The organism is Hymenobacter metallicola, assembly GCF_004745645.1.
Lineage (GTDB): Bacteria > Bacteroidota > Bacteroidia > Cytophagales > Hymenobacteraceae > Hymenobacter > Hymenobacter metallicola.
The window spans coordinates 631123-686504 of record NZ_SRMB01000003.1; the positions used below are offsets into that span (position 1 = coordinate 631123).

Consider the following 55382-nt stretch of genomic DNA (forward strand, 5'->3'; position numbering starts at 1 on the left):
TTCAACAGAAATACAGTCGTATTCAGGGGGTAGGAATAGAGTTATTCCTCCTCTGATTGGACAGTAATCTGTTGGATATGACTGATGAAGAGCAAAATATAGTTACAAGGGAATATCTTGATTTTATACAAAACCGAGACTTTCCTTGCGTGGCCGCCAAGACCGCCCTTACCTGGAACCAGATTCAGACGCTGGTCGTCGACCACATGGCCTGCCCCAAAGATGACGCGGCTATCCTGCAGTTTCTTTACGACGTTGTCGATACCTACCGGCAAGCCGACAAGCTGTACCATAGCGCTGCTATAATCTTTAAGGGCCCCGAGAGCCCGACCGAGGCCCAGTTTGATGAGTTGCTGTGGCAGCGCCTGCAAGCTGTGTCTAATCTGGATGCCCAGCACTACGGATACGACAAGCGCGTGGTAGCCGACCCCACCTCCCCCGATTTCAGCTATAGTCTGAAGGAAGAGGCTTTCTTCGTGATTGGCCTGCATCCGGGGAGCAGCCGCCCGGCCCGGCAGTTTAAGTACCCAACCCTGGTTTTTAACGCCCACGACCAGTTCGAACGGATTCGGGCTGAAGGCCGCTACGACAAGCTCCGCACGACCATTCGTACCCGCGACATGGCCTACTCCGGCTCCATCAATCCCATGCTGGAAGACTATGGAGAATCGTCGGAAGTGTACCAATACAGTGGCAAGGTGTACGACCAAGCCTGGAAATGCCCATTTTTAAGCCAACATGCCCGATAACCTCACCATCATTCCGCCCCGTAGCGGCACGTCGTTTCTGCTCAAAAAAGGTCAGCGTCTCAAAGTCGTTGATATCGAAGGCGAGCAGGTGTCTGATTTTGTGTGCTACAACCTGGCCGACAAGGCCGAAGCCATATCCTCGGGCCGCACCATCGACTACGCCGAAACGATTCTGCTGACCAAGGGGCACCCGCTGTACTCCAACCGCAGCAACGTCATGTGCGAGATTGTGGAAGATACCGTTGGTCGGCACGACTTTCTGCTCACGCCCTGCAGCGCCGACACGTTCCGTATCATCTACGGGCACACCCAGCCCCACCGCGGCTGCTTCGGCAACCTGTGCGCCGCCCTGGAGCAGTACGGCATCAGCCCCGATGCCATTCCCATTAGCTTCAACCTCTTTATGCACGTCACCGTGGATGGGGACACGGGCCGGGTAGCCGTGCTGCCGCCCAAAAGCAAGGCCGGTGACTACGTGGTGCTGGAAGCCAAGATGGACCTCTTGGTAGGGCTTACGGCCTGCTCGGCAGAAATGTCGAACAATTATGCTTTCAAACCCATTGGGTACCAGATAGAAGGATAAGCGGAAATACCTCGGGCCATACACAACAGCCCCATGCCGGACGACCAGCTTTAAGCCCTCCCGGGAGCTTAGGGCTGGTCGTCCAGCATGGGGCCTAGGATGGCCCATACATTATTGGCCAGGATCTTCTGACCCGCCGCATTGGGATGCACGCCGTCGGGCAGGTTCAAGTGGCGCTGGCCCAGCACGCCTTGTAAAAGGAAGGGCACGAAAGGCAGGCTGTTTTTCTCAGCCAAAGTGCGAAATAAGGCCTTGAACTCGGCGGCGTAGCGGCCGTACTGGTGGCCGCCCAGCACGCTCAGGTCAAAAGGAAACTCCAGCCCCACCAGCACGATGCGCGCCTTGGGATACTTCAGCTTCACTTGGTCGATGATGGCCTGCAGGTTCTGGGTGGTTTCGCGGACCGGAATGCCGCGCAACCCGTCGTTGGCTCCTAATTCCAGCACGAATACGTCCACGGGTTGCCGGGCTAGCACGCTGGCAATACGCTGCCGGCCGCCGGCAGTAGTTTCACCGCTTACGCCATAATTGAGGGCTTTGTAGGGTAGCTTAAGCGAATCGAGACGCTCCTGAATTAGGGAAGGAAAGGCCTCACTGGCCCGCAGCTGGTAGCCAGCCGTGAGGCTGTTACCAAAGAAAAGAATGTTCTGCATACGAAGAGGAGCTACCGCCTGAGGGTGGGTAGCGGGAGTAGAGTCGGCCGGGCCACAGGCGGCCAGCAGCAGACTAAGGCTGAGTGCAACAGAATAGCGCATACGCGTAACTACAAGAAGCCAAACCAGATTCAGCCCCTTCTATACCGTGGTTTCCTGTCTGTGAGTTGCCGTTGTCAGCCTTTTGGCGGTCATCAGGTGTATAAACTTCTTACTATATATTTGGCTTCTTAGTAAGTTTGAATATTGTTGGGCCCACCTGTGCCGGCCCACTTCCCCAAAGTATGAGCAAAAATCTACGGTTTAGCTTGCTGCCAGCATCAATGCTGGTAACCGGTTCATTATCAGCGTATGCTCAAGCTGGCAGCGTTGGGATTGGGGTAGCCGGTCCCAACGCGTCAGCCGTATTAGAAGTAGCGCCGGGTACTACCACGCCCAAAGGCTTTCTGCCCCCGCGCCTCAGCATGGCCGACCGGGACAAAATTGCCAGCCCAGCCGAGGGGTTGCTCATCTACCAGCGCACGGCCACGGCTTGGATACTGGCAGCGCCCTGCCGCACAACAACATGCAGCCCTACCTGACACTGGGGTATTATATTGCTTTACAAGGCACTTTCCCGGCGCGGCAGTAGTCTGCCTCGCACCTTCTCCGCTATGAAACAGGCTTTACCAATTTGTGGTCTTTTGCTGGCCGCCGTACCGGCCTTGGGCCAGGGGCTTTCCAACCAGGGCGCCGTTATTACCATCCAGTCGGGGGCTGAACTGTCGGTTGTCGGTGACGTGAGCGTCAGTGGTACAGGCATCATCGACAACGCCGGTACGCTGAGCCTGACCGGCAACTGGGACAACAGCACCAGCGCCGGCGTACTGACACCTGCTACCGGCACGGTGAAGCTAAACGGTAGCGCCGCCCAGCAAATCGGGGGTACGGCCGCTACCACCTTCCACTCGCTCGATATCAGTGCTGCTACCGGCCCGGTGAAGCTGGCTGCCGATGCCTCGGTGGGCAACAGCAACGGCGTGCTCACGCTGGGTGCCAGGCAGCTGCAGCTCAATTCCAAGGTTCTGACGGTTAATAACGGCGCGACTACGGGTATTAGCCGCACAACGGGTTCCTTGGTCAGCGAATCGACGTCTTCGGCGGGCTATGGCCGGCTGGTCTGGGTCATTGGCTCGAACACGGGTACCTACACGGTGCCCATGAACAGCGGTAGTGCCGACGTGGCCATGGTGGCCAATATCACGGCCGGAGGCAGCAGCGCGGGCAGCCTCTCGTTTGCCACCTACCCTACCAGCGCCGATAACCTACCCTTGCCGTCGGGCGTTAGCGCCCTGCGTGGCAATGCCAACTACGCCATCGACCGGTACTGGATTGTGCAGCCCAACAACTACACGCTGGCGCCTACCTCTACCCTAACGCTGGGCTACCTGACGGCAGAATGGAATACTGCCCCCAACAGCATTGTGGAAAGTCGCCTGCGCCTGCAGCGCTGGAACGGCTTGAACTGGGAGTCGCCCCAAGGAAGCGTGAGTGTGGCAAACAACACGCTGACGACGGATCTGCAGAACACGTATGGCATTTTTACCGCCGCCGACCAAAACAACCCGCTGCCCGTGGAGCTGCGCGCGTTTGCGGCCCAGGCCCAGGATAACGATGCCGTGCTGAACTGGTCGACGGCTTCGGAAGCGAATAACGAAGGCTTCTTCGTGGAAGTCAGCCTGGATAGCAAGGTCTTCCAGCGCGTCGGCTTTGTAGCCGGTAAAGGCACTACTACCGCCGCCCAGCAGTACCGCTACACGGATGCCAATGCGGCCAACCGGGGCGCTTTGCTCTACTACCGCCTGCGCCAGCGCGACGCCGACGGCACCGACCGCTTCTCGCCGGTGCGGGTGGTCAACTTTCCCCGGCGTAGCGTGGCCAGCAGCTTAGCAGCAGCGCCCAACCCGGCCCGTAGCCAGTATACCCTCTACATCGGAGCCGCTACTTCCCAGACGGTGCAGCTGACGGTGCACGATGCCTTAGGCCGCATGGTAAGCCAGGGGCCGGTAGTGCTGCAGGCCGGGGAAAACAAGCTGCCGGCTTTCTTCCAGGACAACCAACCGGTAGGGGTGTACCTGCTGACAGCCGTAATTGACGGCAAGGTGCTGCGTACCCGTTTGGTGCGCGAGTAGAAAAAGAGTTCAGGAAATTAATGGCCGAATAAACCTTTTTGCCGGTTTCGTGCTTTAGCTTTGCAGCCAGATAAGAATTGTTCTTATCTGGCTGCTTCTTTTTTACATCAACCTCCTTTGCATAATGCCCGTTACGAAAGCAACTGATTCCGACTTCCAGCAACTGCTCGAAACCCACGAAAAAGTCGTGGTAAAGTACTACGCCGACTGGTGTGGCAACTGCCGCCTGTTCTCGCCCAAGTACAAGCGCCTGGCCCAGGCCGAGCAAAACCAGAACATCAAGTTCCTGGATGTGAATGCCGAAACCAGCCCGGCCGCCCGCAAGCTGGCCAACGTGACCACGCTGCCCTTCTTCGCCATTTTCAAAGACGGCGAACTGGTAGACACCGTGTCGGCCAGCAAGGAAGAAGCCGTAGCTGATTTGATTAACCGCTTGAACTAAGGTCGGCGCAGCTATGAAAATACCCGCAATTAAGCGCCTGGTAGAAACCCAGACCCTGGAAAGCCTGGTAGCGGCCGAAGAGGCTCTGCTCGACGAGCAGCAGCCGGCTTTTGAGGTAGAAGGGGAAGACGAAGGCGAACAGCTGACCCACGTGTTTGCCGCCATCTTCATCCTCAACCATATGCAGGACAATGGCTCTGAGTTCAAGGATGCCCTGCGCGAATACACCAAGAAAGTGCGCGTATCCATCAGCTAGTCAGCGGATGCGCAAACGAAAAAGAGGAGCCCGCAGGGCTCCTCTTTTTCGTTGTTGGCTAGGGGCCAGCTACATGCGGGCAAAGTACGTGGAGGCCGCTTTGAGCCCATCCTCGGTGCACAGGCCCCGGATATAATAGAGGTACACGCTGCGGAACACCTCGGCCACGTCGTAGCGGCTGGGCGGGAAAATCTGCTCGTTCAGCACCATGTAGAGCTGCTCGATGATGATTTTGCTGACCAGGGCAATATTGATGTCGCCGCGCATGCTCTTGTGCAGAATAGCGTCGTTGAGCAGGTTATGAATCTGGGGCATGGAGTATTCGGCCAGGTGCTGCTGGCCCAATTCCCAGGCGCGGGGAAAATCCTGAATCAGGTCGGAGAAGTACTGGGGCGACTTCACTTTGCGCAAGTCCCGGATACCCATTTCCAGCAAGCTCAGCAGGCGGGCCACGGCATTGTCTACGCGCTGGTAGAGCTCGGCATGCTCCCGTTTCTGGCGGTCAATATCGTGCTGAGTTACCTGCAGGACCAGGTCATCCTTGTCGTGAAACATTTCTCGGAAGGTGGCCGGCGAAATATCCAGGGCCTGCATGATCTGCTCCAGCGACAAACTCGAGATACCGCGGGTTTGAAACAGCTGGACAGCTTCTTCCAGTAAGGTATTGCGTAAAGTTGGGTTCATAGCAGGCCGGCAGGTTGAAACTCACTAAAGTTAGCGAATAAACAGGCCAAGGCCGAAGAAAAACAGCAACTGCAGCAGGTACACGAAGGGAACCAAGGGGTTATGTTTTTCAAAGCTGCTGCGGTTGAAGAACACTTGCAGGATAAGCGCAACGGCAAACCAGCCCTTGAAATTTTGAAGGGGAATCAAATCGTAGGCCCAGGTCCAGAAGTCGTAGCGCACAGCCACGGGCTCCAGGCAAACGTCCATACCAACCAGCAGCAAGGCCCCTACCACGGCCCGCAGGAAGCCGGGCAACGGCAGGTAGCGGGCCAGCACACCCCCCATATAGGTTAGCATTACCCAATTCAGGCCGATAATGAGCGGCACGCCCAGCCACTTCAGGCCCAGGGTTTCTCCGTAGCTGTATTGGCCAAAGATCCTCCCGGTTTGAATGCCCACCACTTCCACGAAGAAACCCACGGCCATGGTCGTGAGGCAGAAGCTGAGGAAGGCAAAGTTCCGCTCGCGCTGAAAGGCGAAGAGCAGCACGGCCGTCAGCAGCAGGTTCAGGGGAACAAATTGCAGGTAAAACGAGGGGTCTTTGGAAAAGGCCAGCCCCAGGAACCCCGTAACGTGGAAGAGCAGCAGGATGCCCTGGGCCACGCGCAACCGGCGGTGGCTGGTATCGGGGGCCACGGGCGGCACGGGCAGGTGTTGGGTTGATTCGGAAGCAGACACAGACGAGAAGTAGCAATTAATAATCAGTAATTAAAAATGAGCCCACGCTATAGTACACAGCGAGCATTTCAATTAATAATTATCAATTCTTGAGTACTAATTAATGAGGCCGGCCACAATCTTGGCCGACAACAGGCACAGCGGAATACCCCCGCCGGGGTGGACGCTACCCCCGCAAAAGTACAGCCCTTCCAGCTTCCCCGAAAAGTTGGGGTGGCGCAGGAAGGCCGCCAGGGGATTGTTGGAGCTGCTCCCGTACAGGGCGCCGCCAAATGAGGAAGTACGCTGCTCGATGCCCCGCGGGTCCCAGACCTGCTCGGCCCGGATTAGGGGCTCGACGGCTACTCCCAGGGTCTGGCTTACCTTTGCCAGTACGGCGCGGCGGGTCTTTTGGATCAGCGCGTCCCAGTCCTGGCCCTGGTTGTGGGGCACGTTCACCATCACAAACCAGTTTTCGTGGCCTGCCGGCGCATCGGTTGGCGTTTTTTTGGAGGTGATGTTTACGTAGACCGTCGGGTCATCCGCCACCGTCTTTTCCCCGAAAATGGCCTGGAATTCCTGGCGGTAGTCCTGGGAAAAGAAGATGTTGTGCAGGCCCAGCTCGGCAAAGCTGTGAGCTATGCCCCAGTAGAAAATAAGGGCCGAGGAAGAGCGGGGCTGGCCGAGCGTTCGTTCGGGGGCGGGCTGCGTGGGCAGCAGGCGGCGGTAGGTCGGCACCACGTCCATGTTGCTGACTACCACGCCGAAATCGTACACGTCCTGGGCCGTGCGCACCCCGGTTACCTGCCCCCCCGCCGTTAGAATTTCCTCGACTGCCTCGCCGTAGCGAAACTCCACGCCCAGCTCCTCGGCCAACTCTACCAGGCTGCGGGCAATGCTGTAGATGCCGCCTTCGGGGTAAAAAGCGCCAATGCCGTGCTCCAGGTGCGGAATCAGGCTCAGCGTGGCCGGGGCCTGGTAGGGGTCCGAGCCGTTGTAGGTCGCAAACCGGTCGAAGAGCTGCACCAGGCGCGGGTCGGAAAAGGCACTGGCGTGGCGCTGGTGCATGGTGCCGGTGAGGCCCAGACCGGGCAGGGCCGCCAGGGCCTTGAGCACGTCGGCGCTGAAGTAGGTGCCGGCCTTGTGCAGCGACTTGTGCAGGAAGGTATTCTCAGTGGCCGCATAAGCGTGGCCGCTGCGCTGCAAAAACTTCCGGACGCTGGCGGCGGGCACGCCCAGCTGGGCTTCTATTTCCTGGGCAAACTTCTGCTCGTCGGCCCAGGCCGTCAGCCGGGTGCCATCGGCAAAGAAATACTGCGTAATCGGGTCGAGACGCTCGTAGCGGAAGTGGTCCTGGGGGTCGCGCCCGGCCAGGCGAAACAGTTCGTCTACCAGGGCGGGCAAAGTAAACAGCGAGGGGCCGGCGTCGAAACGGTAGCCCCCGGGCAGGTCGAACTGGTGCATCTTGCCCCCAAACGTATCCTGGGCCTCGAAAACCGTGACGGCGTGGCCTTTCAGCGCCAGCCGCACGGCCGCCGCAATACCGGCAATACCGGCGCCGATAATGGCCGCCGGCTGCTTGACCGAGCTACTGGTTTTGTGTTTACGCGCCAAATCGGGTTTATCAGTTGTTCCGTGGAATGCTCATGTTCTGCGGTGTCCTGTTTAAATCGAGTACAAAGCCTTGTGGCTCCAAACAGGGCTGTCAGTACCTTTCACAAACTGGCCGGCAAATTGTTCGAGCCACTCCGCCCAAAACCCGGGCACCAGCCCTGCCAGCTCCCGCTATTCCAGAAGTTACCTTACTCCACGGCCAGCACCAGCCCTTTAAGGTACTCGCCCTCGGGGTGAAACAAGCTCACGGGGTGGTCGGCGGGCTGGGTAAGGCGGTGCAGGATGCGGGCGGGGCGGCCGGCTTCGATGGCGGCGGCCAGCACGGCACCTTCAAATAGCTCGGCCGATACGACCTGGGAGCAGGAGAAGGTAAAGAGCAGACCACCGGGCGCAATCTGCTTGATGCCCGCCACATTCAGGCGCTTATAACCCATCAGGGCGTTATGACGAGCCGAGAGGTGCTTGGCAAACGCCGGCGGATCGAGCACGATGAGGTCGTACTGGTTGTGGCGGTCTTTCAGAAAGCTAAACACGTCCTGGGCGTAGGCTTCGTGCTTGCTTTCCAGGCCGGTAAGGGCTGCGTTGCGCTCGGTCAGCTCAATGGCTTTTTTGGAGCTATCCACCGAATGTACCAGCTCGGCCCCGGCCTGCAGGGCGTAGGAGCTGAAGCCGCCGGTGTAGCAGAACGTATTTAGCACACGGCGGCCGGGCGCGTAGCGGGCCAGCAGGCTGCGGTTGTCGCGCTGGTCGATGAAGAAGCCGGTCTTCTGGCCCGTTTCCCAGTCGACGGCAAAGGGGTGGCCGTTTTCGTGCACAATATGCTCCTGCCCGTTGCTTTCCCCGAAGAGGTAGCCGTTCTGGGCGCCGGGGGCGGCCTTGGCCGGCACCGTCTCGGCGCTCTTGTCGTAGATGGCCCGCAAGCCGGGAATTACGGCCTGCAGCGCGGCCGCAATCAGGGGGCGGGCCTTGTACATGCCCGCGCTGTGGGCCTGCACCACGGCCACGTCGCCGTACACGTCGATGATGAGGCCGGGCAGGCCGTCGCCCTCGGCATGGGTGAGGCGGTACACGTTGGTATTGCCCTGACCCGTGAGTTGCAGGCCTTTGCGCAGCTCGTACGCATTGCGAAGCCGGCCTTCCCAAAAGGCGGCATCCGGCAGTTGGGCGTCGGGGCCGAAGTCGAGCATGCGCACGGCAATAGAGCCGGGGGCGTAATGGCCCACGCCCAGCACTTCGCCATTCGGGGCCTGCACCGTCACGACTTCACCCTCCAGCACCTCGCCCTGCATGCGGCCGATGGCGCCCGAAAACACCCAAGGGTGGCGGCGGCGCAAGGATTGGTCTTTACCTGGTTTGAGCGTGACAATGGCGGGCATAACGAAGAAGCTAAGTGGCAGTACGAACCACAAAAGTACGCCAAAGCCCGGCAGCCACCGTTATCCTCGGCGTATTAGGCGAATACGCGGCGGTAAATGGGCTGCCGGTAGGCAAACTGGGCCCACATCAGCGGGTAGAGCAGGGCGTCGAGGATGGGCGAGGCCGTACGAAATGCCAGGGCATCTACAATCACGCTGCCGCCCCGGGGGCCGGGTTCAATCAGGTGGCGGTGCCGCCAGTAGCGCAGCGGGGCAGGTAGCACCTGGCCTTCGTCGACAAAGAAGTGAGTCCCGTCGGGTTCTACGCCGTGGTCGGTAATAAGGCTGGTCCAACGCTGGCGCAGCGGGCCGCTGACAAGCTCAATTTCCACCTGGTCGCCGCGCTGGCAGCCGTCGAAGCGGTGCAGCCGGAGCTTCGGAAACGGCGGGGCCAGGGCCAGAAACAGCTCCCGGGTGAAGCCGGCAAATACCTGAGCGGGCGGCTGGGCCACGGGCGTACGAAGGGTGACGTGCATAGGCTGGCTAACTACCGGTATTACCCCTTTGTTTTGCAGATCCGGCCTTCTGAAACAGCTAAGTGGCTTATGAGTGCAAAAGAAAAATGGCGGGACGGCATACGCTCAACTGCACGGCTGGAGTTATAGCTCAACACCTATACTTCCGTAATCCTATGAATCAACTGCGTCTTGTCGTTGCCGCTGGTCTTTCCCTGCTCAGCCTAAACTCCTGCCAACCTACCCCCGCCGTTTCGGCGGCGCCACGGCAGGTGAAAAGTGTTGGCTACGGCAGCGTAACGGTCTACCCCGACTACGCCGAGCTAACCGTAGACGCGGCCTTTACCCGCCCCAAGCTCAAGGATGCCGTAGCCGAGGTGCAAACGGTAGTCGACCAGGTGCTGGCCCTGTCGAGGCGCTATGCCAAGGGGGCTAATGATGTGCGGGTGAGCAGCACTTCCTCCAACAAGGAATTTGGGTATGTGCGCGAGAAAGAGGTGTTTATCGGGTTTAACTCTACTCAGTCCGTCACGGTGCGCATTACGGATTTGAAGCAGCTGACGCCCTACCTGGAAGAGCTACTGGCCACCCGCATCAGCCGTATCAAGAACCTGAGCTACGGCCACACCCAGGCCGACAGCCTGCGCCGCGAGGCCGACGTGCTAGCCCTGCGGGACGCGGCCAAAACGGCCGACAAGATGTGCGCGGCCCTGCACGTGAAGCGGGGCGCCGTGCTCGAAGCCAGCGACTCCTCCAGCCCCGAAAGCAGCTCCGGCGGCTATGGGCAGTCGGCTGATATTGAGCTCTACGGCAAGGGTTTCGGGGGCCGGGGCTTCAAAACCACCCCCGAGCTGCTACGCTTCAACAGTACCTGCAGCCTAGTGTCGGCGTTGGAATAAGCCAGGGCTACATGCTGGCCTCGCGCATCAGCGCCAGGGCGTCGATAATGGTGAAGCTGTTGGCGTCATAGGTCAGGAATTTACCCTCCCCAATACCGTGCAGGGACGTGGCGGGCAAATCGCCGAAGCGCCGCACTTTGTCGTTGCGGTTCCACCAGAAAAAGCAGGTTTCCTCGTAGGAGCCGTAAAAAATAACGTTGCCGCGGGTGGTCGTCAGGGCGTGGCTGCCCCGGAAGTCAGCGGGAGTGGGCTGTTGCTGCAGGTGGTAATCGGTCAGGCGTAGTTCCAGCAGCGGAAACCCGGTATAGGTATATGCTAGAACACTGTCCTTGCCAAGTCTGGTCAGGGCGTAGCAATCTAGTATGAAAACAGGCTGGCCGCTTGAGTTCATCCCAAACAGCTGCTGCCCGGCGCAGTCAAACACCGCCAGCCCGTCACTGCTGGGCTTGCCGCTGCCGATACCCTCGTCGAAGTAAGAAACGACAATCTGCCCAGCCTGCACCACTACGTCCTCCACTGCATCACCCGCGTTGAAAGTCAACAGCTTGCGCCCGGCAGTATCAAAGATGTGTCCGTTGTCGTGCTGTTCCCGGCGCGACTCCACAATCAGAAACTGGTCGGCGTCAATTTCCCGGATAATTGGAAACTGAAACTGCTGGTTCAGCGCCAGTTGCCAGCCATTGGTCCAGACCTCCCCATTGCTAAGTAGGGCAATGTAATTGGCATACTCATCCGCGTCAAGGCTGAGAATATGGTGCTTGCCGCAGTTGAGCGAATAAACAGTTTGCCAGGCTGACAGCTCCGGTTCGAGGGAAGATGAGGAAAGAGCTGCTGGCATTACCCTAGCAGCTCCTCAATGTCCTCCTTAGTCAGGCTCTTGATAATGGCCTCGTCGGTGGTTATCAGGTCCGTTACCAGCTGAATCTTCTTGTTCTGCAGAGCCAGGATTTTCTCCTCCACCGTGTTTTTGGTGATGAACTTGTAGGTAAACACGGTGCGCTGCTGCCCGATGCGGTGGGCCCGGTCCACGGCCTGGGCTTCCACGGCGGGGTTCCACCAGGGGTCCAGGATGAAGACGTAGTCGGCGGCGGTGAGGTTGAGGCCCACGCCGCCAGCTTTAAGCGAAATCAGGAAGACGCGCAGCTCCTCCGTTTCCTGGAAGCGGGTTACTTCCTTGTGCCGGTCCCGGGTGTTACCGTCGAGGTAGGCATACTCCACCTGCTTCTCGTCGAGCGAGGCCCGCACAATGTCGAGGTGCTTCACAAACTGACTGAAGACCAATACTTTGTGGCCTTCCGACACCACGCTCCGAATCATGCGAATCACCTCCCGCAGTTTGCCCGACTCGTGCTCGTAGTCTTCGTGGGCCATGCGGGGGTGGTTGGCAATCTGGCGCAGCTTGGTCAGGCCCTGCAAGAGCATAAACTGAGTGCCGGCCGTGCCGTGCTCCTCAATGTTCTTGAGGATCTTGTTGCGGTAATAGCTCTTGGTTTCTTCGTAGCAGTGAGCCTGCTCCTCGGTCATGGGGCAGTAGCTCAGGTGCTCAATCTTGCTAGGCAATTCCTTGGCTACCTGGGCTTTGTGGCGGCGCAGGATGAAGGGCTTAATCAGGGCATGCAGCTTGCGGGTGCGCACCTCATCCTTGCCTTTCTCAATGGGTTTGAGGAATTCCTTGCGGAAGAAGGTCTGGCTGCCCAGCAGGCCGGGGTTGATAAACGACATCTGCGACCAAAGGTCCATGGTGCTGTTTTCGACCGGCGTACCGGTCAAGATCAGGCGGTGGCGGGAGCGGAGGCCCCGCACGGCCTGCGACGTAGTAGAGCTAGGGTTTTTTATGGCCTGCGACTCATCCAGAATCACGTAGTCGAAGCCGTAGCTCCGCAGCAGTTCCGCGTCGAGCCGTACAATGCCGTAGCTGGTCAGAATCACGTCGTAATCGGCAAACTGCTCCACGTTTTTGTCGCGGTAGGTGCCGGTGTACGTCAGAATCCGTAGGCTGGGCGTAAACTTGGTAGCTTCGCTCAGCCAGTTATACACCAGGGAAGTTGGCATAACCAGCAACGAAGCGGCTCCTTGTGATTCGCCGCTTTCCTTGCGCTGCATCAGCAGCGCCAACGTCTGCACCGTTTTGCCCAAGCCCATATCGTCGGCCAGACAGCCGCCAAAGTGGTAGTCTTTCACGAAGTGCAGCCAGTTGTAGCCCGCCTTCTGGTAGGGCCGCAGCTCCCCCAGAAAGCCGGCCGGCATGGGCTGGTCTTCCACCACTTCGAAGCCGCGCAGGCGCTCCAGCTTCCGCGACATGGTTACGGTGGCCAGGTTGCCGTTCTGCAGGTCCGACACCAGCGCCAGGTGGTGCTTGCGCAGCGTCAGCGTGTGCTGGTGTTCTTCTGCAAAGGCGAACAGTTCCAGATACTGCGTAAACCACTCCTCGGGGATAATGGCAATCTGCCCGTTGGGCAACCGAAACTCCGGCCGCCGCCCCAGGATGTAGGGCCGGAGCTTGATAAACGGAATTTCAAACTCGCCGAAGCTGACGGTGCCGTGCACGTCAAACCAGTCGTTACCTTCCGTGATGCCGACCTGCACCGTAACGGCCCCGATAAAGTAGTCTTTACTAGAGGTAGTGCCCTGCTGCACCGTGAAGCCCATGCGGGCCAGCTCCTCGGCGTGGCTGTGCAGCCAGCGGAAGGCCGTGGCTTTCTCCAGCACCGCGCGGCCATTGCGCACCTCCAAAGCCCGGTCGGCCAGTTCGCGGATAATTTCCTGTTCCCGGTCGAGGTTGCGGATGAGGCGGTGAAAAATGTAGGAGTCTTCGTTCTTTTCCAGCTTTACGCACACCCGCTTGTCGTAGCTGTTGTGCACGGTATGGTCGCCGTAGCGGAACGAGAGGTCGAAGTGAATGTGGTCGGAAGGGGCCGTGAGGACGGCCGCGGATGAGGACTCGGCGCTGCCATTGCGGCGCATGCTCGTCGAGCGGCTGCGCTCGTCTTCGGTCACAATGGTCGCGCCCGGCACGTCGGAGAAGGTAAGCTGCGGCCGGGCCACGTAGCGCTCCGAGCGGATGTCGAACCCGCGGGCGTGCACGTCGAACGACTCCACCAGCGGGGCCACGAAGCGCTGGAAGTAACTATCCTCCACTTGGCGCGGAATAACAATAAACTTCTTGTTCAGGAAAGGCTGCAGCTTCTTGCCGTCCACATCGTTGCGGAAGTTATGCAGTGTATCGTTTAGCAGCATCCAGGCCGGCTGGAAGCATACCATCACGGCATTTTTAAACTGAAAGTCGAGCTTTTGGCCCTGATACTGAATCGTGGGGAAGTAGTGGGTGCTGTCCTCGTTACGGCGAAAGTGAAATAAAACCGATGCCGGCTCCGGGGCCACGCTGATTTCCTTCCAGGTCGGCTCCCCATCCTTGCCCATAATAAAGACGCACTTGCCCTGCAAACGCTCCAGAATCTGGCCCATGCGGTCCTGCACGTAGCGGCAAATGGCATCCTGCAGAGATTTATCCCCTTTTTCGGGGTCGTAAATCTTAAAGAAGAAGTCAGCGGGCGTGGTTTTTTTGGCCCAGAACTCTTTAATGACAGCATCCTGCTGGATCTGATCCGTCAAAGCAATCAGTTCAAAGTCTATTTCATCCAACCCATCGGCAAACTCTGGGGCATTTTTAGCCGACACCGTTTGGTGTTGCAGCGTGAGCTGCCCACGAGCATTGCGCTGAACCACGTAAGATTCAAATAGATAGCCTAGATACTCGTGCTCAAGTAACGAATAGACAATCTGGAAAGGCTGTGAAGTAGAAACCTTCATAGTCGGATGAGAAGCCTGAATAAGGCATTGAAATTAAGGACAAATACTAAATACCATGGGGTTTCTAGAAAAGTAAAACTAAATATTGAAATAGTGAAATTAATATGACAGAGATGCTGCAATAAGGGGATGAACTGGGCTTGTGAGTAGATGAACTACTATGGTAACCACAAAAGGGTTACAAGTTCTCGCGCAAATCGAGGCGCGCCGCGTTGAGAGCGGGCCGGATGGATACCGTGATGGTAATGACAATGATAGCAATGCCGGTAAGTACAATGTCCGACAACTGCATCTTCACTGGGTATGAGTCGACTACGCTGGTTGCCATGCCCATAGATACAATATGGAAGGTCTGTTGAATCCAGCAGATACTGACCCCCAGCACCAGACCGGTGATGGCTCCTACCTGGGCCACGATGGCGCCTTCCAGCAGAAAGATGTTGCGCACCATCCGGCTGGTAGCCCCCATGGCCAGCAGAATGGCTACGTCCTTCTTTTTATCCAGCACCAGCATAGACAAAGAAAAGAAGATGTTGAGCGAGGCGATGAGCAGAATAAAGGCGAAGGTGATGAAGACAAACATCTTTTCCACCTTGATGGCCTTGAGCAGGCTCACGTGCTGTTCGTCAGAGTCGTAGACGTGGAAATCGGTGCCCAGCACACGCTGCAGGTCCTGCTTTACCTCGTCGATGGTGCGGCTGGCGCCTACTTTCACTTCCAAGGCCGTGCGACGGTTGCCGTAGTTGAGCAGGCTCTGGGCAAAGTCGATGGGCACGAAAATGTAACTGTCGTCGATGTGCTGCTCAATCAGAAAGACCCCACCAGCAATGATGGTTTGCTGGGTAAAGGCCGTTTCCGGGTTCATCGACAAGGTTTTCTTGCCGGTATTGCGCGGGTAGAGCAGGTGCAAGGGCGCAAAGCGGTTGTCGAGGGCAATGCTGAGCTCGTGCTGCACGCCGGCCCCGAGCAGGGCGTAGTTCTCGTTGTTGCGCACCAGGCGGTGGTCTCCTTCTACAATGGCCGAGTCGATGTCGCTCTGGGCAAAGTAGTTTTCACTCACGCCCTTCATTTTCACTACCATCTGCCGGTCGTGATACTGCAGCAGGGCATTGTCTTCGATGACTTCGGTAAGTAGGCCTACCCCGGCCGTGCTCCGAATACGCTGCAGCAGTTGCTCGTTGGTTTCGAAGGACTTGCCTTGCACGGCCGTAATGAGCAGGTCGGGGTCAGATTTGCCGTAGAGCGTGCGCACCAAGTCTTCCAGCCCATTGAAGACCGACAGCACGATAATCAGGGCCATGGTACCCACGGCCACCCCCACCATCGAAATGTTGGAGATGATACTGATAATGTTGCGCTTGTTCTTGGACGAAAAATAACGCCGGGCGATGAGCAGAGAGACGTTCATGCAGGGCGCTTTTTAGGTGGACAAAGGGAGAAGGTCGACAGCACGAAGCACTTGTACGAAAGAAGCCACAGAAAGCCGCATTAACGGGACGTACTTCGTGAATTAGCAGACAAGATAAAGGGCCTAACGCAATTCTGCGCCACAACCGGCCAGTGTAGGCAGAGCGGCGTGAACCTTACTTCCAAGCTTTCACAATCAGGCCCGTGCCCGAATCGTGCTTGGAGGTCGAGTCAATCCAGTTCAGCAGCAGGCAGAAGGGAAAGGTAATGAGGTAGTAGAAGGGTAGCAGGACGAAAAACCACTTCGAGATGCCCAGCAGCAGGATGGGGTATTTCATGCTCAGGCGCCACGAAATCTGGCCCGGTTCGCCGTAGCTGTACTGGGCCTCAATCCGCTCGAAGCCGGCGGTGCGCAGCTTCTGCTGAATCTCGTGAATGTTGTAGCCGTCGCGCACGTGCTCCTCGATAAAGGACGTTTCGCCGTCGGCGTGCACGTCGGATCCGCCTTGGTCGGAGGGAGTGGAAATGAGCAGCATGCCGCCGTCCTTGAGCGAGGCGTGGATGTTGCGGAACACTTCCACGTCTTCCAGAATGTGTTCCATCACGTCGACCGACAAGGCCAGATCAAAGGAGTTGGGTTCCTGGTAGAGCACCAGGTCCTGGACGGCAAACTGCACGTTGGTGCGCCCGATCTGGCGGAAAAACTGGTTGGAGTCGGCAATCTGCTCGTCTTTCACGTCGACGGCCAGGATGTTCCACTTCTTACTCAGGCCCGACAGCCAGTAGGTATATTGTCCGTAGCCCGAGCCGGCGTCCAGAATCATCAGGTTTTCGTCCTGCCGGCCAGCGGCCCATTGGCGCAGCTCGCGGTGCACGTGCCAGGTGCGGAGCAGCAGCAAGTCGAGCAGGGTGTAAAACAGGCGGCGCAGCCACGGAGTGCGGTTAAATACCTGGCCCAGTGACTTTTTAATCGGGTCGTAATACAAGGGGGAAATGCTGAGAGGGTGAGATGGTGAAAGGGCGAGGTTGCTATTCTGGGGGCTCATTTCGCGCGAGCTGCGCAGATTGAACGGCTACTCACCAGTTCACAACCTCTCCCTCCCCCCTATTCGTCTTCGTCGGCGAAAAGCTTGGGCCGGGCGGGACCTTTTTCGTCGGGTTTGGGGTCGGTGCTATCCTCGGGCGTTTCGGCCGGAATGTCGAGCTTGCTCAGCACGGCGTCCATGTGGGCGGCGTATTCGGCGCTGTCGTCGAGGAAGAACACCAGTTCGGGAATAATGCGCACCTGCTGGCGAATTCGCTTAGCCAGGGCCTGGCGGATTTCTTTGCTGTTGTCGCGCACCAGTTCAAGCAGGTGGGGGCCGCTATTGGCCAGCAAGCTGCTTAGGTACACCCGGGCCACGCCCAGATCAGGCGACACCCGGATGGTGCTGATACCCGGCGGCAAGCCAGGAAACAGGTGGGGCAAGTCGCGTTGAAAGACGGCTGCCAGGTCCTGCTGCAGGAGGCTGGCAAACTTTTGCTGTCGTTTACTTTCCATAAGAATCCGCAAAGATAGGAAGTTAAGGGCTTGGAGTCGTAGGAACTTAGGGCCATGCCATTGGGGCACCGGTTTGTCCTCCGGGCATACGGCTCCATTCTCCCGGCGAAGGTCGTCAGCGGGCGGCGTGGGCAAACCCGAGCACGGGCTACGTGGCTTGGCCGGATGCGCTTACCTTTGCTTCTCTCCGTTCCTGCGCACCCTAGAGCCCCGTTCTTCCCTTGCTTCGTTTTTTCAAAAGTCCGCTTCCTACGCGCCTCGTGGCGCTGCTGCTGCTGGTATTGGCCTTGCGTCTGCCGCTGCTCTGGCTGGGCATTCCGCTCTCGGCGGCCGAGCTGCGGGCCCTGCTGATCGGGGAGCGGCTGCACGAGGGTGCCCTGCTCTACCGCGATATTTACGACAGTACGGCCCCGTTGGCAGCCTTGCTGTTTGGGGCCTTGGAAACCGGGCTGAGCCGGCCTTTGTGGCTATACCGGGTGCTGGCCCTAGTGCTGCTGCTGTTTCAGGCCCTGCGCCTCAACCTGGTGCTGAACCGCGCCGACGTGCACCCCGACCGGGGCTTTGTGGGCGCCCTTACCTACTTGCTGCTGGCTAGCCTGACCACTGACCTCGACACGTTGTCGCCGCTGCTGATCGGGCATACCTTCATCATCATTGCCCTGAGTGCCCTGCTACCCACATCCCGGGAAGGCTACGACAACCGCCGTTTGTTTCGGGCCGGGTTTCTGATAGGCGTGGCCGCCCTATGCTACCTGCCGCTGGCGCTGTTTCTGCTAGTGGGGCTGTTTGCCGTTATCATCTTCGCGGCCAATTCCTTTCGGAGCTTTTTGCTGCTGGTCTGTGGCTTTGCGTTTCCGTATGCTGCGGTAGGCACCTTCTTTCTCTACACCGAGTCGCTGCCCAGCTTTTCGCAGTTTCACCTCAAGCCGGTGCTGACGGGCCTGGTTGCGGGCACCGATGGGTTGCCCTTGTTTGTGCAGCTCCGCCTGCTGATTCTGCCCGGCCTCGTATTGGCCCTGGCATTGTTCCGCACCTTCACCACCTCTCTGGGCCTGGTGTTCCAGGTGAAGTTTCAGCAGCTCATGTTGGTGTGGCTGCTGGTAGCCATAGCCATGGTGGCCGCAGGCCGGGGCATGGCACCCGGCACCCTGGTCCTGGTCTTGCCGCCCATCACGTATTTCTGTCTGTACCTGTGGCAAAAAGCCTCCCGGACCTGGGTGCCGGAGCTCTTGTTTCTGCTCGTTATCGGCGCCGTAGTCGTGGTGCGCTACCGTACCACGCTGGGGCTGGAAACAGTAGTGCAAATTCCGGCTGAGCAGCGTTACGCCGTGCAGCCCAATCCGGCTTATACTTCCTTACAGGGCCACCGGCTGCTGGTGCTGGGCCCCGACCGCCGCTCCTACCTGCAAAACCGCCTGGCCACGCCCTATCTCGACTGGCGCCTCTCCCAGGTCGATTTCGGTCACCTAAACGAGTACAGTGCCGTCTTCCGCCTGGCTCACAACTTTGCCACGCTGCCGCCCGAGTACATTATTGACGAAGCCGGCCTGCTGCCCGAACTACAGTACAAGGTGCCCGCCGTGTTCAGCCGGTACCAGCTAACCAAGGTTCCGAAAGTATACCAGCGGAAGTAAATGATGATTTCTGGCAAGCCTATTCGGGGGCGCGGTCGACGTGTACCTGCAAGGCGGGAGCCACCCGTCCTCTGAACGGTGCTGCACCTTACATAAAGAGAAAAGCCCCTTACTATCGGCGTGTAGTAAGGGGCTTTCTGGGTAAAGGGCGTTGGTTACCGGCTGAGAACAGGTGGCTTCGGTTACCGCTTTGCCAGGAGAGATGAACACGGCGGACTTTTCCAGGTTGCCAAGAAAAGTCACCCTACTAACAATCTATTTTGCTGACCCGGGTTTTGTGGCGGCCGCCTTCGAAGGTGGTGTTGAGGAACTTGCTGACAATGTCGCGGGCGGCTTCCTCGGTCACGAATCGCTCGGGCACGCAGATAATGTTGGCATTGTTGTGCTGGCGGGCCAGCTCGGCCAGCTCCGGCGCCCAGGCGATGGCGGCCCGGATGCCCGCGTGCTTGTTGGCCGTAATAGCTACCCCGTTGGCCGAGCCACACACTAAAATACCTCGCTCAAACTCGCCGCTGGTGATACTGGCGGCCAGCGGGTGCACAAAATCTGGATAGTCCACAGAATCAGCTGAGTGGGTGCCGAAGTCCTTTACTTCGTAGCCGTTGTCGCGCAGCCAGTGGGCCAGCATTTCCTTGTAGGCAAAGCCGGCGTGGTCGGAGCCGATGGCAAGTTTGTTTTCCAATGTGCTGATGTGCTAATGCTTTAGAAATGGGCAGAATGTGAACATGTGGGCAATGTGCTGGCTGGTAGCTTACCTCCTTAGCTATAGTACCCCCAGTGGCACCTGAGCTCCTTAACTGACGCCGTTATTCTCGGCCAGCTGGGCATTCAGAGCGGCGGTGCGGCCCCGGGCCACTACGCGGGCAATGTTGATGCTCAGCTCATAGAGAATCAGGATCGGGATGGTCACGATGATCTGGGCCGAAATATCCGGGGGCGTGATGACGGCGGCCAGGATGAGGATAACCACAATGGCGTGCTTGCGGTACAGGCGCATGATTTCGGGCGTAATCAGGCCGGCCTTGGCCAGGAAGAACACTATCATGGGCAACTCGAAGACGAAGGCCGTCGAAATCGACATCGTGGTGAGCGTACTCAGGTAGCTCTGCAGGTCAATCTGGTTTTCAATGGTCGGGTCGACGGTGTACGAAGCCAGGAAGTTGATGCTCAGCGGGGCCGCAATGTAGTAGCCAAACAGCAGACCCAGGGCAAACAGCACCGACACGAAGAAGACTGCCCCCTGAGAGTTTTTCTGCTCGTGCGGGTACAGGCCGGGTTTAATAAAGCGCCAGATTTCCCAGAACGTATAGGGAAAGGCTACCACTAGCCCCACCATAAACGAGGTGCTGATGTGCATCGTCAGCTGCCCGCTCATCTCCCGGTTCTGGATGATGAAACCCACCTTGTCCATGCACAGGTCGGGCGCCCCGATCCACTGGCCAAACTTGCAGAACATGCGGTAAGTCCAGAAATCAGCGCGCGACGGACCCAGGATCAGGTCGTGGAACAGAAAGTCTTTGGCAAAGAAAGCGGCAGTAGCAAAAACGACTATCGAAATGGCCGAGCGGATAATGTGCCACCGCAGGGCTTCCAGATGGTCGATGAAGGACATTTCTTGCCCTTCGCCCAAATGGGGTTGGTCAGTATTCAAGGGTATTGGTGAAATAGTGAGATGGTGAAATGGTGAGCTAGGTGGCCGTGACGAAGCAGGCGGCGAGAGACAAACGAAAAACCCAAACAACAGGATGCTGCGCGCGTGGTTTCCGCCGAACTATTCACCGTTTCACCATCTCACTAGTTCCCGATTAGGCAAACAGCGGATACTGCTGCATCCATTCGTTGATCTGGCGCCGCACGCGCAGCAGGTGAGCTTCGTCGGCGTGGTGCATCAGCACGTCGTCGATGAACTCCACGATGCGGCCCATATCGGCCTCGCGTAGGCCCCGGGTCGTGACGGCCGCCGAGCCGATACGCATCCCCGAAGTCACGAAGGGCGACTTGTCGTCGAAGGGCACCATGTTCTTGTTGATGGTGATATCGGCCTTGATGAGGGTATTCTCGGCCAGCTTGCCGGTCAGGCCCTTGCTGCGCAGGTCGATGAGCATGAGGTGGTTGTCGGTGCCGCCGCTAATGATCTGGTAGCCACGGTCCACAAAGCCCTTGGCCAGGGCCTGGGCGTTGCGAATCACCTGCTGGGTATACTCGCCGTAGGCGTCCGAGAGGCACTCGCCAAATGCCACGGCCTTGGCACCGATAACGTGCTCCAGAGGGCCGCCCTGGGTGCCGGGGAACACGCCCGAGTCGAGCAGGGCCGACATCATGCGCAGCTCACCCTTGGGCGTTTTCAGACCGAAAGGGTTTTCGAAGTCCTTGCCCAGCATAATGAGGCCGCCGCGGGGGCCGCGCAGCGTCTTGTGGGTCGTCGTCGTTACGATGTGGCAGTGCTCGAAGGGCGAGTTGAGCAAGCCCTTGGCAATCAGACCGGAGGGGTGGGAAATATCGGCCAGCAGCAGAGCGCCTACTTCGTCGGCGGCTTCGCGCAGGGCTTTGTAGTCCCAGTCGCGGGAGTAGGCCGAGGCTCCGCAGATGATGAGCTTGGGTTGTTCGCGGCGGGCGGTTTCCTTTACTTTCTCCCAGTCGATAAGGCCGGTTTCGGGCTCTACGCCATAAAACGACGGCTTATACAGCTTGCCCGAGAAGTTTACCGGCGAGCCGTGCGTCAGGTGGCCGCCGTGGCTCAGGTCGAAGCCCAGAATTTTGTCACCGGGTTGCAGGACGGCCAGCATCACGGCCGCATTGGCCTGGGCCCCGGAGTGGGGCTGCACGTTCACCCACTCCACGCCAAACAGCTCCTTGGCCCGGTCGATGGCCAGCTGCTCGACTTGGTCCACGATTTCGCAGCCGCCGTAGTAGCGCTTGCCGGGCAGGCCCTCGGCGTACTTGTTGGTCAGGATGGAGCCCTGCGCCCGCATCACTTGCTCCGAAACGTAATTTTCCGAGGCAATCAGTTCAATTCCGTGGGTCTGACGTTCCTTTTCCTGGCGGATGAGGTCGAACAGGACCGTGTCCTGGGCAATGGGGGCAGTGCGAGTTTCCATAGGTTCAAAGGTACGGGTGAATCGATTACAAGGGAACAGGCGGCCGGCAAGTATCCGCCGAAGTAGCCGCAGCCGGGGCAAAACGACCAGTTGGTGGTGCGAACTTACGAGAGCCAGCCCAGTAAAACCGACTTCGGCTTTTTGCGTGGTTCTCTCGTATTCTCCTCCGTTAGTTGTTACTTGAAGCATGAACCAGCCCCTGGCCGAAGCCCTGACCCATCTGCGCATGGGCAACCAGACCTTCCTGATAAATTTTTATCAGGACAACCGGGACCATTTTGCCCGCTGGGCCCGGCGCCAGCACCAGCAGGAGCCGGCCGTGGCCCACGAGCTGCTGCGGGCCGTGCTGGTCGATTTTTACGACCAGGTAATCGATGGGCGCCTGACCAAGCTGCCCCCCGATTTGCGTAATTACTTGTACGGCATGGCCCAGGAACAGCTTCAGGCCCAAAAAACTACGGCCGAGCTGCCCCGCGTGGAAGCCAGCCGCCGCCAGCAGCTGCTGCGTGCCTTCGGGCAGCTGGGGGCCGACTGCCAGCAGGTGCTGATGTATTTCTACTTCCGGGGCTACAATTTTGAGAAGGTGGCGGGTAAGATGGGCTTTGCCAACGCTACCGTGGCCCGGCTGCAGAAAGCCAACTGCCTGCGTAAGCTCGTCGAGCTGCGGGCCCGGGCCATGGAAGGCGAAGCCCCCTCATCCTCCCCGGCCGCCTGATTCTGCGTAGCTTAGCGCCCAGCTCTGCTTTTATTTCTCTTCCTCTTCCTGTCGTTTCTGTTTCTACTTGCATGATGTCGCCCGCTGAGCTGCGCCCGTTTCTGGATGAGCTGGAACGCTTTGCCGATGGGCAGATGACGGCCATTGAGCAAGAAGCTTTCGAAAACCGCCTGCTGCACGAGCCGGCCTTGCGGGAAGCCTACCAGCTCTACGAGCAAATTTCGGCTGATTTGCGCTGGGTGGCCGGCCACGAAACCCTGCGCCACCGCCTCGTGGCCCTCGACCGGCGCCTCGACCAGCGCCAAACGGCTTTGGTGCGCATCAAGCGGCGGCAGCGCCGGGCCCAAACCCGCTGGGGTACCATTTTCACCGTTGCCGTGGTGCTGCTGCTAGGGCTTTGGCTCTTGCTACGCCCCGGGGGCAGGCACAGTGGTACTTCGTGGCAGGACTACTACGTGGCCGACCCGGGTCTGCCCCAGTCGGCGACGCTGGATGAGCACCGGCCCCTGCTGGCCGAAGCCATGGAGCAGTATCGGGAAGGCCACTACCCCGCTGCCCTGCACGCCCTGCGCCGCGTGCCCACCGACAACCTCGGAGCCGATACCATGCTCTACTACAACGGCATTTTCCTGCTGAGCCAAGGCGACGGGCGGGCTGCCCGGCCTTACCTGCGCCGGGTTATTCAGCAGCCCGGCACGGCGTTGTCGCGCAAGGCCCGCTACCACCTGGCCGTAGCGCACTGGGCTGCTAAGCAGTGGCCCGAAGCCCGCACGGCTTTCCGGGAAGTAGCCTCCGACTCGCTAAACCCGTACCGGCAGGCAGCCCAGCAGGTGTTGCAGGCCGACGTGCTCCAGGGAGAAGAATAGTTCTTTGCTGGCCCGCTAGCGGTGCGTAATGAAATAGGGGGACTCAATATTGGGCTGCAGCGTTAGTTCCAGAGAGTCGAGTTCCAGTACGGCCAGGTGGGAAAGCTCGGGGTTGAGGCGGTAGACGCAGCCCGCATCCAGGCAAATAGAGCCGGCTTGTTTTTTTACCTGCTGCTTGATTTCGGCCGTGGGCGTGGGCACGTGCCCATGCAACAGGCGCCGGCCCTCCAGGCGGGAAGCGTCAAAAGTAAATTCCTTGATATTCAGCATCGTGTGCCAATCGGTGCGCATCTTGTCGGGAGGCAGCCGGAAGTTGAACCCCGCGTGCACTAGCGTAAAGCCCGGAATATCGAGCTGGTACTGCAGCGCATCAAGCCATTGCAGATAAGGTTCGGGAATATCGGTGGTGGCCGGCACGCCAAAGCTTTGTAGAGTCAGGTTGCGGTCGGCGTGGGAGGCCCAGGCTAGGTGCTTGCGGCCCCGGGCAGCGTCGAGCAGCTCCTGGTCGTGGTTGCCGCGCAGGCAGTGCACCTGGTAGCCACGCTGGGGCAGCTGCATCAGGTAGTCGAGCAAGCCGCGGCTGTCGGGGCCCTTATTGACGTAGTCGCCCAGCAGGTAGAGTTCATCCTGGGGGCGAAGGCGAATTACCTTTTCCAGGAGGTGTTGGAAGGTGCTCAGGCAACCGTGCAAATCGGTCGTAACATAGCGGGCCATGTGTGGGAGAGGTTAGGGGCGGACGGCAGCACTGGTACTACACAAAAAAAGCACTTGTGCTATACAAGTGCTTTTCATGAATATAGCCGCGTTTAGCTATACGGAGGCTTGTCGAGGTCCGGTTTTTCCAGGTTGCGGTTGGGGTGGCGCTGGGGCGCGTCCTGGGCTTCCTGTTCGAGGCGGTTTTCGGTTTCCTCGTCCCGGTCATTTACGGGCATGTTGCCGACGGCTTTGGGCTGCTCGGTTTGGCTGGGGCTGCCGTGGTTTTCCTTGGACTGCTGGTTGGTGTTATTGCTCTTGTAAGGCATGACGTTCTTCGGTTTAGTGGGTGAAAAACAATGCAACTGGAAAAATAAACCAAGGCTACGCCCGGGGTAGGCTTCTGAGGCCCGCCCCGGACGAGCTTACTGGTCAATAGCCGTATCCGTGGCGTTGGGGTCGGTTAGCTCGGCGTTGGTACGAGTAGAGGCGCCAACTTTGGAGGGGTCCGGCTGGATTTGCTCCATCTGGCCCATGCCCACGCGGGAGTTGGGGTTCTGCATTTCGTCGCGGCCGGGGCGTTGGTCGTCGGCTTCCAGCTCGTCGATGGGCGGGGCCACGCGCCGCTCGTCGATGTCGTCTTCCGAGGGCAAATCCTGGTTGGGCCGCTGGGCGGCACCTTCGTCGGCCGTGAGCATGTTGTCGGGCACCTGACCGGGGCGGTCGGCGTTTTCATTCACCGAAACCGCCGTAATACCGGCCCCGCTGTCGGTGCCGAAACCTTCTTTACCGTCGCGGTTGCCGAAGCCACCGCGGGCCGCTTCGTTTTTCGGTGGGTCTGCGTCCGGAATAATGTGGCCGGCTTCAAACTCTTCGTTGGTCGTGTCTTCGTTTATTACCCGCACAGGGCGGTTATTCGGATCAATAGCCATGGGGGTCGGTTGTTGGTAGTGAATACAGGGTGGTAAGGAGGTGTACTAGGTTTTTTTAGATAGGGTTTTGCTATGTGCTTCCCACAATCGGCGTAAACTGCGGCTGCTATGACAAATTCTGCTTCTACTGCTCCCATTCGTGACCTGGCCGGCCTGCAAGTGGCGGTGGCGGCGGGCCAGGGCTTGCACTACCTTTACTTCTGGGGCCACACTGCCAAGGCGGATGTGGTTGGTAAGGAATGCTTTAGTCAGTGGTACCCCGCTGCTTTCACCCTCGACGGGCACACCTACACCACCGCCGAGCACTACATGATGGCTGAAAAGGCCCGGCTCTTTCAGGACGAACCCACCCGCGCCGCCATCTTAGCCGCCAAGACCCCCAACGACGCCAAGCGCCTGGGCCGCAAAATCAAAAACTTCGACGAGGCCGCCTGGCTGGCCGCCCGCTTCGACATTGTGGTGCGCGGCAACCACGCCAAGTTTTCCCAGCACCCGCCGCTACGCGAGTTTCTGCTCGCTACCGGTAAGCACGTACTGGTAGAAGCCAGCCCCGTCGATGCCATCTGGGGTATTGGTCTGGCCCAGGACCACCCAGACGCGGCTAGCCCGCTTACCTGGCGGGGGCTCAACCTGCTGGGTTTTGCCCTGATGGCCGTGCGCGACGAGTTAACCGCTTAACAACCCGCCATGTGGACCGAACACGACAACAGCCTGACCCGCACCTTTAACTTCGCCGACTTCAACGCGGCCTTTGCCTTCATGACCGAAGTTGCCGCCGAAGCCGCGCGGCTCGACCATCATCCCTGGTGGGCCAATGAATACGGCCGCGTCGAGTTTCGGCTGCGCACCCACGGCGCGGGCAACACCGTGACCGGGCGCGACCATCGGCTGGCGGCCGCTATTGAGGCCGTAGCCAAGCGCCACGGCGTGGCGTAGCCGGGCCAGGTGCTACCTTTGCGCTTATGTCTGACTCATCTGAAACGCCTACCGTTCTGTACCTCGTGCCCACGCCCATTGGCAACCTGGAGGATATTACCCTGCGGGCCATCCGGATTCTGGGTGAGGTAGACGTGGTGCTGGCCGAAGACACCCGCACCAGCGGCCGGCTGATGCAGCACCTGGGCCTGAAAAAGCCCATGCTCAGCTACCACCTCCACAACGAGCACCAGACCGTGCAGCGGGTCCTGGACCGGCTCGAAAAGGGCGAGAAAATGGCCCTGGTATCGGATGCGGGCACGCCCGGAATTTCTGACCCCGGCTTTCTGTTAGTGCGCGAGTGCCTAGCCAAGGGCCTGAAAGTGGAATGCCTGCCTGGGGCTACGGCTTTCGTGCCGGCTTTGCTTAAATCGGGCTTCGGGGCCGAGCGGTTTACGTTTGAGGGCTTTTTGCCCGTCAAAAAAGGCCGGCAGACCCGCATCCGGGAGCTGCAGCCCGAAACCCGCACCATGATCTTTTACGAGTCGCCCCACCGCATCGTCAAGACCCTGGAGCAGCTAGCCGAAGCCTTCGGGCCCGAACGGCCTGCCTCCGTAAGCCGGGAACTCACCAAACTATTTGAAGAAACCGTGAACGGGACGTTGGCCGAGCTGGCGACGGAGTTTGCGGGGCGTCAGACTATTAAAGGAGAAATCGTTGTTGTCGTACAAGGAAATCGGGAATAGCACGTGGGGGCCGGCGGGGCTGGCCTTGCTCACGGCTGCATTGTTGTGGGCGGGCTGGCCGGTGCACCCCGCCCCGCTGGCGCTGCTGCTGCTCGTTGCCTGGGTGCCCTACCTGCGAATGGAGCAGGTTCTGGTGCAGCAAGGTGGCAGCGGTTGGAAGGTGTTTCGCTATACCTACCTCACGCTGGTGCTCTGGAATGCCTTTACCACGTGGTGGGTCAGCTATTCTACCCTGGGCGGTGGTATTACAGCCGTGGTGCTGAATGCCCTGCTGATGTGCTTGCCCACAATGGCCTTTTATCACACCAAGCGGCTGGCCGGGCCGGTGCTGGGCTATATTGCCCTGCCCATCTACTGGATAGCCTTCGAGCAGCTGCACCTGCACTGGGACCTGACCTGGCCCTGGCTGACGCTCGGCAATGGGTTTGCCGAGGCCACCTCCTTCGTGCAGTGGTACGAGTACACCGGCTTCCTGGGGGGCTCGGTATGGGTGTGGGTCGTGAATCTGCTGTTGTTCTGGGGGCTGTTTCGCCCCCAACGCCAGGCCGAGACTCTTGCCCAGCCCACAAGCGGCAAAATGCATAAAGGCTTTGTGGCCGGCGCCGCTTTGGCCACTTTGTTGCCGCTGTTGCTTTCCTGGTTTATTGGCAGCCGGGTGCAGGAGCAAGGTCAGGCCCTGGAAGTAGTGGTGGTGCAGCCCAACGTGGACCCCTATACCGAGAAGTTTCAGGGCAAGGCCAACTTCGTGCCCTACGACGAGCAGCTTAGCCGCCTGCTGCGCCTGACCGAGCAGAAACTCACGCCAAACACCAAGCTGGTTATCTGGCCCGAAACGGCGCTGGAGGAGTACTACTTCGAGCAGCAGATTGAAACCAACCCCAAGATCTTCCGGGTGCGGCAGTGGCTGGCCCAGCACCCGGGCGTGGCCCTGCTCACGGGCATTACCAGCGTGGTGATGTACCCCAATCAGGAGGCGGCCAGCGTCACGGCCCGCCACCGCGACGACATGGGCTACTACGACGTGTTCAACAGCGGGGCCTACTTCCCCAGCGCCACCGCCCCGATTGAGTTCTACCACAAGTCGCGCCTGGTGCCGGGGGTCGAGAAGATTCCGCCCCTGCTTACGTCCCTGATTTCTCATATCGACCTGGGAGGCACCGTGGGCAGCTACGGCAGCCAGCCGGAGCGTACCGTGTTTTCAGCTCCGGCCGGCGCCCCGGCCCTGCGGGCTGCCCCACTGATCTGCTACGAGTCCATCTACGGCGACTTCACGGCCGAATACGTGCAGCGCGGCGCGACGCTGCTGGGCTTGTTTACGAACGATGCCTGGTGGCACGACTCGCCCGGCTACCGGCAGCTGCTGCGCTACGGCGCCCTGCGCTGCATCGAGACCCGCCGCGACCTGGCCCGCTCGGCCAACACCGGCTTCACGGGCTTTATCAACCAGAAGGGAGACGTGTACCAGCGCGAAACGGCCTGGGTCCCCACGGCCAGCCGCGGCACCGTGCACCTGAATACGGAGCTAACCTTTTATGCCCGCTACGGGGAGCTAATCGGCCCCGCCACCCAGGTACTGGCCGGGCTGCTGCTAGCTGGCTTGCTGGTTCTGAGCCTCAACCGCCGCTTTGCTACGAAGCCGGCGGCTCAGGAACCTGTGGCCCGCACGGCCTAATTCTGCCCCTACCCCCGCTCTCATGGACGTTTCCTCTTCGTGGCTGCTGCCGCTGATTTTCTACACCATCATGCTCTGGCTCTACCGCTTCTCGCAGGGCCAGAATGTACTGGGTAAGCCGCGGCCGGGCGTCAGCGACGAGTGGCGCCTCACCCACGGCCGCACGATGCGGCGCACCATTATTATCATTGTTGCCGTGTACACGGCCCTGCTTCTGCTGCAGCTGCGCTAAACATTGTAATCTGAAACCCGCGGCCCGGCCCGGAGTATCTACCCGCATGACCGATTTCACTCAACTCAGCCTTGGCCTTGCCGAGGTGTGCCGCCGCGCCGGCCAGTTTATTCGCCAGGAAGCCGCCTCTTTCGACCGGAGCCGGGTGGAAATAAAGGGCGTCCACGACCTGGTTTCCTACGTCGACCAGGAGGCGGAGCGCCTGCTCGTGGCCGGTTTGCGCGAGCTGCTGCCCGAAGCGGGCTTCATCACCGAGGAAGGTACCACCGGCGGCAGCGGCCTGGCCACCAGCACCGGTACCGAGTACACCTGGATTATCGACCCGCTCGATGGCACCACCAATTTTATTCACGGCCTGCCGTGCTACTGCGTGAGTGTGGGCCTACTGCACCAGGGCGAACTGGCCGCCGGCGTGGTCTACGAGGTAACCCGCGACGAAACCTTCCGGGCCGTGCGCGGCGGCGGGGCTTTCTGCAACGAACAGCCCATCCGCGTTTCTGAGGCGCCGGGCCTGGGCCAGTCCCTGATTGCCACCGGCTTCCCCTATACCCAGTTCGGGGAGCTCGACAGCTACCTGCAGATCCTGGGGGCGTTTATGCAGCGCACCCACGGGGTACGGCGCGTCGGCTCGGCCGCCGCCGACCTGGCCTGGGTAGCCGCCGGCCGCTTCGAGGGCTTCTTCGAGTTCAACCTGAATTCCTACGATGTGGCGGCCGGCATTCTGCTGGTGCGCGAGGCGGGGGGCCGGGTTACGCAGTTTCTGGCAGACGGCGACCCACTGTTTGGTCGGCAGGTAGTCGCCAGCAACGGCCGTGTGCACGAGGAAATGCAGGCGACTATCCGGGAATTCTGGAAAGCATAAAATATAAGGTTCTGATGCGCTGGAAGGTGACTAGTGGAAAGAATGCTCGCAAGGACAACCGTTGAACGTTAGCGCATTCGAGCATCTGTCTTAGGACCGTACTCTTAAACTTTTCCGCCGACGTTGTAGTTTTGGGAGCGTTATGATTCTGCAATACACCATCATTGCCCTGCTGTTTTTGGCCGCCACGTTCTACGTGGGCCGGATCTTCTGGCGGGCCTTTTTTGTGAAAACGGCTACGGGCTGCGCCAAGGGCTGCGGTGGCGCCTGCGCTACCATTGATGTGGACCGGCTGCAGCGTACCATTGAAAAGGCGGCTGCTCAGCCGGCCGTTCGGTAAGGAGCACAGCTCAGCTAAACTTCGGACAACCTGCCCCCGTGCCCGCTGCGTATAGCGGGTACGGGGGCTTTGTTTTAGCTCCGCTCCCACCGTTCCTAGACCAGCCTCCGCAACCTGAACCCCTACGACCATGCAAGACAAAGAAGAAGAACGCTCCCTGATAAACGTTGAGAAGAAGCTCGACGCGGATGGCTTCACGGAAGACTTTACCGTAAAGGACGGCCGCCTGTGCTCCTTCCGTTCGGATAACAAAAAAAGCTATGCTCCGGAGGAAGTAACCATTGTCGACTTCTACCGCTTTGAGGGCGAGAGTGACCCGGATGATATGTCGATTCTGTATGCCCTCGAGTGCAATGACGGCGTCCGCGGTACCATTTCTTCGGCCTACGGTACCTATGCCGACTCCGACTCGCTGGAGTTCTTCAAGAAAGTAGAAGACCTCGGCAAAAACTTGAAGAAGGCCCATAAATAAGCCTTCCAAGCTCAACAAAGCGCGCTTTGGCTCAGCCAAGGCGCGTTTTTGCGTTTTCACCCCACCCAACCTGAACCGTGAAGACTTTCCTGCCCACCCACCCGCTCCGTTCTGCCGCCGACCTCGACGCGGTGCTTTCGGCTATTGGCGACGCCCGCATCGTGCTACTGGGCGAAGCTTCCCACGGCACCCACGAATACTACACCTGGCGCGCCGCCCTCTCCAAGCGTCTGATTCAGGAAAAGGGCTTCAACTTTATTGCCGTTGAGGGCGACTGGCCCGACTGTTTCGACGTGAACTGTGCCATTAAGCAGGACCAGAAAGCGTACGGCAGCGCCGCCAAGCTCCTGCAAACCTTCAGTCGCTGGCCTACCTGGATGTGGGGCAACTGGGAAATAGCTGCCTTGGTCGACTGGCTGCATGCGCATAACCAGCCGCGGCCCATGACGGAGCGCATCGGGTTCTATGGCTTGGATGTATACAGTCTCTGGGATTCGCTGCAGGAGATTCTGCAGTTTGTAAACAAGCAGGGCGACGGGGCCGTGGCGGCCGCCCAGCAGGCGTTCCGCTGCTTCGAGCCCTACGGCGACGACCCGCAGGAATATGCCCAGGCCGTGGCCTTCGTCTCCGACGACTGCGAAGACGAAGTAACCCACATGCTCCAAACCCTGCGGCGCCAGTTGCGCAACACCACGGCCTCAACTGGCTTGGAGCGCGAAACCGCCTTCGCTGCCGAGCAGAATGCCCTGGTAGCCGTGAATGCCGAACGCTACTACCGGGCCATGATTAAGGGCGGGCCGGCCTCCTGGAACGTGCGCGACGGCCACATGATGGAAACCCTCACCCGCCTGCTCGACCTACACGGCCCCGACAGCAAAGCCATCATCTGGGAGCACAACACCCACATCGGCGACGCCCGCTTCACCGACATGGCCCGCGACAACACCATCAATATCGGGCAGCTGGCCCGGGAGCAGTACGGCCGCGACCAGGTGTTTGCCGTGGGCTTTGGGTCTTACCAAGGCAGCGTAATTGCGGGTAAGCGCTGGGGGGCTCCTTTCGAAGTAATGCCCGTGCCCAACGCTATTCGGGGCTCCTGGGAAGAGCTGTTGCACAAGCAGTTGCAGGGTGAAAATGCCTTGCTCTTGTCCACGGAGCTGAAAGGTACCGTCGCCATGAAGCAAACGTTTGGCCACCGCGCCATCGGCGTCGTCTACCGGCCTCAGTTTGAGCAGTTCGGCAATTATGTTCCCTCTCTGATGGCCGAGCGCTACGACGCTTTCCTGTTCATCGACCAAACGCAAGCCCTACACCCCCTGCCCACCAAAGCTGATGAGCATACCCCACCGGATATGTATCCGTGGACGGAATAGCGGGAAGATGCATCCCCTGTCCTTGCCACGGCTGCGCCTCGCAAGGACAGGGGGTGCTAGCATTGTCAGAACAAAACCTCACTATTCACCTTACCCCCACACTTTCGTGCCCTCGGTGCAGTTGCGGCACATGTCTATCTGGTCGCGGCCTTTAAGCAGGGAAGTGCGGAACTGCTGGTACTTGGGGCCGTGCCAGAGCTGGCGGAAAGATTCGGTCTTGAGGTCCCCCTGGCGGTATTCGGCGTCTTTGTCGAAACAGCAGGGTACCACCAGGCCGTCCCAGGTGATAACGCAGCTGTGCCACATTTTCCAGCAGTGGTCTACCAGCTTGTTCTTGATGCGCCAGGTGCCGTTGTTGTTCTCGTAGCGCGAGTAATAGTCGATGGTTGGGATAAGCGGGGACCCTTGTTCGTAGTCGTAGATCTGGGCGGTCTTAAACCACACGTCGTCCACGCCCAGATCTTTAGCCAGCTGCTTGGCATCCTCAATCTGGTGCTCGTTGGGCCGCACTACCAGAAACTGAAAGATGATGCGCGGCGTGCTGGACTTTAGCTCTTTGCGCCACTTGACAATGTTTTTGGTGCCTTCCAGTACCTTATCCAGCTTACCGCCCACCCGGTACTGCTGGTACACCTCTTGGGTCGTGCCATCGAGGGAAATAATCAGCCGGTCAAGGCCCGACTCCACGGTGCGGCGGGCGTTGTTGTCGTTGAGGTAGTGGGCATTGGTGCTAGTCGCGGTGTAAATGCCCTTGTCGGCCGCGTACTTTACCAAATCCAGGAAGTTGGGGTGCAGGTACGGCTCGCCCTGAAAGTAGAAAATCAGGTACCACAGGCGCTTGTGCAGCTCGTCGATGGTGCGCTTGAACAGCTCGTCGGGCAGCATGCCGGTGGGCCGGGTGAAGCTGCGCAGGCCGCTGGGGCACTCCGGGCAGCGCAGGTTGCAGCTGGTCGTCGGCTCGAAGCTGAGCGCCAGCGGCAGGCCCCAGTGCCGGGCCTTGCCCGTGAGCTTGCTCAGGGCGTAGCCGCCCACCACCTGGGCCGTATTCAGGGCCCGGCGCGGGGTGAGCTTGCTCAGGAAATTCAGACCGTCGGTAAGAGTGGAAGCCATGCGAAGCAAAGGTCGGGAACTGAAGCGGAAGTGCGGCAAGTAACCCCGTGGCCAAGGAAAGAGTTTGGTTACCGGTCTTTCCTAGGCTGCGAAAAGAAGGAAAACAGGCCCAAGTACCATAAAAAAACGCCTTCCGATGCATCGGAAGGCGTTGTGCTTACTGTTAGGGTATCGACGTTTATTTGCCAGCTGAGGCCGGCAAGGTGCTGCTGTACGTGGAGGCTTTGCCAAACGACTCCTTGATTTCATCCACGGCGGCCCGGCTGCTCAGGCGCTTAGGCTTGGTGTTAAGGAAGGTGCCATCTTCAGCCAGCAGGAAATACGCCGGCACGTCCTGCAGCGCATAAGCCTTGGCAATGGCCGAGCGCATGCCGCCCGTGGCCCGGACGTGTACGCCGGGTAGCTTTTTGCCCACCACGAGTTGCTTCCAGGCCGGCTCGTTCTCGTCGAGGGCCACATTCAGGAACACAATGTTCTTGCCGTCAAATTTCTTGGCCAGGTCGGCGGCGTAGGGCAGGTCGCGCAGGCACAGGCCGCTGGTCGTGCGCCAGAAGTTGATGTACACCAGCTTGCCGGCAAACTGCCGCAGGTTCACACTGTCGCCGGTCGAGGAAATCAGCTTAAAGTTCGGAGCCGGAGCGCCGATGGCAAAGGCCTTGTGGGTTTCAAAGTCGTGCTGCAGCACGGGGTAATACAGGTTCTTGGTATCGACGCTGCGGTAGTTCTCCAGCATGGCGGCCGACTGCTTCACGTGCCCGAAGCGGAACGACTCCTGCAGCACCCGGCCCATAATAATGACGCGCACCGGGTCGGCCAGCTGCTTTTTGGCCATATCGTAGCAGACCTGGTAGAAGTCCGGGTCGGAACGCTGGTGGTTGTTAGAAATGGCCAGATAGTGGATGTAGTTAATCAGGAATTCCTGGTACTGCTCGTTCTGCAGGGCTCCCGGGTTGTTCACCAGGGCCTTGTCGTTGAGGAACTCGTAGTAGGTCGGCGTCATTTTCAGCCGGCTCTCGGTGGCCACTACCTGCTCGCGCAAGTCCTGAAAGGTCAGCCGGTCGTTGGCGTAGCTGTAGTCGATTTCGGCCTTGGCGTACTCCTTAAACGCCGGGCTCAGCTCGTTATCCTGGGCGTAGTTGTCGAGAAACTTCTTCTCTTCCTTGCGGCGGTAGTCCAGGAAGGACAGAAAGGGCGCTTCGTAGAGGTTGATATTGTCGGGTAGTACCTGAAATCCGTCGTTTTCAATAAACCGCTCATCCAACTCGGCCAGGTAGGTATTGGCTTCCGCTCCCTTGCCCTTGTAGCTCACCGTGGAGGAAAGGTCTTTGCCCTTGAAACGCACTTCCAGGGCATTGCCCGGCTCCAGAAATAGGTCAGCTACGTCGTCGCCGTACACCAGGTCGGCCCGGGTGGGGCCGTTTACGGTCAGGGCCAAGCGAAACTCCCCGCGGTTGTCGACTTTGGCGTAGGTAATCTGCTCCTTGGGGTCCAGCGGATTTTCGCGCACCGATACGGCCACCGTATCCGCCGTTTTGCTGCTGATTTTGCCCGTCAGGACTACAGTGCCTTGTGCCTTGCCTGCCAGGGGCAGAGCCAGTAGCGCGCCCACAAGCAGGCGAGGGATACAAGAGCGGAAAGAATATGCCATTGGGAGAGGTCGTATCAAGCGCTAGTTATTCAAGGGATTAGCTTTTTAACCCCACTACGCCCTGAAAAGTCGCGCAGACATAGGATTTCGCGGGAAAAGCCAATTCTTATACCGAAGATACGGCATTCGGGTTGAGAAAGTCCAATCCAGATTTCTGCTTTTTTCGTAGGCCAGCCTCAGAACCAAGGTTTTGAAGGTTTTACCCGAATAATCCGCTCAAGACTTCGTCGAGGCGGCCTACCGGTTGAGCTCTGATTCCGTAGCGGGCCAGATCTAATCCGCGGGCGTTGAACTGGGAGATGTACATTTCCCGGAACCCGAGTTTCTCGGCTTCCGACAGGCGCTGGTCCAGCCGGCTTACGGCCCGGATTTCCCCGCTCAGGCCTACTTCGGCCGCCAAGCACACGTTGCCCGGAATCGGCAAATCGTTCAGCGACGACACCACCGCCGCGCACACAGCCACGTCGAGGGCGGGGTCGTCGAGACGCAGGCCACCGGCAATGTTGAGGAACACGTCGTGCTGGCCCAGGCGCAGGCCGCTGCGTTTTTCGAGCACGGCCAGCAGCATGTTCAGGCGCTTGGCATCAAAGCCGGTGGCCGAGCGCTGGGGCGTGCCGTAGGTGGCCGGCGTCACCAGGGCCTGCACTTCCACCAGCAGGGGGCGGTTGCCTTCCAGCGTGGCCCCAATGGCCATACCGCTCAGGCTCTCGGTGCGCTGGCTGAGCAGGATTTCCGACGGGTTGCTCACCTGCCGCAAGCCCGTACCCTGCATTTCGTAGATACCCAGCTCGGACGTGCTGCCGAAGCGGTTCTTGGTCGTGCGCAGGATGCGGTACGAGAGGTGCCGGTCGCCCTCGAACTGCAGCACCGTATCGACCATGTGCTCCAGAATCTTGGGGCCGGCAATGGAGCCGTCTTTGGTGATGTGGCCGATGATGAGCACGGGCACCCCGGTTTCCTTGGCAAACTTGAGCAGCTCGGCCGTGCACTCGCGCACCTGGCTTACCGAGCCCGCCCCCGACTCGACCAGGCCCGAGTGCAGGGTCTGGATGGAGTCGACGATGACCACGTTGGGCTGGAGCTGGTCGATCTGCTTGAAGATGTTCTGGGTATTGGTTTCGGTCAGGATGTAGCACTGCGGGTGCTGGGGCCCCAGGCGCTCAGCCCGCATCTTGATTTGCTGCTCACTTTCCTCGCCCGAAATGTAGAGCACCTTCATCTGCTGCAGGCTCATGGCAATCTGCAGCATCAGGGTGCTTTTGCCGATACCCGGCTCGCCGCCGATGAGCACCAGGGAGCCCGGCACCAGGCCCCCGCCCAGCACCCGGTTCAGCTCCGTGTCGTTGGTGTCGAAGCGCGACTCTTCCTCGTAGTGAATCTCGCCGATGGGCCGGGGCTTGCTGACGGTTTTACCGCCGGGGCTGGCCGTGGGCGGCTTCCAGGAACCGGCCGCCTGGGTGTCATCCTTCTGGATAACCTCTTCTACGTAGGTGTTCCACTCGCCGCAGGAAGGGCAGCGCCCGATCCATTTGGCCGATTGGGCACCGCATTTTTGACAGAAGTAGAGAGTTTTGAGCTTGGCCATGAACAGAAGCAGAAGGGTAAACTAAAGAAATGCGCAACGCAGCTAAATAGTTTGGTAAGAACGGGGTTTTTGCCGGCTTTCATGCGCAGAAGTGAGGGCTGGTGCTACCGGATAAGAAACCCTAAATGGAACAGGATGAAGAAACTATTAAATCGGTGGAAAATCCGGCCACGAAGCTGAACTATGCGCCCGGTAGCTCTATATTTAAGGGTTAAACTCCTTATCCTTCTTAACCGCATATGCGCTACGCACTCTGCACCGGCCTGTTCCTGGCCGTAGCCTCCGGCACTTGCTTTGCCCAAGGCCCCATGCCCACCCCCACGCCCGATATGGCCACCGTGGTATTTTACCGCCCGCCCATGCTGGGACAGGCTGCTACCAACTTCACGGTGCGGGCCAACGGCATTGAGCTCTGCCGCCTCAGCAACAAGCGCTACTTCGTCAGCAAGCTCAAGCCCGGCGAAACCTCCTTTACCTCGGTGGCGGGTGGCCTCAACCTGCCCGACCAGGATAAATTCGACATGACCCTCGAGCCGGGTAAGGTCTACTACATCCAGGGTGACGTGAAAACCCGCCTGATGACGGTGAAGATGACGTTCACGGAAGTCACGGAGTCGACCTACAAAAAGAAAAACGCCGACCTGAAGCCCGACAACTGCGAAACCTCGGCCGCTCCGGCCACGGGGCAGTAAGCACCTGGTAGTTTTCCGCTTGGCCACCCCGCCAAGTCCGAACCGCACCCGCGCGCTCGGACTCGGCGGGGTGGCTTATTTATGCGGTGCTGCCCTCAAGTTGCCAAAAAACCAAGGTTTTGAAGCGTGGCGTGAACCAAGCAAGAGGCCACCGCGCACCTGACGGCCAAGCTCAAACCTAGCGGCTGATCCGTTAGTTTCTCCTATATTCCTTATTCTTAATGCACGCCGTATGACTCCTCCTCTTGCCGCCGCCGACCTGCTGGTAGTGCCCACCTTCGTCGGGTTGCCGCCCGAAACGCTGGACTGGCTTCTGGCCCACGGCGAACAGCGCACCTTTGCCCCCAACGAAACGGTCGTGCAGCCCGGCGACGAGGCCAGCTATATGATGGCTATTCTGGCGGGCGGACTGCAGTACTACGCGGTGCGCAACGGGCAGCGGGAGCCGGTTTTCCGGGTCGAAGCCGGGCAAATCAGCGGGGTGCTGCCTTATTCCCGGCTACGGACGGTAAGTGGATTTGGCCTGGCGGTGGGGCATACGGTGCTCTTTCTGCTGCACCGCGACTTGTTTCCGCAGCTCGAGCAGGCTAGTCCCGAACTGGTGCAGCGCCTGGTGAGCCTGATGAGCGACCGGGCCCGCGACGAAGCCCGGGGGCAGGAGCGCGACGAAAAGCTGCGGGCCCTGGGTAAGCTCTCGGCCGGCTTGGCCCACGAGCTGAACAACCCCGCCGCAGCCATTGCCCGCGGCGCGCAGGCCCTGCAACAGCTTGCCACGGCCAAGCCCACCCTGCTCCTCGACCTGGTGCGGCACTGCCCCGACCCCGCCGCCCTGCAGGCCCTGGTGGCCTTGGCCGTGCCCGGTCAGTCGCCCAAGAGTGTGCTGTCGGCCCTGGCCTGCTCCGACCGCGAAGATGAAATTGCTAGCTGGCTTGAAGACCAGGGCGTGCCGGATGGCTACCAGCTGGCGGCCGGTCTGATGGAAGCCGGTCTGACCCTGGAGCAGCTGCAGCCCGTTGGGGAAGCGTTGCCGCAGGAGGCTCTGCCCGCCGCGTTTGCCTGGCTCGAGGGCCAGCTCACTATGCTGCGCCTCATTCACGACGTGCAGGAAAGTGGGGCCCGCATCAGTACACTGGTGCAGAATGTAAAGACCTACTCTCATATGGACCGCGGCGGCGACTATGCCCTGCTCGATGTAAAGGCCGGCCTGGAAAGCACGCTGAACATTCTGGGCTACGCCCTGCGGGCCAAAAATATTAAGGTTATTCGCGACTACGCGCCTCAGCTGCCCGCCCTGCGCGGGCAAGTCAGTAGTCTGAATCAGGTGTGGACCAACCTGCTCGACAACGCCATTGATGCCCTGCCCGCCGGGGGCGAAATAACCCTGCGCACCACCCAGGAAGGCGACTTTGTCCGGGTTTTTATCCTGGACAATGGACCTGGCATCAAGCCCGAAGTCCTGCCGCATATCTTTGAGCCCTTCTATACCACCAAACAGGCCGGTGAAGGCACGGGCCTGGGCCTCGACATTGCCCAGCGCATCATCCGCAACCACGGCGGCCGCCTGGAGGTCCACTCCCAGCCCGGCCACACCGAGTTCTGCGCCTGGTTGCCGGTGGGCTAAACGTGAGGCAGTAGGATGATATGTCCTGGCGGGGCGTAGTCGAGGCCACCTGTCCTCTGAAACGCGTTGAGTATTATACAACGAAGAGCTTTTCCAAGGCTCCTTACTTTACCATCTCGCCTTATGGCTACCGAAAAAAAACCCGTACTACTTGCCGTTGACGATGACCCCCAGGTGCTGGGCGCCATCGACCGGGACCTGCGCAGCGAGTTTCGGCGCAACTACCGCGTACTGCGGGCCACTTCCGGGGCCGAGGCGCTGGCTACTCTGCGGGAGCTGAAGGCCCGGGAAGAGCCCCTGGCTCTGATTCTGGCCGACCAGCGCATGCCCGAAATGGAAGGCGTGGAGCTGCTCGAACAGGCCCGGGCCATCTACCCCGACGCCAAGCGCGTACTGCTCACGGCCTACGCCGATACCGAGGCCGCCATCCGGGCCATCAACAACGCCCGCCTCGACCATTACCTGATGAAGCCCTGGGACCCGCCCCAGGAGCTGCTTTTTCCAACCCTGCACGACTTGCTTAATGCCTGGCAAGCCCAGTACAAGCCCCGCTTTCAGGGGCTGCGGCTGATTGGGTTTCAATGGTCGCCGGTGTCGCACGAGCTCAAGGACTTTCTGGCCGGCTACATGGCGGCCTACCAGTGGCTCGATTTTGAAACCAACCCCGAGGCTCAGGTGCTGCTGGGCAGCACGGGTTTCACCGCCGCCGATTTGCCGGTTATTGTGTTTGAAGACGGGACGGCCCTGTCGCGGCCGGAGCGGGCAGCCGTCGCGGTCCGCATGGGGCTGGCCTCCCAAGCCACGCAGGAACTCTACGACGTGGTCGTCGTGGGGGCCGGGCCGTCGGGCCTGGCCTCGGCCGTGTACGGCGCCTCCGAAGGACTCAAAACCCTGATTATCGAACGGCAGTCGCCGGGCGGGCAGGCCGGCACCAGCTCCCGCATCGAAAACTACCTGGGCTTTCCGACCGGCCTGAGCGGAGCCGAGCTGGCGCACCGTGCCTGGACCCAGGCCACCCGCCTGGGCGCCGAAATGCTGGCCCCCCAGGAAGTGGTCAGCCTGTGCGTGCAGGACGGCTACAAAGTGCTGACTTTGAGCAATGGCAGCGAAGTGCGTACCCGCGCCGTGGTCCTGACCATGGGCGTGAGTTACCGCACTCTGGAAGTGCCCGGCATCGATGCCCTGACCGGGGCAGGCGTGTATTACGGGGCGGCCCGCACCGAGGCCCGCTCCTGCGATCAGCAGGATGTGTATATCGTGGGTGGGGGCAACTCGGCGGGGCAGGCCGCTATGTACCTGGCCACCTACGCCCGCCGGGTGTTCATCCTGATTCGGGGCGAGTCGTTGGCCGCGTCGATGTCGGCCTACCTGATTGAACAAATCAGCCAGACGCCCAACATCGAGATTTTACCCTTCACCCAAGTGCGCGAAGTACGCGGGCAAGACCATCTGGAAGAAGTCGTCATCCAGCACAATGGGCAGCTGGAAGTGCGTCCGGCCCGGGCCCTGTTTGTCTTTATTGGCGCCAAGCCCAGCACCGAGTGGATCTGCGAGCTGGCCCTGTGCGACGCTAAGGGATTTTTGCTTACCGGCCGCGACTTGGTCGCCGACCCGCGCTTTGCCACCAGTTGGAAGCACAACCGGGAACCCTACCTGCTCGAAACCTGCGTGCCCGGCATCTTCGCCGCCGGCGACAGTCGGGCCGGGGCGATGGCCCGAGTAGCCTCAGCCGTGGGCGAGGGGTCGATGGCCATCAAGTTTGTGCACCAGTACCTGGATGAGTAAGTAACGACGAGGTTTGAACCCCATCGAGAAGATTTTTTTACAGGAAACTCAGCAAGAACACAGAATTCACTCGGCGGGTAAAAACGCTCTTCACCGATCAGAAACCGGCTCTTATCCGGCATTGTCTGGAAACAAGGGGAGCTGTGGGGGGGATAGTTCAGCTTGGAGTGGAAACACGTCGGAACCCGCCTCAGTATATAGCGCCAAAGCTATTCGCTACCGAATAGCAGATTTTGCCGCCTTAGTGCTGAGTGCCATGTTGCAAGCGTTACGCTCCCGAACTTATGTTTCCCTTCTCTGCTTCGCTACTGCCTTTGGTATGGGCAGCTGCGACATGCTGGAGTTCAGTCCCAATGACCACCGTGTTCCGGAAGATGAGCGCGACCTGACCGCCAAAAACCTGGAGCGCCTCCGCCAGACGCCCCTGCCTCCCGGCGACACACTGCGCTTCGTCTTTACCGGCGACTCCCAGCGCTTCTACGACGAGGCCGACGACCTGGTAGCCAGCGTGAACCAGCAGCCCGGCATTTCCTTCTTCGTCGTGGCCGGCGACATCTCCGACTTCGGCTTTGCCAAGGAAATGCGCTGGGTTAATGAAAAGCTGCGCAAGCTGAAAGTGCCCTATGTAACGGTTATCGGCAACCACGATGCGGTAGGCAATGGCCGCGAAGCCTACAAGCATATTTTCGGGCCCCTGAACTACTCCTTTGTCTACGGCGACACGAAGTTTATCCTCGTCGACACCAACGGCCGGGAGTACAACTTCGATGGACATATTCCCAACATGCCCTGGGTGAATCAGCAGCTCGGCGACTTGCAGGGCGCCCGCCGGCAGGTGGTTATTTCGCACGTGCCGCCCCAGGACGAAGACTTTGACCCCGGAGTGCGCAACGCGTATGCCCAGTCGCTGCGCGAAGCCCGCAACCTGGTATTTGAGATGAACGGGCACCGGCATAGCTTCAGTATCGGGCAGCCCTACAACGACGGTGTGTGGTACGTCAACTCCGATGCCTTTTCGGAACGGCGCTACATGATTGTGACCGTGTGGGGCGACAAGCAATTCCGCATCAAGCAGATTAAGTTCTAATGACACAGCGCCTTCTTCCCGTTGTAGCGCTGGCCGCTACCCTGCTTGCCCCGGCCCGGGCCCAGGCCCAAGCCTCCGGCCCGGAAACGCCCACCGCTCCTGCGGCTCCCGCTGCTGATAAGCCGCAGCCCTGGTACCGCCCGCGGCATGTGGTGCTGCAAACTGCCGGCGGTCTGGGCATGATTTCGGCCGGTGCCGGCTATGCTTACTTCAACGACAAGGTAGAAACCGATATTCTGCTGGGGTATGTGCCCAAGAAATTTGCCGGCTCCACTCTTTCTCTGGCTTCGGCCAAGTTTATTTACTCGCCCTTCACCCTGCGCCTCGCTGAAAAGTGGCAGCTAAAGCCACTTTCGGTCGGCGCTTACTTCAGCTACACCCACGGCACGCTCAATGATGAGGAACGCGGGCAGTACACCCGCGACTATTACTGGTGGTCGTCGGATACCCGCTACGGGCCCCTGGCCGGAGGGCGCATCACCTACGTGCGGCCCACAAAAGCCAATGCCCGCCCCCGGAACGTGTCGTTTTACTACGACCTAAGCACCAACGACCTGTACCTGCAGAGCTACGTTACGAACACGAAGGGCCTCAGCCTGGGCCAGATTCTGGTGCTGGGTTTGGGTTTGAAGGCAGATTTTTAGCGCCAAACCAATAGCGCGGCACCCGCCTGTCTTACTGCCAAAAGCCGTTTTCCAGAGCCGCGCTAAGCCCGCTGCTGCTCCGGAAAACGGCTTTTTATGGGGGTGGAAAAGCGGTTACTTACGTTTCTGAGGCGCATCGGTAGCTGCGCCGGTGGCCGCCAGAAATGCCGCCCGGGCTTCGCTGAGCAACTGCAGGATGCTGTGCCGCTGCCGGAGCAGGTTTTCCATTACCGGGCGCTTGGTGCGGAACAGCTTCAGGGCCCGCAGGCGTAGCAGACGGGCCCGCAGATTGTTCCAGTAACTCAGGGCATAGAAGCCCGAAAGCGGCAGGCTCAGCGCGTAGAGCAGGGTCCAGGGCCAGCTTTGGGTGAAATGATGTACCAGGCCAATCTGCAGGCTGTAGGCCAGGCCGAACGTAAGAATACCCGTCACCATCATAATGGGAGCCACGAACTCCAGGTCTTTGGTGGCCCGCTTGGCAATAAGGGAAGGCAGGATGTAGGGTATGTAGTTGTTGAGAAGCCCGTAGAGGTACAATGGGAAGCCCAGTACCAGCTTGATGCCCGACACTGTAGCCCGGGCCCAGCGCCGCCCGCCGCCCCTGCTCGATTCTAGGGCTTCGTCGCTCAGGCGTAGGCGGTCCAGGTCGAGCAGGTAGTTGCTGAGCTGCTCGCGCACGGCCATAAGGCGGGCCGGGTCGTGCTTTTCGAAGTAGGGCACGGCCTCCAGCAAGGCCCGGCTCAGCAGGAAGTTGTCGTAGAGGGTTTCCTCATCGTCGGGAATAAGGTGTTCCCCGAAAGTGCGCTCTATCTGCAGCACCAGCTCGTCCTCGGCCGCGTCGCGGGTGATAACCAGGCGTTGCTCCAGGCGCCGGCGGATTTCCTCGGTCAGCGCGTCGGCCGCAGCTTCAGGGTCGGCGCGGTAGGCGGCGGCGTAGTCGGCCACCACAATGGGCCGGCCGATGTTGACGAACACGTCGGAGCGGAAGCGGCTGGGGTCGAAGTAGTTGATGCCGATGGGCAAAATGGTGAGGCCCAGCGTAAAGTCGTGGCGGGCTTCGGCGCCGAGGGTAATGCGGGCCGCGCCGGTTTTGAGGGGGCGCAGCCGCCGCTCACTCACGCTGGTGCCCTCGGGAAAGATCTGGATGGAGCCGCCTTTGTCGAAATAGTCGTAGCACTGCCCGAAGGCGGCCTCGTTGCGGGCGGCTAGTTCCTCGGGCGTTACGCCCGCATCGCCGCTTTCGGCATCCTGGCGTCGGTAAATCGGGATGCAGTTGCCCGACAGAAAGATGGCCCGGGAAATCGGGTTTTTGAAAAAGGTGCTCTTGGCCAGAAAGGCAATGGGCTTGCGGCGGTTGGCAGCCACCACCAGCGGGTCCATGAGCGTGTTGGGGTGGTTCGAGACGATGAGCATGGGCCCGGGCTGCTCTAGCCGCTGGTGGTGGCGGATTTCGAGGCGGCGGAAAAACACGCGCAGTGCTACCTGCACCACGGGCTTCATGACGGTGTAAAACAACATGGGCCTAAGTACGGCCAATTCGCGGAGCCGGACAATGAAACTTGCCGGATATGCGGGAAGCAGGGCGTTTGCGAAAAGTCTAAACTGAAAACCAGGGTTTGGGCACTGATGTACCTTAAATCCAGCTATGCATTCCCGACGCGGGATAAGTAAATGTCTAACAAAGCTGCTTTTTAGCGTCGTAAGGCCCCAGCTACCGCGCTTCGGGCTGCCCCGAAACCCTTTCGGCCTGTCTTGAAACCCTTTCGGACGCCCTGGAAACAGTTTCGGATATCCTCAAAAGCATTTCTTACCCCCTGAAGCCACTTCGAGCAGGTAAAGTGTGGCTTCGAACAGGTTTAAGGTAAGCCCTTACATAGGAAAGCCGCCCTTCGCTGGCGGGCAGCGAGGGGCGGCTTTGGGGTATAGAAACGCGTATTTGCGTCTCAATCGTTGCTGAGGTTGTTTGTCCCGAACGATGGTCGTTCAACGAGGAGACGCGAATACGCGTCTCTACAGCGTGGTTAGCCTTCCATCACCTTGTTCTGGTGGTTGATGGACTCCAGGTGGACGGCCGCAAAGTACTGCTCGATAAACTCCGGGGTGAGGCCCACGGAGCTGCCCTGGCGCTGGGCGCGCTCCAGTACTTCGTTCCAGCGGCTGGTTTGCAGAATGGTGATGTCGTTTTCCTTTTTATAGACCCCGATTTTTTCGGCCACGGCCATGCGGCGGCCCAGGAGCTGGATAATCTCGGCGTCGAGCTGGTTGATTTGCTCGCGCAGGCTGGACAGAGCCGTCAGGAATTCGCGCTGGTCGGTGGTTTCGTGGCGCCACACCAGGTCCGTAATCAGGTCTTTGAGCACCTCGGGGGTAATCTGCTGCTTGGCGTCGCTCCAGGCGTGGTCGGGGTCGATGTGGCTTTCAATCATGTTGCCGTCGAAGCCCAGGTTCAGGGCCTGCTGGGCCACGGTGAACAGCGTGTCGCGGCGGCCGCAGATGTGGCTGGGGTCGCAGAGCAGGGGCATTTCGGGGTGGCGGCGCTTCATTTCGATGGGCAAATGCCACATTGGGGCGTTGCGGAAGTCGGTGTTGCCGTAGGAGCTGAAGCCCCGGTGAATCAGGCCTACTTTTTCCAAACCGGCCTTTTGCAGGCGCTCCACGGCACCCACCCACAGCTCCAGCTCGGGGTGAATCGGGTTCTTGACCAGCACCGGCACCTGCACGCCGCGCAGCACATTGGCAATTTCCTGCACCGAGAAAGGGTTGCCAGTGGTGCGGGCGCCCACCCACAGGATATCGACACCGAAGGCCAGGCAGTCTTCCACGTGTTTGGCGGTGGCTACTTCCACGGCAATGGGCAGGCCGGTCAGCTCACTGGCTTTCTTGAGCCAGGGCAGGCCCTTGGTGCCGATGCCCTCGAAGCCGCCGGGCTTGGTACGGGGCTTCCAGATGCCGGCGCGCAGGGCCTGCACCTTGCCGGTAGCAGCCAGGCGCTGGCAGGTTTCGAGCACCTGCTCCTCGGTTTCGGCCGAGCAGGGGCCCGAAATGAGGTAGGGTTTGTCGTCGGGCTGGCGGTTGAAAAGTGCGGATTGCATGGTATGGGAGGGGGTTACGGTTTCGGTTGAAAGGCTGTTGGTCGACATGACGTGCTTATTTATAGGGTTCTGGCTTACTTCAGAATCTTCTTGATCAGGTTGGCTTGCTCAATTTGCTGGTAGACGGCGGGGTAGTCTTCCTGCGAAATGAGGTGGCGCAGGTGCTGGAGCTGCTTGATGTGCTCGTCGAGCACGTCGAGCACGTTGACCCGGTTTTGGCGGAAGATGGGCACCCACATATCGGGCGAGCTTTTGGCCAGACGCACGGTGGAGGCAAAGCCGCCGCTGGCCAGGGCAAAAATCTGCTGCTCTTCTTTTTCCTTCTCCAACACCGTGAGAGCCAGTGCAAACGACGTAATGTGGGAAATGTGTGACACGTAAGCCGTGTGCAGGTCGTGGGCCGCCGCGTCGAGGTATTCGATGCGCATGTGGAGCTGTTCGAACAGCTGCTGTACTTGGTTCACGGCGTCGGCGTCGCTTTGCTCGGCGTCGCAGATAACCAGGGTTTTGTCGGTAAACAGCTCGGGTACTGCCGCTTCGGGGCCCGAATATTCGGTGCCGGCCATGGGGTGCACCGCCACAAAGCGGCCCCGCTGCGGGTGTCCGGCTACGGCGGCCAGCAGCATCGATTTAGTCGAGCCTACGTCGATTACCACCTGCTGGTCAACTTCTTCCAGCACCTGCGGTAGCACCGTAAGCATGGCATCCATGGGCACGGCCACCACCACCAGGTCGGCACGCCGCACGGCCGCGGCCAGGTCGGTGCTGGCTTCGTCGATGAGGCCCAGCTCCCGGGCTTTATGCCGGTTTTCGGGGCTGTGGTCTACTCCTATAATGTGCGCAGCCAGGCCTTTTGCTTTCAGGCTCAAGGCCAACGAGCCGCCAATGAGCCCAATGCCGATGACAGTTACGGTTTTCATACGGCGGCCGTGGTAAAAGAAGGTTGTTGCAGGGCCTCGCGGATGCGCCCCAGAGCAGCTTGCAGTACCTGCGTGGTTTGGCACAGGCTGACGCGGATAAAGCAGCGGCCATTCGAGCCGAAAATTCCGCCCGGCGTGATAAACACCCGCGCTGCCTGGAGAAGCTTGTCGCTCAGGGCATAGCCGTCGGGGTAGCCGGCCGGAATAGCGGCCCACACGAATAGCCCCACCTGGTTGCGGGCGAAGGTGCAGCCAATAGTATCAAGCAGCTCGAAGACCAGCTCCCGGCGGGCGGCGTAGTGGGCATTGAGTTCCTGGTACCAGGTTTCATCCAGGCCAAGGGCTTCCACGGCGGCCAGCTGCACCGGCAAAAACATGCCCGAGTCGAGGTTGCTCTTGAAGCGCAGCACTTCCTGCAGCAGGTCGGCGCGGCCCACGAGCATGCCCACGCGCCAGCCGGCCATGTTGTGCGACTTGCTCAACGAGTTCAGTTCCAGCACCACTTCCCGGGCGCCGGGCACGGCCAGTAGGCTCTGGGCCGGTTCCTGGTTCAGAATGAAGCTGTAGGGGTTGTCGTGAACCAGCAGAATGTGGTGCTCGGCCGCAAAGGCCACTAGTCGGGCGAAGAAAGCAGCATCGGGCGGGGTGCCGGTGGGCATGTGCGGGTAGTTTACCCACATGAGCTTCACCCGGCTCAGGTCGCGCCGGGCCAGCTGGTCGAGGCCGGGCAGCCAGTTGTTTTCAGCTGTCAGGTCGTAGTCGACCGGGGTGGCCCCGCTCAGGTGGGCGGCGGCGCGGTAGGCCGGGTAGCCGGGGTTAGGAATCAGCACCTCGTCGCCGGCTTCCAGAAACGTCATGCTGATATGAATGATGCCTTCCTTCGAGCCCAGCAAGGGCAGCACCTCGGTTTCGGGGTTCAGAGCCACGCCGTAGCTCCGCTCGTACCAGCCGGCCATAGCCTGGCGCAGGGCCGGCACACCCTTGTAGTTCTGGTAGGCGTGGGTGTGGGGCTGCTCGGCGGCCTGGGTTAGGGCGGCTACCACGCGGGGGGGGGGCGGCAGGTCGGGGCTGCCAATGCCGAGGTTGATAACCTGAGCACCGGCCTTGTTCATAGCATCAATTTCCCGCAGCTTCTGGGAGAAGTAGTACTCACTGGTGTGCTGCAGGCGGCTGGCTACGGAGACTTGCATGGCGGTTGGGGTATGCTAAAAGGTTGATTACTTGTCTGGTCCTGCTTCGGCTGCGCGTTGTCGCCGCTCAGCAGGGCGTCCTGGAAAGTTGGGCGTTACTTGTGCGTGGTGCCTTTGTGATACACGCCCAGCACTTCCAGGCCTTCCGTTACGGGCTTCATTTCCCGCAAAGCCGCTTCGAGCTGGGCCGGGTCGTCGAATTCGAGGTCGGCGTGGAAGTAGTAGTGCCAGGTTTTGGCCGGAATCGGGAAAGACTGCAGCTTGGAGAGGTTGATGCCCTGGTCGGCAATCCGGATGAGGACCTGGGCCAGGCTGCCCTGGGAGTGAGTTGTATGAAAATAGACCGAAGCCTTGTTGGGCTGCTCCACCGTGGCGGCGTTTTCGGGGCGGGCCACCACCAGAAAGCGGGTGTAGTTCTTCTTTTCCGAGTGAATGTCCTTGCCCAGAATTTCCAGGTCGAACAGCTCGGCGGCCAGCTTACCGGCCACGGCGGCGGTGCCCGCCCGCAGCCCTTCCCGAATGCGCTGGGCACTCAGGGCCGTGTCCTCGGTTTCGACCAGGCGCCAGTGCCCGTGCTGGTTGAGGAAGTCGGCGCACTGCAGCAGGGCCATGGGGTGGGAATGCACCTCCTGAATATCATCGAGCCGCTGGCCGGGCAGGGCCATCAGGTGCTGGCGAATCTGCAGATACACTTCCCCCGTCACGCGCAGGTCGGCTTGGCGCAGCAGGTTGTAGTTGGGCAGAATGCTGCCGGCAATGGAATTTTCGATGGCCATGAGTCCGTGCCCGGTGACGCCGCCGGCCACCTGCCGCACCACCTCGCCAAAGGTGGCGCAGGGCGTAGTCAGCGTGCCGGTACCGAAGTAGTGGCGGGCGGCTATCTGGTGAAAACTTCCTTCAAAGCCCTGAATGGCGACGGTCGGGAGCATGGCGAGGTACTGGAAAAGGTATAAAAAAAGGCCTCCGGAGTGCGGGGCCTTGGTTTTGCTTCTGGTGCTGCGCTCTGGTCAGCTTTGGCAAATCGGGCCCGGCTTCTTCGTAAAAAAGAAGTAGGTGTAGCCGTAATACAGATAAGCCGAAGTGAGCATGCGGGGCAAGGTGTACGCGTAAAAAAAGCGCCTCCCGAGGTTGTCGAGAGGCGCTGAAGGTTTCGGGGTGAAAAGCTACAGAGGGGCCGCTCGACTACGCGTGGGCGTAGTAGAAGTAATAGCTAAAAAAGAAGCGGCCGGTGTGCTGTAGCATGAGAATCAGGTGCTTTACGTCGGCAAGGTGGGGCAGGAGGCTGGCAATTCCAAATTAATTTTTGAAAAAAGTATACAAACAAACGTTCGGTAGCAGCCCGGAAACGCCCGAAATCCTGCATCTTACTTCTCTTTTGCTTCCGTAATTCTTTTTGCTTTTCGCTAGTATATCCATGCGTTATTATCTATTGCTGGCAGCCTCGGTGCTAGCCGCTCCCGGAGCCTGGGCCCAGACTACTATCCCGGCCGATCTGCTGCCCAAGGCCGAGCAGCTCGTGCAAAAACAGCAGTACGAAACTGCCTACGACCTACTTGAAAAGGCCGACCCCAAAAACCAGCAGCCTCAGGTGTTGCTGGCCAAAGAAAAACTGGTGCTCGACAATTACCTGGTCAGCATGGGCCACCAGATGTTCGGGCTTAGAAACCTGAAGCCCGGCGAAACCGTGGGGCAGCTGCGCGGCAAGGAAGGCGACTACAGTATGCACCCCCTGGATTTGCCCCTGGAGCTGAACCGCCTGCAGCGCAAGTACCCCACCAACTACGCCTTGGCCAAAGGGCTGGGCGACTATTACTACGCTGTGCAGCAATGCGGCTGTGGGGAACAAGACAAAACCGCAGCGCAGCTGCTGGACCTGGTGCTGCGCTACTACGGCGCCGCTCACGCCCACGGCCTCGGCGACTTTATGTCGCACTACGCGGTGGGCTATGCCAACCTGATGCAGCAAAAGACGGCGGCCAGCATACCTCCCTTTGAGAAATCTATTGCCCTGAATCCGCAGTATCCGACCTCGCACTACAACCTGGCTTATGCTCTGATGCACTTAAATCGGCAGGCCGAGGCCGTTCCTCACGCGCAACAAGCCTACGACCTGTACACGGACCCCGAACTCAAGGCCGATGCGGTTCGGATGCTGGGCGTCTTGTATCAAGAGCAGAAACAACCGGCCGAGGCCCTGAAGGCTTACCGGCAAAGTCTGGCCCTGCAGCCCGATAATTACCAAACCCTCAAGCTGATGCTGGCAATGGCCGTGCCCGCCCGCTCGCCCGAAGCCACCGAGCTGGCTACCCGCCTCTACCGCCTCGACCCGGCCGACGACCAGATGTTCATCGATATCATGGACATCTACCAGGCCAGCAAGCAGTGGGCCGAAGCGGAGGCGTTTTTTCGCAGCCAGCTGCCCTCTACCCCCAAAGAGCCGGCGCCGCAGGGGCTGCTGCACTTTTACCTGGCCATTCTGAACATGCAGCTGGAGCGGCCCAAAGAAGCGCGGCCTCATTTTCTGGAGGCACAGAAGCAGCTAGCCAAAGTTGTAAAGCCCGACCACGAAATGTTCAGTGTCATTAAGCGGGGGCTGGCCGAAACCAAGCCATAGGGAGCATCGGGTGGGTTAAATTCCAGATCAGGCGGTCGGGTGTAAATGCCGGCCGCCTGATCTGGACTTCAGTGTAGGCGTCTAGCCCACTGTTATGTATCAGTAGCGCTGCCCGTCTGCCGTCGGTTCGCGTTGGGCGGTGGCGCCCAGCTCGGCAGCCCGGCGTACCAGCTCGGCAAACTCCCGGCGCGACCCATCAGCGTCCCGGTTCTGGCCCGACTCGGCCAGGCGCAGCGCGGCTTCGTAGCTGGCCGTGCCCCGGTAGCTGGACTGGCGCAGCAGCATGCCAAACTGAGCTACCGCCGCCGCAAAGCGTAGGTTGTCGGAGGCCTGCTCTATCCCGGAGTCGGTGCCGGATACGGGCAGGGAAATCAGGCGGCTGGGGCTGCCTTGGGGCTCCTGGTAGCGCAGCTTTACGGTGAGCAGCTCGGCGGAGCTAGGGGCTGGGGTGTAGCCCGGCGCGGTGGTCTGGTATTTCAGTGGGTCGACGGCCGGGCGGGCGTTGGTGGGCACAATCTCGTAGAGGGCCGTTACCTGCTGCCCCGCGCCCATTTCCCCGGCATCTTTGGTGTCGTCGTTGAAGGCTTCGGCGGCCAGCAGGCGGTTTTCGTAGCCCAGCAGGCGGTAGTGCTGCACCTGGGCCGGGTTGAATTCCACCTGCACCTTGACGTCTTTAGCCAGGGTAAACAGGGTGCCGCCAAACTGCTGCACCAACACCCGCCGACCCTCGTTCAGGTTGTCGATATAGGCGTAGTTGCCGTTGCCTTTGTCGGCCAGCACCTCCATCTTGCTGTCCTGCAAGTTGCCCTGCCCAAAGCCCAGCACCGACAAAAACACCCCCGACTGCCGCTCCTGGGTCACGAGCTGCTCCATGGCTTCGTCGGAGCTTTCGCCTACGTTGAAGTCGCCGTCGGTAGCTAATACAATACGGGTGGTCGTCCCGGGGCGAGCCTGCTGCCGGGCCACTTGGTAGGCCAGCCGTAGTCCTTCCCCGCCCGCCGTCGAGCCCCCGGCTTCCAGGTTATCCAGGGCGGCCAGGATTTCGGCGGGCCGGCTGCCCGAGGTGGGCGGCAGTACTAGGCCCGCCGCCCCGGCATACACCACCATCGACACGTAGTCCTGGGGCCGCAGCTCGCGCACCAGTTCCCGCAGGCTGGCCTTGAGCAGGGGCAGCTTGTTTTCGTCACTCATCGAGCCCGACACGTCGATAAGGAACACCAGGTTGGCGGGCGGCAAGGCGGCCTTGGCTACTTCCCGGCCCTGCACCCCCACCAGCACCAGCCGATGCGCCGGGTTCCAGGGGCAGCGGGCCACTTCCGCATTCAGCGTGGCCGGGGCCTCCGGGCGCTGGGGCTGGGGGTAGTCGTAGTGGAAATAGTTGATGAGCTCCTCCAGGCGCACCGCTTCCGGGGGTGGTAGTTGGTGGTTCTGGGTCAGGAAACGGCGCACGTTGCTGTAGCTGGCCGGGTCTACGTCGATGGCAAAGGTGCTGAGCGGGGCTTGCCGGACGTCTTCAAACCGGTTTTCCGGCAGCCGGGCGTACGATTCCGTGTTGACAACCGGTGGGGGCGTTTCGGCCTGGTCGGGCGCGGCCGGCGGCATCTCGTAGACGCTGGCTTGGTCGACGACTTCGTCGGAAGAATATTGTGGGGCACAGGCGGGCAGCAGCAAGCCGCCGGCCAGCAGCCACAGGGGCCGCAAGCGGTTCAGGTTCATAAGAGGAAGGAGTAGGGATGAGAAGGGAAACGACCGAAATGCCCATGCTTCCGCCGCTGAAGCCAATGGCTTGAATTCAGAACTTTTCCAGGAAAAGAAGCGCGTGGTCAGGAGCTGCCGTCGCGAGCGGACAGCCCGGAGAACGGGGCGGAAGGGCTCTGCCAGGAGAGCTGCGGATTCGGTAATACGTGCGAAAGCGGCGCCGCTTCGTGGTTATTTATACCACGGTTCCCAACTAAGTAACCCAGCGGTTACACACTTTTTTCTAACATAATTCGGGCAAGAATAAGTAGCTGATAATTGTATAATAAAAAGGTATGCTGATTCGTTGGGCGCTGGCCCAAACAAAAAACTCCCGACCAGTCGCCCACCGGTCGGGAGTTTCTTTTGAGTGGCCCTCTGGCGGGAAGCGGTTACCCCCGCAGGACCTAATAAAGGGAGGTGGCGCCCGGCAGGCCGGAGCCCGGCCGCGGCTGTGTCCGGGCCACTTGCTGCCGTTGGGCAACAGGCAAGCCGCCCGGACCGTGGCGGCACCAGCTGCCGCAAGCAGCTGCCGATGCCTCATAAGATGGGCAGCACTTCTCATGACTTAGTTGCCTTGCAAGGCGTGCTTGATACGCCACGGAATGCTGCGCAGCCGCTGCCACACGCCTTGCGGGGTGTAAATAGGGGAGGAAGAAACAGAGCAAGTAACTACGACCAAGCCGCCCAGCTGCCTGGTATCAGCTACCAACTGGATGCGTAGGGGTTGAGGGGTAGCTGGCTGGTGGATCTGGACTCTTTCGTAGCCAATAGAGCTGATCTGGAGCATACGGTGCTGGTCTTCGGGCAACACAGCCAGCGAGAAGGTGCCATCCGAAGCCGTGGACACGCCGTGCGTAGTGCCTTCCAAAAGCACCGTAACTCCGGGTAGACCCATGCCATTCTCTTTGTCGGTTATCCGGCCGGTCAGAGTAAAGGTGGGCTCGGCCGTATCCGTGGCTCTGTCCATAGGATTCGGGTGCTTCTTACCCGTTGGAGCCTCCGTTGGCACGCCCTGTTGGTCGGTGTAGGCATATTTACCCGCAGCATGCTGGGCCTGAGCCGTAGCAGGCACTACCGTCCGGACGCTCAGCAACGCCGCTGTAGCGGCCAGGGCCGTTTGCCACCACGCGGCCCGGGGCGCCGCCACAACCGCCTGCAGCTCCCGGTTGAGCTGACTGGCCCCAAACCGCCCGCAGGTAGGGCGCGTGGCGGCGGCCAGCATGGCTAGGATTTCGGCGTCGGTTTTCTGGGTGAAGTCGATAACTACTTTTTGGCAGGCGGCGCAGTGGCGGCCGGGGCCCTGCGGGGTCATAGCGGCCCAGGGCTGAGTGCAGGGTTGGGCAATGGTCAGGGTAGCAGAGGATAAGCGCATAAAAAGGCTGAGTATCAGAAGCGGAGAATAGAAAAGGCGGGGCGGCTTAGCGGGTGCCCACGGCGCCGGCTACCGGGCTCAGGCCCTCGGCCAGCTTTACCAGGCGCACAAACTCGGCCCGGTAGCCGTCGGCGTCGGTGCCGCGGGCGGCCTGGGCCAGCTGCTCGGTGCTGCGGTAGGTGGCCGTGCCCCGGTGGTCGGACTGGCGCAGCAGCATGCCAAACTGGGCCACGGCGGCCGCGAAGCGCAGGTTTTCGGAGGCCTGCGTGATGGGCACGGCCGGGCCGCGCAGGGTGCGCTCCAGCAGCTGGCTGGTGTGGCCCTGAGGCTCCTTGTAGCGCAGCTTCACGGTCATCAGGTCGGTGGCGGTGGGGGCGGGCTGGGCCGGCGTGGGGTTTGGCTGGTACTTCAGCGGGTCGATGCCGGTGGGGGCACCGGGCGGAATCAGCTCGTAGAGGGCCGTCACGGTGTGGCCCGCGCCCAGCTCCCCGGCGTCTTTGCGGTCATTGTTGAAATCCTCGGCGGCCAGGGCGCGGTTTTCGTAGCCCAGCAGGCGGTACTGCTGCACCCGGGCCGGGTTGAATTCGAGCTGAAGCTTCACGTCCTTGGCCAGGGTGAACAAGGTGCCGCCGAACTGCCGGACCAGCACCCGGCGGGCTTCGTCGAGGTTGTCGAGGTAGGCGTAGTTGCCGTTGCCCTTGTCGGCCAGGCGCTCCATCTTGCTGTCCTGGTAGTTGCCCTGGCCCACGCCCAGCACCGTGAGAAACACGCCCGACTCCCGCTCCTCGGTAATGAGCCGTTCCATGGCGTCGTCCGAGCTTTCGCCCACGTTGAAGTCGCCATCGGTAGCCAGAATCACGCGGTTGTTGCCCTCCTTCCGAAACTGCTCCCGGGCCACCTGATAGGCCAGGCGCAGGCCCGCCCCGCCCGCCGTGGAGCCGCCCGCGCTGAGCCGGTCGATGGCCCCGAGAATGTCGGCCTGGCGGTTGCCGGGCGTAGGGGGCAGCACCAGGCCGGCCGCCCCGGCATACACCACCAGCGCTACTTTGTCCTGGGGGCGCAGCTCGCGCACCAGCTGGCGCAGGCCGGCCTGCACTAGGGGCAGCTTGTCGGGCTCATCCATGGAGCCCGACACATCCACCAGGAACACCAGGTTGGCCGGCGGCAGCTTCTCGGTGCTCACCTGCCGGCCCTGCAGGGCCACATGCAGCAGTTGGTGGGCGGGGTTCCAGGGGCATACGGCCAGTTCGGTAGTGATGGAAACCGGGTCGGGGCCGCTGGGCTGGGGGTAGTTGTAGTGAAAGTAATTGAGCATTTCCTCTACCCGCACCGCGTCCTGCGGGGGGCGCTGGCCCTGGTTGAGAAAGCGGCGCACGTTGGCGTAGCTGGCCGCGTCCACGTCGATGGAAAACGTGCTCAGCGGTTCTTTCTGGGCCGAGTGAAAGCTGTTTTCCTTAATCGAGGCATATGACTCGCCGGTACCGGGCGCCGCAGGGCGGGGAGGCGCGGAATCAGAGAATACATCTGCTGCAACAGGCGCATTCCATTGGGCTTTCTGTTTCCGCATCCTCCCCGCCGGTGTCGGGCGCTGCACCTGCACGCCGGCTACTTTGCCTTCTACCTGCGACACGGAGCCGCTCACTTGCCGCCGCTCCTCCTGCGCGCCATAGCCCGTAACAACCACTTCGCCAAGTAGTTTAGCGTCGGGCGTGAGGCCCACATGGAGCGAGTCGGCGGCCGGAACGCTTACTTCCCGGGGCACGTAGCCGACGGCGGTAAACACGAGCTTCTTGCTCCCTTTCGGGATAAGGAGGCTATACCGACCGTCAGGGTTGCTTGAGGCACCGATAGTAGTACCTTTTACCAGTACCCTCACGCCGGGCAGGCCTTGGCCGGTGGTGCGGTCCGTGACGCGGCCGTGCAGGGTGCGCTCGGGGGCGGGTGGGGCTACCTGCACCGGGCGGGCCTGGGGTACCAACGGGAACGGACGGGCTGAGGCCGGGGCCGCCAGCAGGCAGCCGACTCCCAGGAGAAAGAGGTTTTTCATACAGGGCAGGTCGTCGTGAAAGGGTTTCACTAGGATGATGCGCCGCCCGCCAGGATTCCACACCGGCCCGCAAAAAATTCTTTACTCTCTGCCCCGGCTGTTATCTTGCCGGTCGCCTATCGTTAGCCAGGGGCCGCCGCTGTGCCGACTCCTGCGTTATCCTTCGTTCCCTATGCTACCAGCCCGATTCTATCTCTACGCCAGCCTACTGCTGCTCACTCAGTGTAGCAAGTGCAAGCAAGGGGACCCATTTCCCAAAAACCAATTGCCCTGGGCTACCCAGACCGGGGCCAACACGTTCGGCTGTC

General features: G+C 60.3%; 54 protein-coding genes (1 of these 54 running past the window's edge). 26 read left to right on the forward strand and 28 right to left on the reverse strand.

From position 1 onward, the window contains the following. Positions 1-77 precede the first annotated feature (77 nt). Together gntA and E5K02_RS17865 are read left to right on the forward strand one after the other, a co-directional pair. Entirely contained in the window at positions 78-749 is a 672-nt protein-coding gene (gene gntA / locus E5K02_RS17860) for a guanitoxin biosynthesis heme-dependent pre-guanitoxin N-hydroxylase GntA (RefSeq protein WP_135396560.1), read from the forward strand. Next, complete coding sequence (locus E5K02_RS17865; protein ID WP_135396561.1) at positions 739-1332, forward strand: DUF1989 domain-containing protein; 594 nt, start codon at positions 739-741, stop codon at positions 1330-1332. Before gntA ends, E5K02_RS17865 begins: the two co-directional genes overlap by 11 nt. Before the next feature lie 68 nt (positions 1333-1400). On the opposite strand, the gene E5K02_RS17870 is transcribed toward E5K02_RS17865, so the two are convergent. Next, the gene (locus E5K02_RS17870; RefSeq protein ID WP_240737345.1) at positions 1401-2087 is read right to left on the reverse strand and encodes an arylesterase; all 687 of its coding nucleotides are present in this window, start codon (positions 2085-2087) and stop codon (positions 1401-1403) included. A gap of 182 nt (positions 2088-2269) precedes the next feature. Here E5K02_RS17870 and E5K02_RS25615 point away from each other — a divergent pair, with 182 nt between their 5' ends. The 4 genes from E5K02_RS25615 (at position 2270) to E5K02_RS17890 (ending at position 4854) form a co-directional block, all read left to right on the forward strand. Continuing rightward, positions 2270-2566 carry a hypothetical protein gene (locus E5K02_RS25615; RefSeq protein ID WP_167856478.1) on the forward strand — a complete coding sequence of 99 codons (297 nt, stop codon included), beginning with the start codon at positions 2270-2272 and terminating at the stop codon, positions 2564-2566. A 72-nt stretch (positions 2567-2638) separates the two neighbouring features. After that, positions 2639-4156: a T9SS type A sorting domain-containing protein gene (locus tag E5K02_RS17880; protein ID WP_135396562.1), complete on the forward strand. Its 1518-nt coding sequence runs from the start codon at positions 2639-2641 to the stop codon at positions 4154-4156. A gap of 124 nt (positions 4157-4280) precedes the next feature. Continuing rightward, positions 4281-4598 carry a thioredoxin family protein gene (locus E5K02_RS17885; RefSeq protein WP_135396563.1) on the forward strand — a complete coding sequence of 106 codons (318 nt, stop codon included), beginning with the start codon at positions 4281-4283 and terminating at the stop codon, positions 4596-4598. A gap of 13 nt (positions 4599-4611) precedes the next feature. Next, the gene (locus E5K02_RS17890) at positions 4612-4854 is read left to right on the forward strand and encodes a DUF6952 family protein (RefSeq protein ID WP_135396564.1); all 243 of its coding nucleotides are present in this window, start codon (positions 4612-4614) and stop codon (positions 4852-4854) included. A gap of 69 nt (positions 4855-4923) precedes the next feature. Here the strand turns inward: E5K02_RS17890 and E5K02_RS17895 are convergent, their stop codons facing one another. The 5 genes from E5K02_RS17895 to E5K02_RS17915 form a co-directional block, all read right to left on the reverse strand. Beyond that, complete coding sequence (locus E5K02_RS17895) at positions 4924-5538, reverse strand: TetR/AcrR family transcriptional regulator (protein WP_135396565.1); 615 nt, start codon at positions 5536-5538, stop codon at positions 4924-4926. A gap of 30 nt (positions 5539-5568) precedes the next feature. Further along, positions 5569-6258, reverse strand: a complete 690-nt coding sequence (locus E5K02_RS17900) for a carotenoid biosynthesis protein (protein ID WP_167856479.1) — start codon at positions 6256-6258, stop codon at positions 5569-5571. 96 nt (positions 6259-6354) lie between these two features. Beyond that, entirely contained in the window at positions 6355-7851 is a 1497-nt protein-coding gene (gene crtD, locus E5K02_RS17905) for a 1-hydroxycarotenoid 3,4-desaturase CrtD (RefSeq protein WP_135396567.1), read from the reverse strand. 188 nt (positions 7852-8039) lie between these two features. Then, entirely contained in the window at positions 8040-9227 is a 1188-nt protein-coding gene (locus tag E5K02_RS17910; protein WP_135396568.1) for a class I SAM-dependent rRNA methyltransferase, read from the reverse strand. A 74-nt stretch (positions 9228-9301) separates the two neighbouring features. Continuing rightward, complete coding sequence (locus tag E5K02_RS17915) at positions 9302-9742, reverse strand: SRPBCC family protein (protein ID WP_135396569.1); 441 nt, start codon at positions 9740-9742, stop codon at positions 9302-9304. 155 nt (positions 9743-9897) lie between these two features. Between E5K02_RS17915 and E5K02_RS17920 the strand changes: the two genes are divergently transcribed. Then, positions 9898-10620: an SIMPL domain-containing protein gene (locus E5K02_RS17920; protein ID WP_167856480.1), complete on the forward strand. Its 723-nt coding sequence runs from the start codon at positions 9898-9900 to the stop codon at positions 10618-10620. Positions 10621-10627: 7 nt separating this feature from the next. Here the strand turns inward: E5K02_RS17920 and E5K02_RS17925 are convergent, their stop codons facing one another. From E5K02_RS17925 to E5K02_RS17945, 5 genes are all read right to left on the reverse strand, one after another. Continuing rightward, entirely contained in the window at positions 10628-11458 is an 831-nt protein-coding gene (locus E5K02_RS17925; RefSeq protein ID WP_135396571.1) for a hypothetical protein, read from the reverse strand. Then, a complete protein-coding gene (locus E5K02_RS17930; protein WP_135396572.1) occupies positions 11458-14430 on the reverse strand; it encodes a DEAD/DEAH box helicase in 2973 nt (990 codons plus the stop codon). The genes E5K02_RS17925 and E5K02_RS17930 overlap by 1 nt, the downstream gene beginning before the upstream one ends. Positions 14431-14608: 178 nt before the next feature. Continuing rightward, entirely contained in the window at positions 14609-15838 is a 1230-nt protein-coding gene (locus E5K02_RS17935; protein WP_135396573.1) for an ABC transporter permease, read from the reverse strand. A gap of 175 nt (positions 15839-16013) precedes the next feature. After that, the gene (locus E5K02_RS17940; protein ID WP_240737347.1) at positions 16014-16883 is read right to left on the reverse strand and encodes a class I SAM-dependent methyltransferase; all 870 of its coding nucleotides are present in this window, start codon (positions 16881-16883) and stop codon (positions 16014-16016) included. A 59-nt stretch (positions 16884-16942) separates the two neighbouring features. Then, positions 16943-17377: a ribosome-binding factor A gene (locus tag E5K02_RS17945; RefSeq protein ID WP_135396574.1), complete on the reverse strand. Its 435-nt coding sequence runs from the start codon at positions 17375-17377 to the stop codon at positions 16943-16945. 221 nt (positions 17378-17598) lie between these two features. Between E5K02_RS17945 and E5K02_RS17950 the strand changes: the two genes are divergently transcribed. Continuing rightward, positions 17599-19011 (forward strand): hypothetical protein, encoded by a 1413-nt coding sequence (locus E5K02_RS17950; RefSeq protein ID WP_135396575.1) that lies wholly within the window; start codon positions 17599-17601, stop codon positions 19009-19011. A 247-nt stretch (positions 19012-19258) separates the two neighbouring features. Here the strand turns inward: E5K02_RS17950 and rpiB are convergent, their stop codons facing one another. The 3 genes from rpiB to E5K02_RS17965 all read right to left on the reverse strand — a co-directional run bounded on the left by rpiB (position 19259) and on the right by E5K02_RS17965 (position 22109). Next, complete coding sequence (gene rpiB / locus E5K02_RS17955) at positions 19259-19693, reverse strand: ribose 5-phosphate isomerase B (protein ID WP_206025980.1); 435 nt, start codon at positions 19691-19693, stop codon at positions 19259-19261. A gap of 111 nt (positions 19694-19804) precedes the next feature. Further along, positions 19805-20662, reverse strand: coding sequence for a twin-arginine translocase subunit TatC (gene tatC / locus E5K02_RS17960; protein WP_317128914.1), 858 nt, complete (start codon positions 20660-20662; stop codon positions 19805-19807). Positions 20663-20816: 154 nt separating this feature from the next. Continuing rightward, positions 20817-22109 carry a serine hydroxymethyltransferase gene (locus E5K02_RS17965; RefSeq protein WP_135396577.1) on the reverse strand — a complete coding sequence of 431 codons (1293 nt, stop codon included), beginning with the start codon at positions 22107-22109 and terminating at the stop codon, positions 20817-20819. A 187-nt stretch (positions 22110-22296) separates the two neighbouring features. Here E5K02_RS17965 and E5K02_RS17970 point away from each other — a divergent pair, with 187 nt between their 5' ends. Both E5K02_RS17970 and E5K02_RS17975 read left to right on the forward strand, forming a co-directional pair. Further along, on the forward strand, positions 22297-22824 hold the full coding sequence (locus tag E5K02_RS17970; RefSeq protein WP_135396578.1) for a sigma-70 family RNA polymerase sigma factor: 528 nt from the start codon (positions 22297-22299) through the stop codon (positions 22822-22824). A 71-nt stretch (positions 22825-22895) separates the two neighbouring features. Further along, positions 22896-23690, forward strand: a complete 795-nt coding sequence (locus tag E5K02_RS17975) for a tetratricopeptide repeat protein (RefSeq protein ID WP_135396579.1) — start codon at positions 22896-22898, stop codon at positions 23688-23690. A 15-nt stretch (positions 23691-23705) separates the two neighbouring features. On the opposite strand, the gene E5K02_RS17980 is transcribed toward E5K02_RS17975, so the two are convergent. The 3 genes from E5K02_RS17980 to E5K02_RS17990 all read right to left on the reverse strand — a co-directional run bounded on the left by E5K02_RS17980 (position 23706) and on the right by E5K02_RS17990 (position 25315). Further along, positions 23706-24404, reverse strand: coding sequence for a metallophosphoesterase (locus tag E5K02_RS17980; protein ID WP_135396580.1), 699 nt, complete (start codon positions 24402-24404; stop codon positions 23706-23708). A gap of 92 nt (positions 24405-24496) precedes the next feature. Further along, a complete protein-coding gene (locus E5K02_RS17985) occupies positions 24497-24712 on the reverse strand; it encodes a hypothetical protein (RefSeq protein WP_135396581.1) in 216 nt (71 codons plus the stop codon). Between the two features lie 96 nt (positions 24713-24808). Further along, positions 24809-25315, reverse strand: coding sequence for a hypothetical protein (locus tag E5K02_RS17990; RefSeq protein WP_135396582.1), 507 nt, complete (start codon positions 25313-25315; stop codon positions 24809-24811). A gap of 108 nt (positions 25316-25423) precedes the next feature. Between E5K02_RS17990 and E5K02_RS17995 the strand changes: the two genes are divergently transcribed. The 9 genes from E5K02_RS17995 (at position 25424) to E5K02_RS18035 (ending at position 31927) form a co-directional block, all read left to right on the forward strand. After that, on the forward strand, positions 25424-25993 hold the full coding sequence (locus tag E5K02_RS17995) for an NADAR family protein (RefSeq protein ID WP_135396583.1): 570 nt from the start codon (positions 25424-25426) through the stop codon (positions 25991-25993). Positions 25994-26002: 9 nt separating this feature from the next. Continuing rightward, on the forward strand, positions 26003-26251 hold the full coding sequence (locus tag E5K02_RS18000; RefSeq protein ID WP_135396584.1) for a 4a-hydroxytetrahydrobiopterin dehydratase: 249 nt from the start codon (positions 26003-26005) through the stop codon (positions 26249-26251). A 26-nt stretch (positions 26252-26277) separates the two neighbouring features. Next, positions 26278-26976 carry a 16S rRNA (cytidine(1402)-2'-O)-methyltransferase gene (rsmI, locus tag E5K02_RS18005; protein WP_135396585.1) on the forward strand — a complete coding sequence of 233 codons (699 nt, stop codon included), beginning with the start codon at positions 26278-26280 and terminating at the stop codon, positions 26974-26976. Further along, on the forward strand, positions 26951-28648 hold the full coding sequence (gene lnt, locus E5K02_RS18010; protein ID WP_240737349.1) for an apolipoprotein N-acyltransferase: 1698 nt from the start codon (positions 26951-26953) through the stop codon (positions 28646-28648). The genes rsmI and lnt overlap by 26 nt, the downstream gene beginning before the upstream one ends. 22 nt (positions 28649-28670) lie before the next feature. Further along, positions 28671-28880: a hypothetical protein gene (locus E5K02_RS18015; protein ID WP_135396586.1), complete on the forward strand. Its 210-nt coding sequence runs from the start codon at positions 28671-28673 to the stop codon at positions 28878-28880. Positions 28881-28926: 46 nt separating this feature from the next. Next, complete coding sequence (locus E5K02_RS18020; RefSeq protein WP_135396587.1) at positions 28927-29742, forward strand: inositol monophosphatase family protein; 816 nt, start codon at positions 28927-28929, stop codon at positions 29740-29742. Positions 29743-29884: 142 nt separating this feature from the next. After that, positions 29885-30082 (forward strand): FeoB-associated Cys-rich membrane protein, encoded by a 198-nt coding sequence (locus E5K02_RS25795; RefSeq protein ID WP_206025981.1) that lies wholly within the window; start codon positions 29885-29887, stop codon positions 30080-30082. 130 nt (positions 30083-30212) lie between these two features. Further along, entirely contained in the window at positions 30213-30554 is a 342-nt protein-coding gene (locus E5K02_RS18030) for a hypothetical protein (protein ID WP_135396588.1), read from the forward strand. A gap of 77 nt (positions 30555-30631) precedes the next feature. Continuing rightward, entirely contained in the window at positions 30632-31927 is a 1296-nt protein-coding gene (locus E5K02_RS18035) for an erythromycin esterase family protein (protein ID WP_135396589.1), read from the forward strand. Between the two features lie 90 nt (positions 31928-32017). Here E5K02_RS18035 and E5K02_RS18040 read toward each other — a convergent pair whose 3' ends face one another. The 3 genes from E5K02_RS18040 to radA form a co-directional block, all read right to left on the reverse strand. Next, complete coding sequence (locus E5K02_RS18040; RefSeq protein ID WP_135396590.1) at positions 32018-33037, reverse strand: SPASM domain-containing protein; 1020 nt, start codon at positions 33035-33037, stop codon at positions 32018-32020. A gap of 178 nt (positions 33038-33215) precedes the next feature. Then, the gene (locus E5K02_RS18045; protein ID WP_135396591.1) at positions 33216-34685 is read right to left on the reverse strand and encodes a TlpA family protein disulfide reductase; all 1470 of its coding nucleotides are present in this window, start codon (positions 34683-34685) and stop codon (positions 33216-33218) included. Positions 34686-34884: 199 nt separating this feature from the next. Then, a complete protein-coding gene (radA, locus tag E5K02_RS18050) occupies positions 34885-36270 on the reverse strand; it encodes a DNA repair protein RadA (protein WP_135396592.1) in 1386 nt (461 codons plus the stop codon). Positions 36271-36509: 239 nt separating this feature from the next. Between radA and E5K02_RS18055 the strand changes: the two genes are divergently transcribed. The 5 genes from E5K02_RS18055 (at position 36510) to E5K02_RS18075 (ending at position 42099) form a co-directional block, all read left to right on the forward strand. Beyond that, on the forward strand, positions 36510-36962 hold the full coding sequence (locus E5K02_RS18055) for a DUF2846 domain-containing protein (protein ID WP_135396593.1): 453 nt from the start codon (positions 36510-36512) through the stop codon (positions 36960-36962). A 232-nt stretch (positions 36963-37194) separates the two neighbouring features. Then, positions 37195-38583 (forward strand): sensor histidine kinase, encoded by a 1389-nt coding sequence (locus tag E5K02_RS18060; RefSeq protein ID WP_135396594.1) that lies wholly within the window; start codon positions 37195-37197, stop codon positions 38581-38583. A gap of 123 nt (positions 38584-38706) precedes the next feature. Then, positions 38707-40368, forward strand: a complete 1662-nt coding sequence (locus E5K02_RS18065) for an FAD-dependent oxidoreductase (RefSeq protein WP_135396595.1) — start codon at positions 38707-38709, stop codon at positions 40366-40368. Positions 40369-40687: 319 nt separating this feature from the next. Beyond that, positions 40688-41455: a metallophosphoesterase family protein gene (locus E5K02_RS18070; protein ID WP_240737350.1), complete on the forward strand. Its 768-nt coding sequence runs from the start codon at positions 40688-40690 to the stop codon at positions 41453-41455. Further along, on the forward strand, positions 41455-42099 hold the full coding sequence (locus tag E5K02_RS18075) for a hypothetical protein (protein ID WP_135396597.1): 645 nt from the start codon (positions 41455-41457) through the stop codon (positions 42097-42099). The genes E5K02_RS18070 and E5K02_RS18075 overlap by 1 nt, the downstream gene beginning before the upstream one ends. Positions 42100-42213: 114 nt before the next feature. Here the strand turns inward: E5K02_RS18075 and E5K02_RS18080 are convergent, their stop codons facing one another. The 5 genes from E5K02_RS18080 to E5K02_RS18100 form a co-directional block, all read right to left on the reverse strand. Beyond that, the gene (locus E5K02_RS18080; RefSeq protein WP_135396598.1) at positions 42214-43617 is read right to left on the reverse strand and encodes a lysophospholipid acyltransferase family protein; all 1404 of its coding nucleotides are present in this window, start codon (positions 43615-43617) and stop codon (positions 42214-42216) included. A gap of 503 nt (positions 43618-44120) precedes the next feature. Further along, entirely contained in the window at positions 44121-45191 is a 1071-nt protein-coding gene (locus E5K02_RS18085) for a chorismate mutase (RefSeq protein WP_135396599.1), read from the reverse strand. 74 nt (positions 45192-45265) lie between these two features. Next, complete coding sequence (locus E5K02_RS18090; protein WP_135396600.1) at positions 45266-46111, reverse strand: prephenate dehydrogenase; 846 nt, start codon at positions 46109-46111, stop codon at positions 45266-45268. Next, on the reverse strand, positions 46108-47301 hold the full coding sequence (locus E5K02_RS18095) for a pyridoxal phosphate-dependent aminotransferase (RefSeq protein WP_135396601.1): 1194 nt from the start codon (positions 47299-47301) through the stop codon (positions 46108-46110). Before E5K02_RS18095 ends, E5K02_RS18090 begins: the two co-directional genes overlap by 4 nt. 95 nt (positions 47302-47396) lie before the next feature. Then, the gene (locus E5K02_RS18100) at positions 47397-48230 is read right to left on the reverse strand and encodes a prephenate dehydratase (protein WP_135396602.1); all 834 of its coding nucleotides are present in this window, start codon (positions 48228-48230) and stop codon (positions 47397-47399) included. Positions 48231-48715: 485 nt separating this feature from the next. Between E5K02_RS18100 and E5K02_RS18105 the strand changes: the two genes are divergently transcribed. Continuing rightward, on the forward strand, positions 48716-49915 hold the full coding sequence (locus E5K02_RS18105) for a tetratricopeptide repeat protein (RefSeq protein WP_135396603.1): 1200 nt from the start codon (positions 48716-48718) through the stop codon (positions 49913-49915). A 99-nt stretch (positions 49916-50014) separates the two neighbouring features. Here E5K02_RS18105 and E5K02_RS18110 read toward each other — a convergent pair whose 3' ends face one another. The 3 genes from E5K02_RS18110 to E5K02_RS18120 all read right to left on the reverse strand — a co-directional run bounded on the left by E5K02_RS18110 (position 50015) and on the right by E5K02_RS18120 (position 55074). Continuing rightward, positions 50015-51631, reverse strand: coding sequence for a vWA domain-containing protein (locus tag E5K02_RS18110; RefSeq protein WP_135396604.1), 1617 nt, complete (start codon positions 51629-51631; stop codon positions 50015-50017). A gap of 589 nt (positions 51632-52220) precedes the next feature. Next, complete coding sequence (locus tag E5K02_RS18115; RefSeq protein ID WP_135396605.1) at positions 52221-53027, reverse strand: carboxypeptidase-like regulatory domain-containing protein; 807 nt, start codon at positions 53025-53027, stop codon at positions 52221-52223. Positions 53028-53073: 46 nt separating this feature from the next. Further along, positions 53074-55074: a vWA domain-containing protein gene (locus E5K02_RS18120; RefSeq protein ID WP_135396606.1), complete on the reverse strand. Its 2001-nt coding sequence runs from the start codon at positions 55072-55074 to the stop codon at positions 53074-53076. Positions 55075-55246: 172 nt separating this feature from the next. On the opposite strand from E5K02_RS18120, the gene E5K02_RS18125 reads away from it, so the two are divergent. Next, on the forward strand, positions 55247-55382 hold the 5' end (the start) of the coding sequence (locus E5K02_RS18125) for a hypothetical protein (protein ID WP_135396607.1). It continues 413 nt past the right edge of the window; the window shows 136 of its 549 coding nt (coding positions 1-136); its start codon is at positions 55247-55249; its stop codon lies beyond the right edge, outside the window.

Bases quoted from the DNA above. Each gene is read 5' to 3' on its own strand.
- E5K02_RS17920 (WP_167856480.1), top strand. From the start codon at position 9,898: ATGAATCAACTGCGTCTTGTCGTTGCCGCTGGTCTTTCCCTGCTCAGC.
- E5K02_RS17895 (WP_135396565.1), bottom strand. From the start codon at position 5,538: ATGAACCCAACTTTACGCAATACCTTACTGGAAGAAGCTGTCCAGCTG.
- E5K02_RS17885 (WP_135396563.1), top strand. From the start codon at position 4,281: ATGCCCGTTACGAAAGCAACTGATTCCGACTTCCAGCAACTGCTCGAA.
- E5K02_RS18040 (WP_135396590.1), bottom strand. From the start codon at position 33,037: ATGGCTTCCACTCTTACCGACGGTCTGAATTTCCTGAGCAAGCTCACC.
- E5K02_RS17940 (WP_240737347.1), bottom strand. From the start codon at position 16,883: ATGAGCCCCCAGAATAGCAACCTCGCCCTTTCACCATCTCACCCTCTC.
- E5K02_RS17865 (WP_135396561.1), top strand. From the start codon at position 739: ATGCCCGATAACCTCACCATCATTCCGCCCCGTAGCGGCACGTCGTTT.
- E5K02_RS17935 (WP_135396573.1), bottom strand. From the start codon at position 15,838: ATGAACGTCTCTCTGCTCATCGCCCGGCGTTATTTTTCGTCCAAGAAC.
- E5K02_RS18045 (WP_135396591.1), bottom strand. From the start codon at position 34,685: ATGGCATATTCTTTCCGCTCTTGTATCCCTCGCCTGCTTGTGGGCGCG.
- E5K02_RS17890 (WP_135396564.1), top strand. From the start codon at position 4,612: ATGAAAATACCCGCAATTAAGCGCCTGGTAGAAACCCAGACCCTGGAA.
- E5K02_RS17945 (WP_135396574.1), bottom strand. From the start codon at position 17,377: ATGGAAAGTAAACGACAGCAAAAGTTTGCCAGCCTCCTGCAGCAGGAC.
- E5K02_RS18015 (WP_135396586.1), top strand. From the start codon at position 28,671: ATGGACGTTTCCTCTTCGTGGCTGCTGCCGCTGATTTTCTACACCATC.
- E5K02_RS17965 (WP_135396577.1), bottom strand. From the start codon at position 22,109: ATGGAAACTCGCACTGCCCCCATTGCCCAGGACACGGTCCTGTTCGAC.
- E5K02_RS18075 (WP_135396597.1), top strand. From the start codon at position 41,455: ATGACACAGCGCCTTCTTCCCGTTGTAGCGCTGGCCGCTACCCTGCTT.
- E5K02_RS17915 (WP_135396569.1), bottom strand. From the start codon at position 9,742: ATGCACGTCACCCTTCGTACGCCCGTGGCCCAGCCGCCCGCTCAGGTA.
- E5K02_RS17880 (WP_135396562.1), top strand. From the start codon at position 2,639: ATGAAACAGGCTTTACCAATTTGTGGTCTTTTGCTGGCCGCCGTACCG.
- E5K02_RS18065 (WP_135396595.1), top strand. From the start codon at position 38,707: ATGGCTACCGAAAAAAAACCCGTACTACTTGCCGTTGACGATGACCCC.
- E5K02_RS18055 (WP_135396593.1), top strand. From the start codon at position 36,510: ATGCGCTACGCACTCTGCACCGGCCTGTTCCTGGCCGTAGCCTCCGGC.
- radA (WP_135396592.1), bottom strand. From the start codon at position 36,270: ATGGCCAAGCTCAAAACTCTCTACTTCTGTCAAAAATGCGGTGCCCAA.
- E5K02_RS18110 (WP_135396604.1), bottom strand. From the start codon at position 51,631: ATGAACCTGAACCGCTTGCGGCCCCTGTGGCTGCTGGCCGGCGGCTTG.
- E5K02_RS17910 (WP_135396568.1), bottom strand. From the start codon at position 9,227: ATGCCCGCCATTGTCACGCTCAAACCAGGTAAAGACCAATCCTTGCGC.
- E5K02_RS17930 (WP_135396572.1), bottom strand. From the start codon at position 14,430: ATGAAGGTTTCTACTTCACAGCCTTTCCAGATTGTCTATTCGTTACTT.
- E5K02_RS25615 (WP_167856478.1), top strand. From the start codon at position 2,270: ATGAGCAAAAATCTACGGTTTAGCTTGCTGCCAGCATCAATGCTGGTA.
- E5K02_RS17985 (WP_135396581.1), bottom strand. From the start codon at position 24,712: ATGCCTTACAAGAGCAATAACACCAACCAGCAGTCCAAGGAAAACCAC.
- E5K02_RS18060 (WP_135396594.1), top strand. From the start codon at position 37,195: ATGACTCCTCCTCTTGCCGCCGCCGACCTGCTGGTAGTGCCCACCTTC.
- E5K02_RS17925 (WP_135396571.1), bottom strand. From the start codon at position 11,458: ATGCCAGCAGCTCTTTCCTCATCTTCCCTCGAACCGGAGCTGTCAGCC.
- E5K02_RS18120 (WP_135396606.1), bottom strand. From the start codon at position 55,074: ATGAAAAACCTCTTTCTCCTGGGAGTCGGCTGCCTGCTGGCGGCCCCG.
- E5K02_RS18070 (WP_240737350.1), top strand. From the start codon at position 40,688: ATGGGCAGCTGCGACATGCTGGAGTTCAGTCCCAATGACCACCGTGTT.
- E5K02_RS18080 (WP_135396598.1), bottom strand. From the start codon at position 43,617: ATGTTGTTTTACACCGTCATGAAGCCCGTGGTGCAGGTAGCACTGCGC.
- rsmI (WP_135396585.1), top strand. From the start codon at position 26,278: ATGTCTGACTCATCTGAAACGCCTACCGTTCTGTACCTCGTGCCCACG.
- E5K02_RS18090 (WP_135396600.1), bottom strand. From the start codon at position 46,111: ATGAAAACCGTAACTGTCATCGGCATTGGGCTCATTGGCGGCTCGTTG.
- E5K02_RS17995 (WP_135396583.1), top strand. From the start codon at position 25,424: ATGACAAATTCTGCTTCTACTGCTCCCATTCGTGACCTGGCCGGCCTG.
- E5K02_RS17975 (WP_135396579.1), top strand. From the start codon at position 22,896: ATGATGTCGCCCGCTGAGCTGCGCCCGTTTCTGGATGAGCTGGAACGC.
- E5K02_RS18095 (WP_135396601.1), bottom strand. From the start codon at position 47,301: ATGCAAGTCTCCGTAGCCAGCCGCCTGCAGCACACCAGTGAGTACTAC.
- E5K02_RS18100 (WP_135396602.1), bottom strand. From the start codon at position 48,230: ATGCTCCCGACCGTCGCCATTCAGGGCTTTGAAGGAAGTTTTCACCAG.
- E5K02_RS18085 (WP_135396599.1), bottom strand. From the start codon at position 45,191: ATGCAATCCGCACTTTTCAACCGCCAGCCCGACGACAAACCCTACCTC.
- gntA (WP_135396560.1), top strand. From the start codon at position 78: ATGACTGATGAAGAGCAAAATATAGTTACAAGGGAATATCTTGATTTT.
- E5K02_RS18115 (WP_135396605.1), bottom strand. From the start codon at position 53,027: ATGCGCTTATCCTCTGCTACCCTGACCATTGCCCAACCCTGCACTCAG.
- E5K02_RS25795 (WP_206025981.1), top strand. From the start codon at position 29,885: ATGATTCTGCAATACACCATCATTGCCCTGCTGTTTTTGGCCGCCACG.
- E5K02_RS17870 (WP_240737345.1), bottom strand. From the start codon at position 2,087: ATGCGCTATTCTGTTGCACTCAGCCTTAGTCTGCTGCTGGCCGCCTGT.
- E5K02_RS17990 (WP_135396582.1), bottom strand. From the start codon at position 25,315: ATGGCTATTGATCCGAATAACCGCCCTGTGCGGGTAATAAACGAAGAC.
- E5K02_RS17980 (WP_135396580.1), bottom strand. From the start codon at position 24,404: ATGGCCCGCTATGTTACGACCGATTTGCACGGTTGCCTGAGCACCTTC.
- E5K02_RS18000 (WP_135396584.1), top strand. From the start codon at position 26,003: ATGTGGACCGAACACGACAACAGCCTGACCCGCACCTTTAACTTCGCC.
- E5K02_RS18020 (WP_135396587.1), top strand. From the start codon at position 28,927: ATGACCGATTTCACTCAACTCAGCCTTGGCCTTGCCGAGGTGTGCCGC.
- E5K02_RS18105 (WP_135396603.1), top strand. From the start codon at position 48,716: ATGCGTTATTATCTATTGCTGGCAGCCTCGGTGCTAGCCGCTCCCGGA.
- E5K02_RS17970 (WP_135396578.1), top strand. From the start codon at position 22,297: ATGAACCAGCCCCTGGCCGAAGCCCTGACCCATCTGCGCATGGGCAAC.
- E5K02_RS18030 (WP_135396588.1), top strand. From the start codon at position 30,213: ATGCAAGACAAAGAAGAAGAACGCTCCCTGATAAACGTTGAGAAGAAG.